General features: G+C 70.9%; 40 protein-coding genes and 1 pseudogene. 26 read left to right on the forward strand and 15 right to left on the reverse strand.

Translation table 11 applies throughout. The features are described 5' to 3' along the window. The 4 genes and pseudogenes from ACIOHC_RS40240 to ACIOHC_RS40255 all read left to right on the forward strand — a co-directional run. A pseudogene (locus ACIOHC_RS40240) lies at positions 1-150 on the forward strand (4-hydroxy-3-methylbut-2-en-1-yl diphosphate synthase); the annotation flags it as partial. A 170-nt stretch (positions 151-320) separates the two neighbouring features. After that, the gene (locus tag ACIOHC_RS40245) at positions 321-1,163 is read left to right on the forward strand and encodes a GNAT family N-acetyltransferase (protein ID WP_351086222.1); all 843 of its coding nucleotides are present in this window, start codon (positions 321-323) and stop codon (positions 1,161-1,163) included. 64 nt (positions 1,164-1,227) lie between these two features. Next, positions 1,228-1,815 (forward strand): GNAT family N-acetyltransferase, encoded by a 588-nt coding sequence (locus ACIOHC_RS40250; RefSeq protein WP_376223194.1) that lies wholly within the window; start codon positions 1,228-1,230, stop codon positions 1,813-1,815. A gap of 121 nt (positions 1,816-1,936) precedes the next feature. Continuing rightward, positions 1,937-3,637, forward strand: coding sequence for a proline--tRNA ligase (locus ACIOHC_RS40255; RefSeq protein WP_351086196.1), 1,701 nt, complete (start codon positions 1,937-1,939; stop codon positions 3,635-3,637). A 60-nt stretch (positions 3,638-3,697) separates the two neighbouring features. On the opposite strand, the gene ACIOHC_RS40260 is transcribed toward ACIOHC_RS40255, so the two are convergent. The 3 genes from ACIOHC_RS40260 to ACIOHC_RS40270 are packed head-to-tail and all read right to left on the reverse strand — an operon-like array spanning position 3,698 to position 5,635. Then, positions 3,698-4,600: an aminoglycoside phosphotransferase family protein gene (locus tag ACIOHC_RS40260; RefSeq protein ID WP_351086198.1), complete on the reverse strand. Its 903-nt coding sequence runs from the start codon at positions 4,598-4,600 to the stop codon at positions 3,698-3,700. A gap of 28 nt (positions 4,601-4,628) precedes the next feature. Beyond that, on the reverse strand, positions 4,629-5,111 hold the full coding sequence (locus ACIOHC_RS40265; RefSeq protein ID WP_351086200.1) for a ferritin-like domain-containing protein: 483 nt from the start codon (positions 5,109-5,111) through the stop codon (positions 4,629-4,631). Further along, on the reverse strand, positions 5,108-5,635 hold the full coding sequence (locus tag ACIOHC_RS40270; RefSeq protein ID WP_351086202.1) for a hypothetical protein: 528 nt from the start codon (positions 5,633-5,635) through the stop codon (positions 5,108-5,110). Before ACIOHC_RS40270 ends, ACIOHC_RS40265 begins: the two co-directional genes overlap by 4 nt. A 176-nt stretch (positions 5,636-5,811) precedes the next feature. Between ACIOHC_RS40270 and rimP the strand changes: the two genes are divergently transcribed. From rimP to ACIOHC_RS40315, 9 genes are all read left to right on the forward strand, one after another. After that, positions 5,812-6,309: a ribosome maturation factor RimP gene (gene rimP, locus ACIOHC_RS40275; RefSeq protein ID WP_401846471.1), complete on the forward strand. Its 498-nt coding sequence runs from the start codon at positions 5,812-5,814 to the stop codon at positions 6,307-6,309. Positions 6,310-6,311: 2 nt separating this feature from the next. After that, positions 6,312-7,352, forward strand: coding sequence for a transcription termination factor NusA (nusA, locus tag ACIOHC_RS40280; RefSeq protein WP_351086206.1), 1,041 nt, complete (start codon positions 6,312-6,314; stop codon positions 7,350-7,352). A gap of 182 nt (positions 7,353-7,534) precedes the next feature. After that, positions 7,535-7,813, forward strand: a complete 279-nt coding sequence (locus tag ACIOHC_RS40285) for a YlxR family protein (RefSeq protein WP_365693091.1) — start codon at positions 7,535-7,537, stop codon at positions 7,811-7,813. 147 nt (positions 7,814-7,960) lie between these two features. Then, complete coding sequence (gene infB, locus ACIOHC_RS40290) at positions 7,961-11,047, forward strand: translation initiation factor IF-2 (RefSeq protein WP_365693093.1); 3,087 nt, start codon at positions 7,961-7,963, stop codon at positions 11,045-11,047. Between the two features lie 166 nt (positions 11,048-11,213). Beyond that, a complete protein-coding gene (locus ACIOHC_RS40295) occupies positions 11,214-11,510 on the forward strand; it encodes a DUF503 domain-containing protein (protein ID WP_351086212.1) in 297 nt (98 codons plus the stop codon). A 25-nt stretch (positions 11,511-11,535) separates the two neighbouring features. Next, on the forward strand, positions 11,536-11,988 hold the full coding sequence (rbfA, locus tag ACIOHC_RS40300) for a 30S ribosome-binding factor RbfA (protein ID WP_351086214.1): 453 nt from the start codon (positions 11,536-11,538) through the stop codon (positions 11,986-11,988). Next, a complete protein-coding gene (truB, locus tag ACIOHC_RS40305) occupies positions 11,985-12,941 on the forward strand; it encodes a tRNA pseudouridine(55) synthase TruB (protein WP_401846474.1) in 957 nt (318 codons plus the stop codon). The genes rbfA and truB overlap by 4 nt, the downstream gene beginning before the upstream one ends. A 204-nt stretch (positions 12,942-13,145) precedes the next feature. Continuing rightward, entirely contained in the window at positions 13,146-16,898 is a 3,753-nt protein-coding gene (locus tag ACIOHC_RS40310; RefSeq protein WP_351086218.1) for a serine protease, read from the forward strand. 43 nt (positions 16,899-16,941) lie between these two features. Next, entirely contained in the window at positions 16,942-17,895 is a 954-nt protein-coding gene (locus tag ACIOHC_RS40315; protein WP_351086220.1) for a bifunctional riboflavin kinase/FAD synthetase, read from the forward strand. Between the two features lie 221 nt (positions 17,896-18,116). Here the strand turns inward: ACIOHC_RS40315 and ACIOHC_RS40320 are convergent, their stop codons facing one another. From ACIOHC_RS40320 to eccE, 8 genes are all read right to left on the reverse strand, one after another. Further along, complete coding sequence (locus ACIOHC_RS40320; protein WP_351084698.1) at positions 18,117-19,112, reverse strand: ABC transporter ATP-binding protein; 996 nt, start codon at positions 19,110-19,112, stop codon at positions 18,117-18,119. Beyond that, positions 19,109-20,140, reverse strand: a complete 1,032-nt coding sequence (locus ACIOHC_RS40325) for an ABC transporter ATP-binding protein (RefSeq protein ID WP_351084697.1) — start codon at positions 20,138-20,140, stop codon at positions 19,109-19,111. The genes ACIOHC_RS40320 and ACIOHC_RS40325 overlap by 4 nt, the downstream gene beginning before the upstream one ends. Continuing rightward, positions 20,137-21,057, reverse strand: a complete 921-nt coding sequence (locus ACIOHC_RS40330) for an ABC transporter permease (protein WP_351084695.1) — start codon at positions 21,055-21,057, stop codon at positions 20,137-20,139. The genes ACIOHC_RS40325 and ACIOHC_RS40330 overlap by 4 nt, the downstream gene beginning before the upstream one ends. 11 nt (positions 21,058-21,068) lie before the next feature. After that, complete coding sequence (locus ACIOHC_RS40335; RefSeq protein WP_351084693.1) at positions 21,069-22,151, reverse strand: ABC transporter permease; 1,083 nt, start codon at positions 22,149-22,151, stop codon at positions 21,069-21,071. Between the two features lie 94 nt (positions 22,152-22,245). Beyond that, on the reverse strand, positions 22,246-24,117 hold the full coding sequence (locus ACIOHC_RS40340) for an ABC transporter substrate-binding protein (protein WP_351084691.1): 1,872 nt from the start codon (positions 24,115-24,117) through the stop codon (positions 22,246-22,248). 197 nt (positions 24,118-24,314) lie between these two features. Next, positions 24,315-27,101, reverse strand: coding sequence for an SCO5717 family growth-regulating ATPase (locus tag ACIOHC_RS40345; RefSeq protein ID WP_401846477.1), 2,787 nt, complete (start codon positions 27,099-27,101; stop codon positions 24,315-24,317). A gap of 318 nt (positions 27,102-27,419) precedes the next feature. Then, positions 27,420-28,142 (reverse strand): hypothetical protein, encoded by a 723-nt coding sequence (locus ACIOHC_RS40350; protein ID WP_351084688.1) that lies wholly within the window; start codon positions 28,140-28,142, stop codon positions 27,420-27,422. Further along, positions 28,142-29,479 (reverse strand): type VII secretion protein EccE, encoded by a 1,338-nt coding sequence (eccE, locus tag ACIOHC_RS40355; RefSeq protein ID WP_365693104.1) that lies wholly within the window; start codon positions 29,477-29,479, stop codon positions 28,142-28,144. Before eccE ends, ACIOHC_RS40350 begins: the two co-directional genes overlap by 1 nt. 225 nt (positions 29,480-29,704) lie before the next feature. Here eccE and eccB point away from each other — a divergent pair, with 225 nt between their 5' ends. The 4 genes from eccB to ACIOHC_RS40375 all read left to right on the forward strand — a co-directional run bounded on the left by eccB (position 29,705) and on the right by ACIOHC_RS40375 (position 33,498). Next, entirely contained in the window at positions 29,705-31,255 is a 1,551-nt protein-coding gene (gene eccB / locus ACIOHC_RS40360) for a type VII secretion protein EccB (protein WP_351084684.1), read from the forward strand. Positions 31,256-31,302: 47 nt separating this feature from the next. Continuing rightward, a complete protein-coding gene (gene mycP, locus ACIOHC_RS40365; protein ID WP_351084702.1) occupies positions 31,303-32,526 on the forward strand; it encodes a type VII secretion-associated serine protease mycosin in 1,224 nt (407 codons plus the stop codon). Between the two features lie 261 nt (positions 32,527-32,787). Beyond that, positions 32,788-33,138 carry a hypothetical protein gene (locus ACIOHC_RS40370; RefSeq protein ID WP_351084682.1) on the forward strand — a complete coding sequence of 117 codons (351 nt, stop codon included), beginning with the start codon at positions 32,788-32,790 and terminating at the stop codon, positions 33,136-33,138. 54 nt (positions 33,139-33,192) lie between these two features. Then, the gene (locus ACIOHC_RS40375; RefSeq protein ID WP_351084681.1) at positions 33,193-33,498 is read left to right on the forward strand and encodes a WXG100 family type VII secretion target; all 306 of its coding nucleotides are present in this window, start codon (positions 33,193-33,195) and stop codon (positions 33,496-33,498) included. Between the two features lie 71 nt (positions 33,499-33,569). On the opposite strand, the gene ACIOHC_RS40380 is transcribed toward ACIOHC_RS40375, so the two are convergent. Beyond that, positions 33,570-33,803 (reverse strand): DUF397 domain-containing protein, encoded by a 234-nt coding sequence (locus ACIOHC_RS40380; RefSeq protein WP_351084679.1) that lies wholly within the window; start codon positions 33,801-33,803, stop codon positions 33,570-33,572. A gap of 690 nt (positions 33,804-34,493) precedes the next feature. Then, on the reverse strand, positions 34,494-38,453 hold the full coding sequence (eccCa, locus tag ACIOHC_RS40385) for a type VII secretion protein EccCa (RefSeq protein WP_351084677.1): 3,960 nt from the start codon (positions 38,451-38,453) through the stop codon (positions 34,494-34,496). 186 nt (positions 38,454-38,639) lie between these two features. On the opposite strand from eccCa, the gene eccD reads away from it, so the two are divergent. The 6 genes from eccD (at position 38,640) to ACIOHC_RS40415 (ending at position 45,883) form a co-directional block, all read left to right on the forward strand. Beyond that, positions 38,640-40,121, forward strand: coding sequence for a type VII secretion integral membrane protein EccD (gene eccD / locus ACIOHC_RS40390; protein WP_351084675.1), 1,482 nt, complete (start codon positions 38,640-38,642; stop codon positions 40,119-40,121). A 290-nt stretch (positions 40,122-40,411) separates the two neighbouring features. Further along, positions 40,412-40,702, forward strand: coding sequence for a 30S ribosomal protein S15 (gene rpsO, locus ACIOHC_RS40395; protein WP_351084700.1), 291 nt, complete (start codon positions 40,412-40,414; stop codon positions 40,700-40,702). A gap of 346 nt (positions 40,703-41,048) precedes the next feature. Next, positions 41,049-43,262 carry a polyribonucleotide nucleotidyltransferase gene (locus tag ACIOHC_RS40400; protein ID WP_351084673.1) on the forward strand — a complete coding sequence of 738 codons (2,214 nt, stop codon included), beginning with the start codon at positions 41,049-41,051 and terminating at the stop codon, positions 43,260-43,262. After that, positions 43,259-44,638, forward strand: coding sequence for a pitrilysin family protein (locus ACIOHC_RS40405; protein WP_351084671.1), 1,380 nt, complete (start codon positions 43,259-43,261; stop codon positions 44,636-44,638). The genes ACIOHC_RS40400 and ACIOHC_RS40405 overlap by 4 nt, the downstream gene beginning before the upstream one ends. 21 nt (positions 44,639-44,659) lie before the next feature. Beyond that, on the forward strand, positions 44,660-45,412 hold the full coding sequence (gene dapB, locus ACIOHC_RS40410) for a 4-hydroxy-tetrahydrodipicolinate reductase (RefSeq protein ID WP_365693107.1): 753 nt from the start codon (positions 44,660-44,662) through the stop codon (positions 45,410-45,412). A gap of 12 nt (positions 45,413-45,424) precedes the next feature. Continuing rightward, positions 45,425-45,883, forward strand: a complete 459-nt coding sequence (locus ACIOHC_RS40415) for a hypothetical protein (RefSeq protein ID WP_351084667.1) — start codon at positions 45,425-45,427, stop codon at positions 45,881-45,883. Between the two features lie 130 nt (positions 45,884-46,013). Here the strand turns inward: ACIOHC_RS40415 and ACIOHC_RS40420 are convergent, their stop codons facing one another. Both ACIOHC_RS40420 and ACIOHC_RS40425 read right to left on the reverse strand, forming a co-directional pair. Then, positions 46,014-46,565 (reverse strand): hypothetical protein, encoded by a 552-nt coding sequence (locus tag ACIOHC_RS40420; protein ID WP_401846482.1) that lies wholly within the window; start codon positions 46,563-46,565, stop codon positions 46,014-46,016. A gap of 94 nt (positions 46,566-46,659) precedes the next feature. Beyond that, positions 46,660-46,899 carry a hypothetical protein gene (locus ACIOHC_RS40425; RefSeq protein ID WP_365693109.1) on the reverse strand — a complete coding sequence of 80 codons (240 nt, stop codon included), beginning with the start codon at positions 46,897-46,899 and terminating at the stop codon, positions 46,660-46,662. Positions 46,900-47,085: 186 nt separating this feature from the next. Here ACIOHC_RS40425 and thyX point away from each other — a divergent pair, with 186 nt between their 5' ends. The 3 genes from thyX (at position 47,086) to ACIOHC_RS40440 (ending at position 50,690) form a co-directional block, all read left to right on the forward strand. Beyond that, positions 47,086-47,823 carry an FAD-dependent thymidylate synthase gene (thyX, locus tag ACIOHC_RS40430; protein ID WP_401846484.1) on the forward strand — a complete coding sequence of 246 codons (738 nt, stop codon included), beginning with the start codon at positions 47,086-47,088 and terminating at the stop codon, positions 47,821-47,823. A gap of 152 nt (positions 47,824-47,975) precedes the next feature. Next, a complete protein-coding gene (gene dapA, locus ACIOHC_RS40435) occupies positions 47,976-48,875 on the forward strand; it encodes a 4-hydroxy-tetrahydrodipicolinate synthase (RefSeq protein ID WP_401846485.1) in 900 nt (299 codons plus the stop codon). 129 nt (positions 48,876-49,004) lie between these two features. Next, positions 49,005-50,690 (forward strand): ribonuclease J, encoded by a 1,686-nt coding sequence (locus tag ACIOHC_RS40440; protein WP_351084656.1) that lies wholly within the window; start codon positions 49,005-49,007, stop codon positions 50,688-50,690. Positions 50,691-51,012 lie beyond the last annotated feature (322 nt).

Here is a 51,012-nt window from a genome sequence, read left to right on the forward strand (position 1 = left end):
AAGGGGCAGATCTTCGTGAAGGGCGAGGTCATCAAGACCGTGCCGGAGTCGAAGATCGTCGAGACGCTGATCGAGGAAGCCCTGAAGATCGCCGAACAGATGGAGAAGGACGGCGTCGCCTCGGGCGAGCCCGAGGTCTCCATCAGCTGAACCACGAAGTGCCCCATCGCGCCCCGCCGGACGAACACCGCCCGGCGGGGCGCGGTCGTGAGCGACCTCACGGTGCCCCGCGACCGCTCTTCCCGGGCACGGGCGGCGGCACCCAGCCTCTTTGGGTACAGTGCGGAAATCAGCAGACCGCATGGTGAGGCCCCCTCGTGTTGACGCAGACCACCACCCGGGTCCTCGAACCCAGCGACCTCGGCGCCGCTCTCGCCGTCCTGGAGAGCGAACCGGTCGCCAACGCGTTCGTGACGTCCCGGGTCCAGATCGCAGGTCTCGATCCATGGCGCCTCGGCGGCGAGATGTGGGGCTGGTACGCCGACGGCCGACTGCGCTCACTGTGCTACTCCGGCGCCAACCTCGTACCGATCTGCGCCACCCCCGAGGCGGTCAGGGCCTTCGCCGACCGCGCCCGCCGGGCCGGCCGCCGCTGCTCCTCGATCGTCGGCCCCGCGGAGCCGACCGCCCAGCTGTGGCGGCTTCTCGAACCCGGCTGGGGCCCCGCGCGCGAGGTCCGGGCCCATCAGCCGCTCATGGTCACCGAGAGCCCGTCCGCCGACGTCACCCCCGACCCTCTGGTCCGCCGGATCCGCAAGGACGAGATGGACGTCCTGATGCCGGCGTGCGTGGCGATGTTCACCGAGGAGGTCGGCATCTCCCCGCTCGCGGGCGACGGCGGACTCCTCTACCAGGCACGCGTCGCCGAACTCATCGGCGCCGGCCGCTCCTTCGCCCGGATCGAGGACGGCCGGGTCGTCTTCAAGGCGGAGATCGGCGCGGCCACCCCGCAGGCCTGCCAGATCCAGGGCGTCTGGGTGGCCCCCGAACAACGCGGCCGGGGACTCTCCGAAACCGGCATGGCGGCCGTCCTGCGCTACGCACTGGCCGACGTCGCACCCGTCGTCAGCCTCTATGTGAACGACTACAACACCCCCGCGCGCAAGGCGTACGCCAGGGTCGGCTTCCGTGAGACCGGCGCGTTCATGAGCGTGCTGTTCTGACCGGTCGGCGACCGGCTCCACCACCCCGTACCGCCCGCCCCGTCCGGGCCAGTAGGGTCGGCCCATGGCAGCACTTCCCGGGGGCGGTCCCCGCACCCCCAGCGTCCGGATCGGACCGATCGATCTCGCCGCACGCGTGGACGAGGCGCTCGCCGTGCAGGCCGTCGCCTTCGGCCTGGCCCCTGAGGAGATCGAGGTACGGCGCCACATCGTCCTCAGACACCTCGAACACCCCCACGCCCGCGCGCTGGGTGCCACCACCCCCGGCGGCCGGCTCGTCGGCTTCGTCTACGGCATGCCGAACGAACGCCACCAGTGGTGGTCCACCGTCGTCGAGCCCTACCTGCGCGCCACCGGCTCCGCACACTGGCTCGACGACTCGTTCGTCATCACCGAACTGCACGTCCTCCCGGAATTCCAGAACCGGGGCATCGGCCGCTCGCTGATCACCACCATCACGGACGCCGCCGACCAGCCCCGGTCCATCCTCTCCGCGATCGACACGGAGAGCCCGGCACGTGGTCTGTATCGCAGTCTCGGATACCAGGACCTGGCCCGGCAGGTGATCTTTCCCAGTGCTCCCAAGCCGTACGCGGTGATGGGAGCCCCGCTTCCGCTGCGTCGCAGGGGCCGGGTTCGCGGGGCCCGGTGAACGCAAGACCCGAGGGCTTCTCGTACGGCGAAAGAACCCGAGGCCGGCACCAATCGATTTCCGCCCACCGGGGCCGCCCGGCTAACCTCCTGCTCATCACCCTTCCGAGCAGGAGTTCATCATGGCCCAGGTCCAGCGCATGTCCCGATTGATGATCAAGACACTGCGCGACGACCCGGCGGACGCCGAGACGCTCAACCACAAGCTGCTCGTCCGGGCCGGATACGTACGTCGCACGGCTGCCGGAATCTGGACCTGGCTGCCGCTGGGCAAGAAGGTCCTGGAGAACATCACCCGCGTCGTGCGCGAGGAGATGGACGCCATCGGTGGCCAGGAAGTGCTGCTGCCCGCGCTGCTCCCGAAGGAGTCGTACGACGCCAGCGGCCGCTACGTCGAGTACGGCGATCTGCTCTTCAAGCTCAAGGACCGCAAGGGCGCGGAGTACCTCCTCGGCCCGACCCACGAAGAGATCTTCACGCAGGTCGTCAAGGACCAGATCACGTCCTACAAGGACCTGCCCGTGATCCTCTACCAGATCCAGACGAAGTACCGGGACGAGGCCCGCCCGCGCGCCGGTGTGCTGCGCGGCCGCGAGTTCCAGATGAAGGACTCGTACTCCTTCGACACCACGGACGAGGGGCTCGTCGAGGCGTACCAGCTGCACCGCGCCGCCTACATCCGGATCTTCGAGCGGCTCGGCCTCGACCACCGCATCGTCTCCGCCGTCTCCGGCGCGATGGGCGGCTCGGCCTCCGAGGAGTTCCTGGCCCCCGCCCCGGCCGGTGAGGACACCTTCGTCGACTGTCCCGCCTGCGACTACGCCGCCAACACCGAGGCAGTGACCTTCAAGGCCACTGCCGTGGACGGCTCGGCGCACGGCTCGGTCGAGGAGCTGGACACCCCCGACACCCCGACCATCGAGACGCTCGCCGCGCACCTGGGCGTCCCGGCCTCCGCGACCCTGAAGAACCTGCTGGTCAAGGTCGACGGCGAGATCGTCGCCGTGGGCGTGCCCGGCGACCGCGAGGTCGACCTCGGCAAGCTGGGCGAGCACCTCGCGCCCGCCGTCGTCGAGCTGGTCACCGCGGAGGACTTCGAGGGGCGCCCCGACCTGGTCCGCGGTTACGTCGGCCCGCAGGGCCTGGAGAAGGTCCGCTACATCGCCGACCCGCGCATCGCCGCCGGTACCGCCTGGATCACCGGTGCGAACAAGCCCGGTACCCACGCGAAGAACGTCGTCGCCGGGCGTGACTTCGAGGTCGACGAGTACCTCGACGTCGTCGTCGTCCAGGAGGGCGACCCGTGCCCCAAGTGCGGCACCGGCCTCAAGCTGGACCGCGCCATCGAGATCGGCCACATCTTCCAGCTGGGCCGCAAGTTCGCGGACGCCTTCCAGCTCGACGTGCTGGGTCAGAACGGCAAGCCGGTCCGGGTCACCATGGGCTCGTACGGCATCGGCGTCTCCCGCGCCGTCGCCGCGCTCGCCGAGCAGACCGCCGACGAGCAGGGGCTGTGCTGGCCCCGCGAGATCGCCCCGGCCGATGTCCATGTCGTCGCGGCGGGCAAGGCCCTCCAGACGGAGCTGGCCCTCGATGTCGCCGACAAGCTCGCCGCCGCCGGTGTGCGGGTCATGGTCGACGACCGCGCGGGTGTCTCGCCCGGTGTGAAGTTCACCGACGCCGAGCTGATCGGCATCCCGAAGATCCTGGTCGCGGGCCGCCGCTCGGCCGAGGGCGTCCTGGAGCTCAAGGACCGCCGTACGGGCGAGCGCGAGGAGCTCACGGTCGACGAGGCGATCGCCCGTCTCACCGTCCAGGGCTGACACCGGACGAAGCCGCAGGCCCCCGCGCACCGCGCGGGGGCCTGCGGCTTGCCGTGCCCGCTACAGCCAGCTCGCGAACTCCAGCGTCAGCTCGCCCTCCTGGCGACGGCCGACCGCCAGCGCCCGGGTGCCCGACTCCACCGCACGGAACAACGTCCAGCCGTGCAGCCGTTCCCGGTCCACGTCCAGCGAATCGGCGAGCTTCTTGATCCGGCGCCGGGCCGTCACCGCGCCGCCGGGGGAGGCGATCAGGTCCTCGACACGGTCGCGCACCAGGCGCGCCAGATCGTAGGCACGCTCACCGACCAGCGGCTCCGGCCCGACCGTCAGCCAGGGCGCCCGCTCGCCCGCGAGCACCTTGCTCTGGCGGAAGTTGCCGTGCAGCAGCAGGAGTTCGGAGGAGTCGGCGACCAGCTCCGCACGCGCCGCGAGCGCCGCGGAGACCAGTGGTTCCAGACCCGGGTCCGCCGCGGCGAAGGCCCGCATCGGCTCCGTACGGCGCGCGGTCCGCTCGGTGACCGTCTCGAACCCATGGCCGGCCGGGGGCTCGACCCACAGCCGGCGCACCGTCCCCGCCGCTTCCAGCAGCGCCTTCGCCTCCGGCAGTGAGCGCAGTGACACCTCGGGGTGCAGCCGTTCGAGCAGCAGCGCGCCGGGGCCGGTGGCGACGAGCCGCACCGCGCCCCAGCCGTTCCAGTGCGCCAGCGCCGCCTGCTCCAGCTCGGGCGCGGCTGTGGACGGGGCGATCTTCAGCGCCGCCGGGGTGCCGTCGGAGCATGTCACCAACAGGACCAGACTGCTGCGGCCGCCGGGGGCGGCCACCCGGTCCACGGTCAATTCCTGCCCGGTCGACACCAGCGCTTGTTCGGTCAGTGCGGGAAGGCGCGCGAGCCAGTCGGCGGCGGAATCCCCGTACGACTCGCCGAGCGCTCGCACCAGACGCTGCGGCGGTTCGAAACCCATACGTGCTTTGTTCCCTTTCAGAGCTTCTTCAGTGCGTCGCGCCGGTCCCGTTCCTCACACCGGCCCCGTCCTTCGTGCCGGACCCGCCGGCGGTCCGCTCGGCGAGCCCGGGAAAGGGTACGCCGCTGCCCCGCCAGCGGACCGCGCGCACCGCGGCCTCCCGCAGCGCGTCCGCGGCCTCCCGCCGGAGCGGCCCTTCCGCGGCCCGTACGAGATCGGAGTAGACGTCCGCCACACGGTCCTCCAGCAGGGCGGCCAGCCGCACCGCCGCGGCCGGGTCCGGCACCGCGAACGGCAGAGCGTACGCGGCCTGCGCGGCCACCGGTTCACCGCCCAGGTCACGCACGGTCCGCTGCAGCGCGTCGCGCCGGGCGCGGTGCGCGTGGTAAGCCGCCGCGGCCTCGGCCCGGCGGCCGTCGGCGACCCGGCCGCCGACCACTCCGTATCCGTACACCGCCGCGTGTTCGGCGGCCAGGGCGGCCTGCGCCGCCTTCTGTGTCCCGGCGGTCATGTCGAGGTCTCCTTGGCCAGTTCGGTCAGCAGATAGGCGTGTGCCGCGCCCGCCGCCGCGATCGATGCCAGCAGCCGGGCCAGCTCCGGCGGCGCCTTCAGGAGCGTCGCCGTGTGGGCGTCCGAGGCGCGGCGTTCCGCCTCGGCCAGTTCCTTGACGGCGGCCCCGGCGCCGGTCGCGCGGGTCGGCGCGAACACCGGCGTCCCGCCGCCATCGGGCGCCAACGCCTTGACGTGGGCCCGCACGGCGTCCCGCAGCGGCGAGAGCCCGGCGGCGGTCGCCGGGTGGGCCTTGACCACCAGTTCGTACCGGGCGAGCAGATCCCTGCTGGTACGGGCGGCAGCCGCCCGGAGCGTCCGCTCCGCCCGTGCGGCCGAGGCCTGCTCGGCCGGGGTCGCCCCGTCGGGCCGGGCCGAGCCCTCCCGCTGCCCGGACCCGTCACCGCAGCCGGCCAGCACCGCCCCCAAGGCGATCGCCCCCGTCGCGGTGAACGCACCTCTGCGCGTCGTCCCCGTGCGCCGCACTTGTTCTCCTTCGGGCTTGCACCTGTCTTGACTGGATCTGTCCTGAAGTGATCACCGCAGGCGAGCGTACCCGCGGTCGCGGAGCATGCGGACGGCAACACCCCTCGGGACCGGATACCCTTTGACCTGACACGCGAGATCCCCACAACAGCACACGCGGCCGAGGAGTCACCCGGATGAGCACCACCCAGAGCGAGAGGCTGCGCGGACTGCTCGAACCGCTCGTCAGCGCCGAGCAGCTGGATCTCGAAGAGATCGAGGTGTCCCGGGCCGGCCGCCGCCGGGTGCTGCGGATCGTCGTGGACTCCGACGAGGGCGTGGAGCTGGACGTCTGTGCCCAGCTGAGCCGCGCGATCTCCGAGAGGCTCGACGAGACCGACGCGATGGGCGACGACGAGTACGTCCTCGAAGTCAGCTCGCCCGGTGCCGACCGTCCGCTGACGGAGCACCGCCACTACGTACGTGCCACGGGCCGCCTGGCCAAGCTGCAGCTGCGCGAGGGCGGTGAGCTGGTGGCGCGCATCCTCGCCGTGGACGAGGAGGGGCTCGACCTCGAAGTCCCGGGCGTCAAGGGCCGCAAGCCCACGTCCCGCCGGGTCGCCCTCGACGAGATCGCCAAGGCGCGCGTGGAGATCGAATTCAGCCGCAAGGACAAGAAGGAAGAGGAGGCGTAGCCGTGGACATCGATGTGAAGCTCTTGAAGGGCTTGGCACAGGACAAGGAGATCCCCTTCGACGTGCTCGTCGAGGCGATCGAGTCGGCCCTCCTCATCGCCTACCACCGTACGGACGGAAGCCACCGCCGCGCGCGCGTGAAGCTCGACGAGCGCGGCCATGTGACGGTGTGGGCGAAGGAGGACCCGGCCGACCTCGAACCCGGCCAGGAGCCCAAGGAGTTCGACGACACCCCGTCCGGCTTCGGCCGGATCGCCGCGACCACCGCCAAGCAGGTCATCCTGCAGCGGCTGCGCGACGCCGAGGACGACCGGACGTTCGGGGAGTACGCGGGCCACGAGGGCGATGTCGTCACCGGTGTCGTCCAGCAGGGCAAGGACCCGAAGAACGTCCTGGTCGACATCGGCAAGCTGGAAGCCATCCTGCCGGTGCAGGAGCAGGTGCCGGGCGAGGAGTACACCCACGGTCTGCGCCTGCGCACCTACGTCGTACGCGTGGCCAAGGGGGTGCGCGGTCCGTCCGTGACGCTGTCGCGGACCCACCCCAACCTGGTCAAGAAGCTCTTCGCACTGGAGGTCCCGGAGATCGCGGACGGTTCCGTCGAGATCTGCGCGATCGCCCGCGAGGCAGGTCACCGCACCAAGATCGCGGTCCGTTCGACCCGCTCCGGGTTGAACGCCAAGGGCGCCTGCATCGGGCCGATGGGCGGCCGGGTGCGCAACGTCATGGCGGAGCTGCACGGCGAGAAGATCGACATCGTGGACTGGTCGGACGACCCGGCCGAGATGGTCGCCAACGCCCTGTCGCCCGCGCGGGTGAGCCAGGTCGAGGTCGTGGACCTCGGTGCACGGTCCGCCCGGGTCACCGTTCCGGACTACCAGCTGTCGCTGGCGATCGGCAAGGAGGGGCAGAACGCCCGCCTCGCCGCCCGCCTCACCGGCTGGCGCATCGACATCCGTCCGGACACCGAGACCGACGCCGAGCGTGATGTCGCCGACCGTGAGCGGGCCGAGCGGGCCCGTGAGCGTTCCGAGCGCGGCTGACCGGCGACGCGAACAGTCGGCCCCGCGCCGGACCACCGGACACCGTCGGGAGCGGGCGTCCGGGGGCAATGGCGCGGGCCCCGGGGAATACATCTGAGCGGCACGCCGCTGAGAATCACGACAACATCCGTTCGATTTTTGCCCCGAAGGGGTGAGGTCGGTGCGGGGAGGTAGACTTAACCGTGTCTGGCCGGACGCACGCCCGCGCTTGCCCTGAGCGAACCTGTGTGGGATGCCGGGAGCGGGCGGCCAAGAGCGAGCTGCTGCGCATCGTCGTGGACGGGGACGCCTGCGTCCCCGATCCTCGCGGTACGCTGCCCGGCCGGGGTGCCTACGTACACCCCGTCCCCGTCTGTCTGGACCTGGCGGTTCGCCGCCGGGCATTCCCCCGGGCCTTCAAGGCCAAGGGGCCGTTCGACCCCGCCGCAGTGCAGCGGTTCGTCGAGCGGGCGACACCGTAAGAAATGAACGGCACGGGACCCCGTGCGGTCAGGTACCTCGCGAGTTGGAAGTAGGTCGAGATTGCGATGAGCACTCGATGAGTACGCGATGAGTACGCCCATGAAGTAGCGACGGTCCGGCGGTAACCCGGACCTAAAAGGAGCGAAGTGGCTAAGGTCCGGGTATACGAACTCGCCAAGGAGTTCGGCGTCGAGAGCAAGGTCGTCATGGCCAAGCTCCAAGAGCTCGGTGAATTCGTCCGTTCGGCGTCCTCGACGATCGAGGCGCCGGTTGTACGCAAGTTGACTGACGCACTGCAGGGGCCCGGCGGCAACGCCGGCAAGTCCGCTGCCAAGCCTGGGGCGCCCCGCAAGGCGACGCCCGCGAAGCCCGCAGCGCCCTCCCCGGCCGCTGCGGCACGTCCCGCTGCCCCGAAGCCCGGTGCCCCGGCCCCCAAGCCGGCCCCCGCCGCACCGGTGAGCAGCGCCCCCGCGGCGCCTTCCGCGCCGTCCGCCGGACCGCGGCCGGGCCCGAAGCCCGCGCCCAAGCCCGCTCCGGTGACTCCGGTCCCCGCTGCCGAGTTCTCGGCTCCGGCTCCGGCTCCGGCCCAGCCCGCTGCCCCGCAGCAGCAGGGTCCGCGTCCCACGGGCGCCACCCCCGGGCCTCGTCCCGCCCGTCCGGCTCCGTCCGGCGGTCAGCGTGACGGCGGTCGCGGTGGCGAGCGTGGCGACCGTCCCGCGCGTCCCGCGGGTCAGGGCGCCCCGCGCCCCGGCGGCCGTCCGGCCGGTCCCCGTCCGGGCAACAACCCCTTCACCTCCGGTGGCTCGACGGGCATGGCCCGTCCGCAGGCGCCCCGTCCCGGTGGCGCCCCGCGTCCCGGTGGCGGCCAGGACCGTCCGGGCGCCCCGCGTCCGCAGGGCGGCCCCGGTGGCGCCCCGCGTCCCCAGGGTCAGGGCGGTGCCCGTCCCACTCCGGGCGGCATGCCCCGTCCGCAGGCTCCCCGTCCGGGCGGTGCCCCCGGTGGTAACCGTCCGAACCCGGGCATGATGCCGCAGCGTCCCGCTGCCGGCCCGCGTCCGGGTGGTGGCCCCGGCGGTGGCCGTGGTCCCGGTGGCGGCGGTCGTCCCGGTGGCGCCGGTCGTCCCGGTGGCGGCGGCTTCGCAGGCCGTCCGGCCGGTCCCGGTGGCGGTGGCGGCGGTTTCGCCGGTCGTCCCGGTGGCGGCGGTGGCGGTGGCGGTGGCGGTGCCGGTCGTCCCGGTGGTGGCGGCGGCTTCGGCGGTCGTCCCGGCTTCGGTGGACGTCCCGGCGGCCCCGGTGGCCGCGGTGGCACACAGGGTGCGTTCGGCCGTCCCGGCGGTCCCGCGCGTCGTGGCCGCAAGTCGAAGCGGCAGAGGCGCCAGGAGTACGAGGCCATGCAGGCCCCGTCGGTGGGCGGCGTCATGCTGCCTCGCGGCAACGGACAGTCCGTCCGTCTGTCGCGCGGTGCCTCCCTCACCGACTTCGCGGAGAAGATCAACGCCAACCCGGCGTCGCTCGTCGCCGTGATGATGAACCTCGGCGAGATGGTCACGGCGACGCAGTCCGTCTCCGACGACACCCTCAGGCTGCTCGCGGACGAGATGAACTACGTCCTCGAGATCGTCAGCCCCGAGGAGGAGGACCGCGAGCTGCTGGAGTCCTTCGACATCGAGTTCGGCGAGGACGAGGGCGGCGAAGAGGCCCTGGTCTCCCGTCCGCCGGTCGTGACCGTCATGGGTCACGTCGACCACGGAAAGACCCGACTGCTGGACGCGATCCGCAAGACGAACGTCGTCGCGGGCGAGGCCGGCGGCATCACGCAGCACATCGGTGCCTACCAGGTCTCCTCCGAGGTCAACGGCGAGGACCGCCGGATCACCTTCATCGACACCCCGGGTCACGAGGCGTTCACCGCCATGCGTGCCCGTGGTGCGAAGTCCACCGACATCGCGATCCTCGTGGTGGCGGCGAACGACGGTGTGATGCCCCAGACGATCGAGGCGCTGAACCACGCCAAGGCGGCCGAGGTGCCGATCGTGGTCGCGGTCAACAAGATCGACGTCGAGGGTGCCGACCCGACCAAGGTGCGCGGTCAGCTCACCGAGTTCGGTCTGGTGGCCGAGGAGTACGGCGGCGACACGATGTTCGTCGACATCTCCGCGAAGCAGGGCCTCAACATCGAGGCACTGCTGGAGGCCGTCGTCCTCACCGCCGACGCCTCGCTCGATCTGCGGGCCAACCCGGAGCAGGACGCACAGGGTATTGCGATCGAGTCCCACCTCGACCGCGGCCGCGGTGCCGTTTCGACCGTCCTGGTCCAGCGCGGCACGCTGCGCATCGGTGACACGATGGTGGTCGGCGACGCGTACGGCCGTGTCCGGGCGATGCTCGACGACAACGGCAACAACGTCGAGGAAGCGGGTCCGTCGACCCCCGTCCTCGTGCTCGGTCTCACCAACGTCCCGGGTGCCGGCGACAACTTCCTGGTGGTCGACGAGGACCGTACGGCCCGTCAGATCGCCGAGAAGCGTGCCGCCCGTGAGCGCAACGCCAACTTCGCCCGCAAGGGTGTCCGGTTCTCCCTGGAGAACCTGGACGAGGCGCTCAAGGCCGGTCTGGTCCAGGAGCTCAACCTCATCATCAAGGGCGACGCGTCCGGTTCGGTGGAGGCTCTCGAGTCCTCGCTGCTCCAGCTCGACGTCGGCGACGAGGTCGACATCCGGGTCCTGCACCGCGGTGTGGGTGCGGTCACCGAGTCGGACATCGACCTGGCGACCGGCTCCGACGCCATCGTCATCGGCTTCAACGTCCGGGCTGCCGGGCGTGCCCAGCAGATGGCGGAGCGCGAGGGTGTCGACGTCCGCTACTACTCGGTGATCTACCAGGCCATCGAGGAGATCGAGGCGGCCCTCAAGGGCATGCTCAAGCCGGAGTACGAAGAGGTCGAGCTCGGCACGGCGGAGATCCGCGAGATCTTCCGCTCGTCCAAGCTGGGCAACATCGCCGGTGTGCTGGTCCGGTCCGGCGAGGTCAAGCGCAACACCAAGGCGCGTCTGCTGCGCGATGGCAAGGTCATCGCGGAGAACCTCAACATCTCCGGTCTGCGCCGCTTCAAGGACGACGTCACCGAGATCCGCGAAGGCTTCGAGGGTGGTATCAACCTCGGAAACTTCAACGACATCAAGATCGACGACGTCATCGCGACGTACGAGATGCGCGAGAAGCCGCGAGGCTGATCCGCGGGGATTTCCGGGGGAGACCCCGGACCTCTCTTCAAGAGTCGGGGCCGGTCGGCGGGTCATATTTCCGTCGATCGGCCCCGGCCGTTCCGTGTACGGTTCTTGTGTTCCTGCCAAGCGATGGCAGGGCACGAACCCGAACCGGCGGGACATCCGGACATACATGTATGTGGGGACACTGTCCTTCGATCTGCTTCTCGGCGACGTACGGTCGTTGAAGGAGAAGCGCTCCGTCGTCCGCCCGATCGTCGCCGAGCTCCAGCGTAAATTCGCGGTGAGCGCGGCGGAGGTGGGCGATCAGGATCTCCATCGCAGGGCCGAGATCGGCCTTGCCGTGGTCTCCGGGGACACCGGACACCTCACAGACGTTCTGGACCGGTGCGAGCGGCTGGTGGCCGCCCGGCCGGAAGTGGAGCTGCTTTCCGTACGACGGCGGCTGCACAGCGACGAAGACGATTGAGCAAGGCTGAGAAGGAGACGGACCAGTGGCCGACAACGCGCGGGCGAAAAAGCTGGCGGACCTCATCCAGGAGGTGGTCGCCGAGAAACTGCAGCGCGGTATCAAGGACCCCCGTCTGGGTACGCACGTGACGATCACGGACACCCGGGTCACCGGTGACCTGCGGGAGGCCACGGTCTTCTACACGGTCTACGGCGACGACGAGGAGCGGGCGAGCGCGGCGGCCGGCCTGGAGAGCGCCAAGGGCATCCTGCGTTCGGCGGTCGGAGCGGCAGCGGGGACGAAGTTCACCCCCACGCTGGCCTTCGTGGCCGACGCCCTCCCGGAGAACGCCAAGGCGATCGAGGACCTCCTCGACCGGGCACGGGCCTCGGACGCGCGGGTGCGCGAGGCGTCCTCGGGCGCCACGTACGCCGGTGGCGCGGACCCGTACCGCAAGGCGGATGACGAGAACGACGAGGACACCACCTCCGAATGACATCGCAGAACAGGACACCCGGTCAGGGGCGCGCGAGCGCGGCGGCCTCTGACAAGGGTGGTGGTGGGCTCCGGGAGGACGGCCTCGTCATCGTCGACAAGCCGTCCGGCTTCACTTCGCACGACGTCGTCGCCAAGATGCGCGGCATCGCCAGGACCCGCCGTGTCGGCCACGCCGGCACGCTGGACCCGATGGCGACGGGCGTTCTGGTGCTCGGTGTCGAGAAGGCCACCAAGCTGCTCGGCCATCTCGCACTGACCGAGAAGGAGTACCTCGGCACGATCCGGCTCGGCCAGAACACCGTCACCGACGACGCGGAGGGCGAGATCACCTCGTCCACCGACGCCTCCGGTGTGACCCGTGACGGCATCGACGCCGGGGTCGCGGCCCTGACCGGACCGATCATGCAGGTGCCGTCCAAGGTCAGTGCCATCAAGATCGACGGCAAGCGGTCCTACGCCAGGGTGCGCGGCGGCGAGGAGTTCGAGATCCCGGCCAGGCCGGTGACGATCTCGTCCTTCAACGTCTACGACGTCCGCCAGGAGGTCGCCGAGGACGGCACGCCGGTCGTCGACCTGGTCGTCTCCGTCGTCTGCTCCTCCGGCACGTACATCCGCGCGATCGCCCGCGACCTCGGCGCCGGGCTCGGCGTCGGCGGGCATCTGACGGCGCTGCGGCGCACCCGGGTCGGGCCGTACGGTCTCGACGTGGCGCGGACGCTCGACCAGCATCAGCAGGAGCTGACCGTGATGCCGGTGGCCGAGGCCGCCGCCTCGGCGTTCCCCCGCTGGGACGTGGACGAGAAGCGCGCCAAGCTGCTGCTGAACGGGGTGCGGCTGGACATGCCCGCCTTCCCGCCGGGGCCGGTCGGGGTCTTCGGGCCCGACGGGCGCTTCCTGGTTCTCGTCGAGGAGCAGAAGGGCAAGGCCAAGAGCCTCGCCGTCTTCGCCTGACGGGCGGCCCGGGGCCGGAGAGCCTCATCGTGGAGCGGGCGGAGCCCCCGCGCCCGCTCCACGATCCCCCCAACGGTTCCTGTCCACCCGGCGCCATGAATTCACCCCGATGAGCAGGCGCTCGGAGTGAAACGGGGGTGCATTCAGGGGCGCTTTTACTCCGAGCGGTACACGTGCCGGTGATCGCCGACCTAACGTCGGACCATGGGAAGCGGGGACCGGGCAGCGCTGGTACGTATCTGCGATCGGACCGGCCGGCCACGGGGGACCGGATTCGTCGCGGACGACCGGGGCACGGTGGTGACCAGTCATGAAGCGGTCGAGGGGCTCACGCGGCTCGTCCTGCACGGGACGGACGGCCGCAGCTGCCCCCTCGGGGCCGCCGATGTCACCGCGCTGCCCGAGCGGGGCCTGGCCCTGCTGCGCACCGGGGAACCCTTCGCGCTCGGCGTGGAGCCGACGCCGATCGCGTCCCGGGACCGTATCGACGCCGGTACGTATGTGACGATCGCCGCCCACGGCTGGCGCGAGGCGCGGGTGCTCGGCACCGCCCCGGTGACGTACACCGCGAACGGACGCGCCCATCGGATCGGTGCCGCGCTGGAGCTGGCGCTGGGCACGGACGGTTCGGACGCGCTGCGGCTCGGCGGCGCCGCCGTGGGCGGGCCCGTCCTCGACCCGGACAGCGGCGCGGTCCTCGCCGTGCTGGGCACCGCGCTGCGTGCCGGGCATCCCGCCGCCGGTTTCGCGGTGCCGCTCGGGAGCGCGGACGCCGACGGTCCGCTGGGCGCGTTGCTGTGGCGCAACGCAAGGAGCGTTCCCGGATACGGACGCGATCTGAATCTCGCGGGCGCCCTGCGCCTGACCGCGACCTCGCTCGGCTCGGCGGGCGGTCCGGCCGTCTGTCCCGACCCGGTCGAACGCCCGGACGTGATCGCGGAGTTGACGGCCTTCTCGATGCCCGGCAGCCCCTCGTCCGCGCTGCCCGGTCCCGCCGTGGTCCTCGGTCTCGTCGGAGCGCCGGGCACCGGCCGTACCACCGAACTGGCCGCGTTCGCAGCCCGCCGTGCCCGCGGCTCCGTGCCCGCGCCCACGCTCTGGCTCCGCGGTGCCGATCTGCTGGCCGACGACTCCTCGGTCGCCGACGCGATCGCCCGAGCGCTCCGGCGGTCCTGCCGGATCGTCACCGCAGCCGGGGCGAGGGGGGACATGACGACCGTCACCGCCGAGGGGGTGGCCCGGCTGGCCGCGGAGTCCGGGAGCCCGCTGCTCGTCCTGCTGGACGGTCCCGAGGAGATGCCGCCCGTACTGGCCCAGGGGGCGGCCCGGTGGACCGCGGGCACCGTCGACTGGCTGCGGGGGAACGGGGCGCGGCTCGTGATGGCCTGCACGCCCGAGCACTGGGAGACGGCCGGTGCGCTCTGCCCGGCCGGTGCGCTGCACCGTCCCGCCAGGCCGGCCGGACGACTGCCGTCCGCGGTCCGGCTCGGCGAGCTCACCGCGGACCAGGCCGAACAGGCCCGGGAGCGGTACGCCATTCCGTCCGGTGCGCTCGCCCCCGGCCACGACCGGCACCCGCTCACCCTGCGCCTGCTCGCGGAGGTCCGCGAGGCGCTGCCCGGGGACGTCCCCGGGCGGCCCGACGCGGAGGACGTCTTCGGTGCCCACCTGGATCTGATGTGTCTGCGGATCGCGGTTCGCGTCGCGGCGCTGTCGGGCCCGGTGCCCGGGGCCACCGCGGTCCGGCGGCTCGCCGCGCGGGTGGCCGGGCAGGTCCACGAGGCGGCGCGGCGCTGTCTGGGCCCGGGACAGGGGGAGCTGGACCGGGTGGCGTTCGAGGAGGTCTTCCCCTGGCGCACCGGCTGGGCGTCGGCGGTCCTCGCCGAGGGCCTGCTCGTGCCGGCGGGAGCGGGTTACCGCTTCGCGCACGAGGAACTGGGGGACTGGGTCCAGGGCGCCCACCTGGACCTGGACGCGGCGCTGTACGCGCTGGTCCACCGGTGGCGGGCGAGGGAGGACGCGGCCCCGGCGGTGGAGGCCCGTGTTCCGCAGCCGCGGAGCCCGCGTACCGGGCCCGGCAGGGGATCCGCGCAGGACGTCGTGGCGGTGGTTCGGAGGCCGAATGGGCCGCGAGCGGAGCTCAGCCGCGTCCCCGCGCCGGGAGCCGCCGGGGAAGCCGCACCGGCGTCCGTACCGCGCACCCTGCCCGTACCGCGCCATCGGACCGGCCCGGTCATCCAGGCCCTGCTGCTGCTGGGCCGCAGGCAGGGGCCCGCCGCGCTGGCACACCGACTGGCCGGCCTCATCGAGGCCCTCGACCGGTCGGCGCCGGGGCCGGGATCACCCGCCGAGGCCCGCGACGACGCCCGCTGGTGGGCGGTCCACCTGCTCTCGGGGACCCTGCTCCGGGTGCACGACGCCCGGACCCAGCTCGGCGTGCTGCGGCTGCTGGCCGACCGCGTCGTCGGATGCGCCGCCGCAGGCGGGCCGGCGGGCACGGGGCCCTACGCGGAGTTCGGTCCGTGGTTCTGGCGGCGCCTGAGACTGCCGGAGGCGGACCGGATCGATCTGTTCCGGCGTCTCGTCCCCGCCGACGGCCCGCACCGCGGAGCCTCCCGCGGTGATGGGGACGACGGCTGTGACCCGCATACCGACGGCGGCGGCGAACGCTTCCTGGACGCCGTCGCGCGGCGGCTCGCCGCCCGGCCCCGGGCCGTGCAGCCGATGCTCTGCGACTGGTTCACCGACGAGCGCCCGCTGCCCGCCGAGGAGGGGGAGGGAGGCACGATGCGCCCGACCGTGTCCGCGGCCGCTCAGGCGCTGCTCTACGCCCGTCGGGACCTGGCCGTCGACGATCTGACCGAGGCGCTCGTCTCGACCGCCCACTCCCGCGCCGAGGAGCTGCTCGCCGCGCTGGCCGAGGACGAGCCCGCCGCGCTGTGCCGCGCCGTCGCCCGCTGGGCGCGCGACGAGGACAGGCCCGGCCGCCGGGCCGCCGCCGCCTCGTACGCCCTGCTCACCGCCGTGCATACGACCCGCGACGCCGACCGCGAGCTGCTGCGCGGGGCCGCCCTCGCCCTGCTGGCCCGCCCGGCCGACGCCCCCCTGCACGGGGCCGCGCTCACCCTCCTCGTACAGGATCCACGGAGCCGGGACCGCCACCTCCCGCAGGCGCTGCGGGCCTTCGTCGCGGGCGAGCCGCGGCTGTCCGCCGAGGCGCTGGCCGTCGCGCTGCCCTCCCATCCCGAGCCGGTGCTCGCGGCGTTCCGGGAGCGGCTGACCCGGCCCGACGACGGGGCGGGCGAGGCGCTGTGCGCGCTCGCCGGGGTCGACGCGCCCGAGCTGGCCCTGCACGCCGCCGGGCTCGTGCGGGCGTACATCGACAGCCACCCGGACGACGCCGTGCACGCCGCCTCGTACATCGACCGGAGGCTGGAGCACGGACCCGCCGCCCGCGCCCTGCTGCTGCCCCTGGTGACCGGACTGCTGCGGGACCGGCCGGTGCCGCCGCCCGTGCGCGGTGCGCTCGCCGGGGTGCTCGCCGCGCCGGGCAGCCCCGCCTCCGGACAGCTCAGGGGCGAGCTGCTGGAGGTCCTGCTGGACTTCGAGCAGGAGGCCCACCGCGATCCGGCCGTGCTCGACGCGCTGCTGCGGGCCGCCGCGACCGGCTCCGGCGCCCGCGCACCGGCGCGTACCCGTGCGCTGGTCCACCGCACCGGGATGCTCCTGGTCCGCACGCCCGAGGGCGCGGTCCGTTTCGACGGCCGACTGGTCGAACTGGCTCGTGAGGAGCCCGGATTCGCCGCCCTGGTGACCGGGTGGCTGACCGACGCCCCGCAGGAGTGGGCGGCGCTCGTCGGCCCCAGCGCACGGCGGACGATGGAGGCCCTGGCGAGCCCGAAGACGATGCCGATGCGGGCCGCGGGGCGTGAGCATGGCAGTCTTAGACCTGCGTAACAGGCAATCTCACGTACACAGGTTCGGGCGAGGAGCGGTCACAGTGCAGCGCTGGCGTGGCTTGGAGGACATCCCCCAGGACTGGGGACGCAGCGTCGTCACCATCGGCTCCTATGACGGGGTGCACCGCGGGCACCAGCTGATCATCGGGCGGGCCGTGGAGCGCGCCCGCGAGCTGGGCGTGCCGTCGGTCGTGGTGACCTTCGACCCGCATCCCAGCGAGGTCGTGCGGCCCGGCAGCCACCCGCCGCTGCTCGCCCCGCACCACCGGCGTGCCGAGCTGATGGCGGAGCTGGGGGTGGACGCGGTACTGATCCTGCCGTTCACCACGGAGTTCTCGAAGCTGGCACCGGCCGACTTCATCGTGAAGGTGCTCGTCGACAAGCTGCACGCGCAGCTGGTCATCGAGGGCCCCAACTTCCGCTTCGGCCACAAGGCGGCCGGGAACGTGCGGCTGCTCACCGAATTCGGCGAGACCTACGACTACCGCGTCGAGGTCATAGACCTGTACGTGAGCGGTGAGGCGGGCGGCGGCGAGCCGTTCTCCTCCACACTCACCCGGCGACTGGTCGCCGAGGGCGATGTCGCGGGCGCCGCCGAGATCCTGGGCCGGCCGCACCGGGTCGAGGGCATCGTGGTCCGCGGCGCGCAGCGCGGCCGTGACATGGGCTTCCCCACGGCCAACGTGGAGACCCTGCCGCACACCGCCATCCCCGCCGACGGCGTCTACGCGGGCTGGCTCAATGTGGACGGCGAGGCGATGCCCGCCGCGATCTCGGTCGGCACCAACCCGCAGTTCGACGGCACCGAGCGGACGGTGGAGGCGTACGCGATCGACCGCGTCGGCCTCGACCTGTACGGCCTCCACGTCTCGGTGGACTTCCTCGCGTACGTGCGCGGGATGCTGAAGTTCGACTCGATCGACGAGCTGCTCGTGGCGATGGCCGCCGATGTGAAGCGGTGCAGCGAGCTGGTCGCCGCGTACGAGCGCGGCTGACCTCTTCGCCGCACGCGACCGGGCCGGGACCGTCCTCGACGGTCCCGGCCCGGTCGCGCGAGACGTCAGCCGTTCAGGCCTCAGGCGTGCGCCCCGTGGTCTCCACGGCGAACCATGCGATCACGGCACCGGCCCCGCCCGCTGATCCGCCCTGATCCGAACGGAAGACCCTCAGGGCCTCTCGTCCGGATCCCGGCGGGCTCGCGTGCCCCGTCACCGTGCTACGCCCGTGCCTTCGCCGCCGCGGTCGCCCAGTGGCACGCCACCTGGGTCTGCCCGCCGCCCGCGAGCACCGGCAGATCCTTCGTACGGCACGCGTCCGCGACGCCCGCCCGCTCCGCCTCGCCCGAGGCCAGTACCTGGCAGCGGACGTGGAACCGGCACCCGGACGGCACTCTGGACGGGTCCGGCGGCTCGCCGGTCAGAATCACCGGATCGTCCCCGGACTCCGGCAGCACCGACAACAAGGCCTGGGTGTACGGGTGCTGCGGAGAGGTGAGGATCTGCTCCACCTCGCCCGTCTCCACGATCCGCCCGAGGTACATCACCGCGACCCGGTCGGCGATGTTCCACGCCAGGCCGAGGTCGTGCGTGACCACCAGTGCGGACAGGCCCAGCTCGTCCCGCAACCGCAGCAGCAGGGCCAGGATCTCGCCGCGCACCGAAGCGTCCAGCGAGGCCACCGGCTCGTCGGCCACGATGAGTTCGGGCTCCAGCACGAGCGCGCCCGCGATCACGACCCGCTGGCGCTGGCCGCCCGACAGCTCGTGCGGATAGCGCAGGAAGAACCGCTCCGGAGGGCGTAGTCCCGCCCGCGACAGCGCCTCGGCGACCGCGGCCCGTTCGTCGCCCGCGTACCCGTGGATCCGCAGGCCCTCCGCGACGGCGTCGTACACCGTGTGCCGCGGATTGAGCGAACCGCTGGGGTCCTGGAGCACCAGCTGGACCCGCTTGCGGTACGCCTTCAGTGCACGGCTCGCATAGTCGAGCGGCTGCCCGCCGAAGGTCACCCGTCCGGACGTCGGCGGGACCAGACCCAGCAGCGAGCGCGCCAGCGTCGTCTTGCCGCAGCCCGACTCGCCGACCAGTGCGACGATCTCGCCGGGCCGGATGTCCAGATCCACGCTGTCCACGGCCCGCGCCGGGGCGGCCCCGCGCCGGCCGGGGAAGGTGACCTTCAGATCCTCCGCGCTGAGCAGGGGAGTGGAGGTGGTCATGATGTGCTCCTTGCTTCCTCGGCATCCGGCCGGGCCGGGGACGCGGTCGGCGCCCCCGACTCCACCAGCACACAGGCGGCCCGCCGCTCCGGCCCCGCCTCGCGCAGCTCCTGGTCCTGCGTCGTGCAGGACTCCAGGGCCACCGGGCAGCGCGGATGGAACGCGCAGCCGCCGGGCAGCGCCGACGGGTCCGGCGGGTCACCGGGCAGCCCGCGGGGCGCGAACCGGGAGGCCGGGTCGCCGATGCGCGGAAACGCGCCGGACAGGGCCTTGCCGTACGGGTGGTGCGCGTTCTCGTGGACCTCGGAGGCCGGACCCTCCTCCACGACCCGGCCCGCGTACATCACCGCGAGCCGGTCACAGGTGTCCGAGAGCACCGCGAGGTCATGGCTGATCATGATCAGACCGAGGTCCTGTTCGGACACCAACTGCTCGATCAGCCGCAGGATCTGGGCCTGGATCATCACGTCGAGAGCCGTGGTCGGCTCGTCCGCGATGATCAGTCCGGGATCGCAGGCGAGCGCCATCGCGATCATCACGCGCTGTCGCTGCCCGCCGGAGAGCTCGTGCGGATAGGCGCTCGCGCGGGCGGCCGGCAGCCCCACCTGTTCCAGGAGCTCGCCGACCTTCTTCGCAGCCCCCGCCTGAGTCGCCTTCCGGTGCAGCAGGATCGGCTCGGCGATCTGGTCCCCGATGCGGTGCACCGCGTTCAGCGAGTGCATCGCGCCCTGGAACACGATCGACGCCCCCGCCCAGCGCACCGCCCTGACCTGGCCCCACTTCATGGTGAGGACGTCCTCGCCGTTCAGCAGGATCTCGCCGGAGACCTCCGTCCCGGCGGGCAGCAGTCGCAGCAGGGCGAGCGCCAGCGTCGACTTCCCGCAGCCCGACTCACCGGCGATGCCGAGCTTCTGCCCCGCGTCGACGGTGAGGTTCACGCCGCGGACCGCCTGCGCCCCGCCGGCGTACGTCACCGTGAGGTCCCGTACGTCGAGAAGCGGCGCCTTGTGGATGCTCGTCGTGCTCAACGGGCCACCCCCAGCTTGGGATTGAGGACGGACTCGATGGCGCGGCCGCACAGCGTGAACGCCAGGGCCACCAGGGCGATGGCGATGCCGGGAGGCGCCAGGTACCACCAGTCGCCCGCGCTCACCGCGCCCGCCTCGCGCGCGTCCTGGAGCATGCCGCCCCAGGAGGTGATGGTCGGGTCGCTCAGGCCGAGGAAGGCCAGGGTGGCCTCCGTGAGGATCGCGCTGGAGATCACCAGTGTGGTCTGCGCGAGCACCAGCGGCATCACGTTCGGCAGGACGTGCCGGATCATGATGTGCCCGTGGCCGCCGCCCAGGGCGCGGGCGCGCTCGATGTACGGGCGGGACTCCACGGCAAGGGTCTGGGCGCGGACCAGTCGGGCCGTCGTCGGCCAGGTCGTCACGCCGATCGCGATGATGACCGTCCACATCGAACGGTCCATCACGGTGGCGAGGGCGATCGCGAGGACCAGCGTCGGCATCACCAGGAACCAGTCGGTGATCCGCAGCAGGACCGTCGAGTACCAGCCGTGGAAGTGCCCCGCGACGATGCCGACGACCGTACCGATGGCGACACACAGAAACGCCGCGAGCAGGCCGACCGTCAACGAGACACGGGTGCCCCACACCAGCAATGCCAGCACACTGCGCCCGAACTGGTCCGTACCCAGCGGGAATTCACCGCTCGGCGACTCCAGTGCGCCGCCCGGCGCGTCGGTGACGCTCTGCGAGTCGGCACCGACGAGCTGCGGCGCGAGAAGGGCGACCAGTGCGATCAATACGAGCGCGCCCAGACCCCACAGTCCGTCCCTGTGCTTGCGGTACTCCCGCCAGAACCGGGCGGCCGACTGCCGCTTGCGGGCGCGGGCCAGCGCCCGCGGATTCTCGGCCGCCTCGGCCTTCGTGGGCGTGGGCATGGATTCGGTCGTCATCGGCCCACCCGGGGATCGAGCAGCGGATACAGCACATCGGCAAGGGTGTTCGCCAGGATCACCGCGGTGGCGAAGACGAAGAACAGCGCTTGCACGAGGGGGAGATCGGGCACGCTCAGTGCTTGGTAGAAGAGACCGCCGAGGCCGGGCCACGAGAACACCGTCTCGACCAGGATCTGCCCGGCGACCACATGCCCCAGGTTCACGAACATCAGCGTGAACGTCGGCAGCATGGCGTTCGGCACGGCGTGCTTGCGGCGTACGACATCGTCCCGCAGCCCCTTCGCGCGAGCCGTCGTCAGATAGTCGCTGCCCATCTCGTCGAGCAGCGAGGAGCGCATGACCAGCAGCGTCTGCGCGTACCCGACCGCGACCAGCGTGATCACCGGGAGGACCAGATGGTGCGCCACGTCCAGGACGTACGCGAGCCCGCTCTCGCCGCCCGATTCCATGCCTCCCGTCGGGAAGATCCCGGGGATCGGACCGACGCCCACCGCGAAGACGATGATCAGGAGCAGGCCCAGCCAGAACGACGGGATCGAGTAGAGGGTGAGCGCGAACGCGGTGTTGAAGCGGTCGCTGACGGAGCCGTTGCGCCAGGCGGTGCGGGTGCCCAGCCAGATGCCGAGCGCGGTGTAGAGGACGTACGCGGTGCCGGTGAGCAGCAGCGTGGCCGGGAGCGCCGCCGTGATCTTGTCGATGACGGGGGCGTGGAACTGGAACGAGGTACCGAAGTCCCCGGTCAGCGCGTCGCCCACGTAACTCGTGAACTGCTTCCAGAGCGGCTGGTCGAGCCCGAACTGGTGTCGGAGCGACTGGAGTTGTTCGGCGGAGACGGGGCGACCGCCGGTCATCTGCTTCACCGGGTCGCTGGGAATGAGCCGGAAGAGGAAGAAGCTGGTGACCAGTACGGCGAACAGGGAGACTGCCGCTCCCACGATCTTGGCCGCGACGTACTGGAGATAGGCCTTGGTGTTGCGCGCCCGTGGACCGCGGGCGGCCGACGGTCCGGCCTGAGCCGGACCTTCGGTGTCCGCGTCCGCGATCTGCACGAGCGCCGGAGTGCTGTCAGCTGTCATGGGGAACTCTCGTTACTCGTGCTGCACTTGGGGGAACCGGCGGGGCGGCTCGCTTTCCGCCGCCCCGCCGGCCCCCTCACAACCGTCCGCTCGATTACTCGCGGTCGTCCGCGGTGGTGCGGCGGCGCTTCGCGAGGAAGAGCCCGCCACCGGCGAGTACCACGACCGCCACGATGATGCCTACGACGACTCCCGTGGAGCCGGAGCCGCCGGAGCCGTCCGAACTGCTGCTGCCCGCCGGAACGGCCGACCACCAGCTCCAGTACCCGTCCTGGCCGTAGATGTTGCCTGCCGCCTCGGGCATGGTCTTGATCGACTTGATCTGGTCGGTGCGGTAGGCCTCGACCGCGTTCGGGTACGCGATGATGTTCATGTACCCCGAGTCGTACATCCACGACTGCATCTGCTTGACGATGTCCGCGCGCTTGGCCGGGTCGTACTCGGCGAGCTGCTTCTTGTAGAGCTCGTCGTACGTCTTGTCGCAGATGAAGTTGTCGGTGGTGGCGCTGTCCTTGGCCTTGAGGGGCAGCGCGGCGCAGGTGTGGATGCCGAGCACGAAGTCGGGGTCCGGGTTGACGGACCAGCCGTCGAAGGCGAGGTCGTACTCACCGGCGTACCAGGGCACGGAGACGTCGTCGAGGCAGTCGACCTTCAGGCCGACACCGAGCTTGCCCCACCACTCCTTGAGGTACTTGCCGATCGCCTTGTCGTTCGGGTCCGTGGCGTGGCACAGGATGCGCAGGTCGAGCGGCTTGCCGTCCTTGCCGACGCGCTGGTCGCCCTTGAGCGGGTAGCCCGCCTCGTCGAGGAGCTCGGCCGCCTTGGCCGGGTCGTAGGCGAGGCTCTGGTCGGCGGACGGCTGCCAGTGGTACGTCGAGAAGCGCGGCGGGATGTAGCCCTGGCCCTCGACGGCGTGGCCCTGGAAGACCTTGTCGATGACGGTCTTGCGGTCGATGGACAGGAAGAGGGCCTGGCGCACCTTCTGGTCGAGAAGGGCCTTGTTGCCGTTGCCGAACTTCTTGCCGTCCTTGGTCTGCGCGCCGGGGTTGGCGGCCAGAGCGAAGAAGCGGCGGCCCGGCCCCTCGTTGACCTTGATGTTCTTCTCGCCCTTGAGGGAGGCGGCCTGGGCGGGCGTCAGGGCCGGGGAGCCGGCGACGAAGGAGACCTCGCCCTTGCGCAGCGCGGCGACCGCGGCGTCCTGGTCCTTGTACGTCTTGAAGACCAGCTCGTCGAACTTCGGCTTACCGCGCCAGAAGTCCTTGTTGGCCTTGAGCTTCACGTACTGGTCGACCTTGTAGTCGGTCAGGATGAACGGCCCGTTGCCGACGATCGGGAACTTCGTGTCGTTGTTGAACTTGGAGAAGTCACCGACCTTCTCCCAGACGTGCTTCGGGACTATCGGCACATCGAGCGCGGCCATGGTGGCCTGCGGCTCCTTGAGCTCGATGACCAGCTGCGTCGGGCTCGGAGCCGTCACCTTCTTGAAATTCGCGACGAAGTTGCCGTTGGCCTGCGCGGCGCCCTCGTCGGTCATCATCTTGTTGAACGTCCACGCCGCGTCCTCGGCGGTGGCCTGTTGGCCGTCCGACCACTTGGAGTCGGAACGGATGGTGTACGTCCAGGTCAACTTGTCCGCCGACGGCTCCCACTTGGTGGCGAGGCCGGGGATCGCGTGGTTGTCCTTGGGGTCGTAGTTCGTCAGGAAGTCGTACATGAGCCGGCTGATGCTGGTGCTCATGAGCCGCTGGGCCAGGAACGGGCTCAGGGAGTCGACGCTCTGTGCGACGGCGACGGTCAGCGTCGATGTGCCGCTGTCGGCGGCCTGTGCCTGCTGCGGCGCGGCGCCGAGGGGCACACCCGGGACGACGGACCCGGCGGCCAGCGCCAGGGCGGCGGCACCGGAGGCCAGCAGGACACGCAGGCGTGAGCGTGGCTGGGCGGAGCGTGGTGGAACTCTTTCGACCATGGTCAGGGACCTCGCGTCATGACTCGCACGGAGAAGGCGGGTTGATCTGTGGATCGCCAGCTGGTGAAGCGAAGGTTTATCAGCGGGGGTCGAGCCGCGTCAACGGTCATCGAAACGGCGTGTGGTCTGCGGGAATGCACAGAGGGCCCGCACCGTGGAGACGGTGCGGGCCCTCATTGGTTTAGACCTCTGTTGCCTTACTGCTGAGGCGCTGGCGGCGGCTGCTGCGGCCAACCGGCGGGCGGGAGGGGACCCTGCAGCTCGGGCGGGGTCGGCTGACCCGGTTGACCTGGCTGTCCTGGCTGCTGGTGCGGCTGCGGCGGGCCGGCCGGGCTCGCCGCGGACTGTGCCTGGGAGGGCAGCGACTGCTGCCAGCCGTTCTGTTGCACTCCCGGGCCGGGGTGCGGCGGATAGGGCTGCTGGGGCTGCGGGCCACCGTACGGCGGCTGTTGCTGCGGGTAGGGCTGCTGGGGCTGCTGCTGAGGGGCGTGCTGCTGCTGGCCGGGCATCGGCGGGGCGTACTGCGGGGGCGGGTTGGAGCCGTTCGACGTCCACAGTCCCTGTTGCTGCTGGGCGCGCGCGAAGTCCTCGGCGACCATGGCGGACAGATTGAAGTACGCCTCGCGGGTCTTGGGGCGCATCATGTCGAGGTCGACCTCGGCGCCTGCCGCCAGATGCTCGTCGAACGGTACGACGACCACGCCGCGGCAGCGTGTCTCGAAGTGCTGCACGATGTCATCGACCTTGATCATCTTGCCGGTCTCCCGGACACCGGAGATCACGGTGATGGAACGCTGCACGAGCTCCGCGTACCCGTGCGCCGACAGCCAGTCCAGCGTGGTGGACGCGCTGGACGCACCGTCGACCGACGGCGTCGAGATGATGATCAACTGGTCGGCGAGGTCCAGCACTCCACGCATCGCGCTGTAGAGCAGACCGGTCCCCGAGTCGGTGAGGATGATCGGGTACTGCTTGCCCAGCACATCGATGGCGCGCCGGTAGTCCTCGTCGTTGAACGTCGTGGAGACCGCCGGGTCCACGTCGTTGGCGATGATCTCCAGGCCGGAGGGCGCCTGGGAGGTGAAGCGGCGGATGTCCATGTACGAGTTGAGGTACGGGATCGCCTGGACCAGGTCACGGATGGTGGCCCCGGTCTCCCGGCGCACCCGGCGGCCGAGCGTGCCCGCGTCCGGGTTGGCGTCGATGGCGAGGATCTTGTCCTGGCGCTCGGTGGCCAGGGTCGCACCGAGGGCGGTGGTCGTCGTGGTCTTGCCGACGCCGCCCTTGAGGCTGATGACCGCGATCCGGTAGCAGGAGAGCACGGGCGTACGGATCAGGTCGAGCTTGCGCTGCCGCTCGGCCTCCTCCTTCTTGCCGCCCAGCCTGAAGCGGGCCGCGCCGGACGGCGTACGGCTGCTCTTCGCCTTCTGCTTGCCCCGGACGAGCCGGTCGGAGGAGAGCTCCACCGCCGCCGTGTAGCCGAGCGGGGCGCCGGGCACGGAACGCTCGCGCTGGTCGTGGGTGACCGGCGTCGGCCAGGCCGCCCCGGTACGCGGGTCGATGGGCTGTCCCTGGGCAGGGGCCTGCTGTTGCTGTTGCTGTTGCTGTGGCGCATGGGGCCCCGGCTGCTGCGCCGGCGCCTGCGGGGCGACCTGCGCGGGCAGATTGGGCGGCGCGCCCTGGACCGGCTGCTGAGCGGCCTGCGGGGGCAGGGGAACGCCCTGCTGCGCGGGCCACTGAGCTGCCTGAGGTGCCTGCGAACCCTGGGACGGCTGCGACTGCTGGGGCACGTGCGGGGCCTGAGGGGGCAGCGCCGTCTGAGGCGGCTGCGGGAACCCGTAGCCGCCCTGCGATGGTGTCTGTTGTGCCGGGGGTGCGGGCTGCTGCGGGAACCCATAACCGCCCTGCGGCGGTGTCTGTTGTGCCGGGGGTGCGGGCTGCTGGGGGAACCCGTAGCCGCCCTGCGGCGACTGCGGCGCTTGAGGCGCTGCGGCGTTGGGGAATCCGTAGCCGCCGGGCTGCCCCTGGGCTGCCGCGCCGGAGGCGGGCCAGTGCTGCGCCGGCTGGGGCGCGAGGGGCTGCGGCGTGGCGGGCTGGAAAGCGGGTGGCAGCGGCGGCAGACCGGCCTGCGGCGGCCCCGGGGCCCAGGGGGCCGGCGCGGCGGGAGCCGGTGCGTCCTGCGGTGCGGCGGGGGGCGGTGCGTCCTGCGGTACGGCGTCCGTGACGGCGTCGGAGGGCGCGGAGCTCCCGGGCCCGTCGGCGGCGCCGCCCGCGACATCGGCCGGAACCCCGGCGGTCGCCGCGGCGGCGGCACCAAAATCCGCGACGGCGGCGCCGTCCGGCTCATCGGTGCTCGCGTCCGCCACCGGTGCGGAGTCGGAAACGGGCTCGGAAACGGACGCCTCGCTCTTGTCCGTACCGTCGGCACCGTGAACACCGGCACCGGCTCCCGCCGAGTCCGTACCCGAATCCGAGCCCGTACCCGAATCCGAGCCCGTGCCCGAGCCGTCCGTGCCCGCGTTCTTCGTCGTCTCCTCGCGTTCCGCGATCTCGCGCTTCAGCGTGGCCGGGGAGAAGCGCATGGTCGCGCCGCTCTCCACATCGCCGCCGCCGAACGGGTCCGTCATCCCGTCGGGAGCCGCCGCAGCGGTCCCCTCGGCAGGAGCCGGAGCAGGGGTGGGCGCGGGGTCCCCCGCCGCGGACCGAACCGGAGCCGGCGCGGGTGGTGCCGGAGCCCGGTCGGGGTCGAAACCGCCCGCGGCCGGCGGCGGGGGCACGGACAACGGCGCCCCGTTGGGCGGCGGAGGCGGCGCCAGGTGTGTTCCGGCACCGCCCGACGAGTCCCCCGGCGCGTTCTGCGTGTACCAGGCGGGCGGGGTGTAGTCGATGGTGAACTCACCCGTCATCTCGGCGGGCTCCGCGTCGGACGACTCGTCGACGGGCTTGTTCCAGCCCCCGCGGATCTCGTCCCGATCGCCGTTCACTTTGCCTCCTGGTGTGGTCGAGCACCCTTGTGCCGTGGTGGGTGGGGGCGACCGTTTCCGACTTCCTGACCGCCCGGCTCTCCCCCCGGGCCCCGCATCGCCTGCCCGCAGGTTCTTCTGCCGCGCCCGGACCCACCCTAATCGTCATGGGGCCTGCTCCGGCAGGCCGTACGGCACCGCAAGAGCTGTCCCGTACATCACGCACTGTCTCCAAGTGAACCGAGTACGGCACAGCATGAAGGGTGAAACCGTCAAACTCGTGCAACTGCGCATGGAATGCCGAACGTTCTGAACGGGCCATGAGGAAGCCGGCCCCCGTCAGTCCATCCGGCGCGCGCCGCCCAGCAGTCCGGTCTCGGCATCGGTCGCCTGGGTCATCACGAACTGCCGGTCCTGCCCCGAGCACCAGAGGGTGACTCCGTCCGCCAGGGTGGACAGTGCCTGCGTCTCGGCGGCCGGAAGATTCAGGATGCGACCGAGCTGTGCCGCTTCGTCCGGAGACACCCGTTGGATGCCGACCAGGGCCGACTTCTCGATCAGTCTCGGCGCCACCGGACTCAGATAGGGCAGGAGTGTCAGCACCGACTGCCACGGTCCGGACACCACGCGCCCGCGCGGCGGCCGCATGCCGCAGTCCCGCACCACGAACACCGGCGCACCGGCCGACGGCCCCTGCGGCGGCACCCGCCCCACATCGTGCAGCGTGATGCACGGCTGACCGCCGCCCGCGGCGTGCGCAAGTCCCGTCCACGTCTGGGCCCGCCCGGTCTCCACGACGATCCGCGCACCGGTCGCGGCGGCCCGCAGCGCGAACACCTGCGCCGTCCACAGCCCGCCGATCAGCGTGATGTCGTACGGGGTCGGCCGGTTGACGCCGAGCACGGCGGGGCGGCCGTGGGCGTCCACGCCGATCACCATGCCGTCGTCACCGACCGGCAGGGCCAGTGATGCCAACTGGTCGAGCGAGACCGACTGCCGTCCGCGGCGCGGACCGATCAGCCCGAAGCCGAGCCGGGCACGGGCATGTGTGGGTACGGACATCAGCGGGTACCCCCGAGCGGCAGCGTGGCGAGCACACCGGGCAGCTGCTCGCGGTCGAGCCGGACCAGCGAGGTCCGGACGCCGCGCGCGGTGCGCTCCAACTCATGGCGGGCGCCCAGTAGTTCCTCGTCACTGCGCCCGGTGATCCGGATGTGCCCGGTGATCGAGACGCCCTGCCGTTCGCCGTGCCCCAGCGTGAGACTGAACGTCGTGGCGAGCGCGGGCATCGAGGTGAGCAGGGCGACGAGTTGCGGCATCGCCGCGCCCCCGCCGCTCCCGCCGAACTGCGGCCAGCGGGCCACCCAGTAGGTGGTGTGCCACCGGTCGTCGCAGCGCCACGTCCGCGAGGTCTCCTCGGTGCGCCGCGCAGGCGTCCCGGTCCGGCCGGCCTGCGCCATGGCCGGCGCACTGGCGCAGACCGAGGTCGCGATGGCGGACGTCAGCTCCTGCTCGGTCAGCACCGTTGCGCGGAAACCCGCGCCGGTCAGCCTGCTGGACAGCTGGTCGGCCGCGCGCACCACACACTTCTGCGCGCCCGTGATGCCGCCGCCGCGCGCCTGTACTGCCTCGGGACACAGCTCCGGGGCCAGCTTCAGCGCGATCCAGGTGATCCGGACGCCGGGTGAACCCGTCTGCGCCTGCAGCGGCGCGTAGTTGCGCGCGGCGACCGACTGCGGGGGCAGATGCGGGGCGGGTGCGGGCTGGGTGTGCTGCACGATCTGCGCCGACTCCAGCCGGATGCCGTCGACTTCGAGGACGTCCCTCACGAGCGCCAGGGGCAGCGGCTGCGCGGACCGGTCCGGCCTGAGCGCCGTGGCGTCCGACTCCACCTGGAGCACGGCCGTGACGAACGTACCGTCACCGATCATGCCCACGGGCCGCCGGTCACGGTCACTGAAGGAGTACGTACGCAGCGCCGGATCGCACTCGACGACGGGCGCGATCCCCGGTTCCGTGCCCGCGGGAAGCTCCAGCGAACCGGCCCTGCGGGAGCGCGCGCGCAGCGAAAGCACGGTGCCCAGCCACTCCGGCAGCGAGCGGCGGTGTCTGCGCACGACGGCCAACAGCACGAGCAGCGCGGCCAGAACGGCGGCCGGGGCCAGCAACAGGGGTTCGATCACCCATGCCGTGAGCAGCAGCGCGGCCGCGATCTCCAGCAGTACGAGTTGTTGCAATCGGAACGAACCGAACAACCCGGGAAGTCTGTGGAGCCGGCCGGCGGCCCGTCCGCGCGAGCCCCGGGCGGGGCCCCGGGAGGCCGGTGGTCCACCGGCCGGGGGAGCAGCGGGGGCGTGTGCGTTCCCGGCCGGACGCGTCCGTGTCGCGGAAGCCGTCATTCCGGCATTCCCCCCGTTCATCAGTCCCCAACTCCGCCCGTATTCCGCCTGCCCCGTACGGGGCTTCGGCGGCTGGAACACCCTACCCGCCCCACCGTCACCGACGGTCAGCAGGCATAGTAGGGGCCGGTCCGGCACCGAGGTCCGGCATCGCGGGCCCGGCACGGGGGCCGAAAGCGACCGCTCCTGGTGCCGCGCGGGGAGACACGGGAGAAAAAACGACTCATGGCATCACGGCGGGATGAGCTCAACGCATACACCTTTGCGAAGAAACGCACGGTGGCGGCATTCCTCCAACCCTCGCCCACCGGCACCGAGGAGGGCGCTCCGCGACCACTGCGCGCGGTCCTTCCCAGCATGGTCGTCGGCGCGCTGATCCTCGCGGGCTTCGGCGCCTTCGGCATGTTCAAGCCCACCGCGCCCAAGGACTGGGACAAGCCCGGCACCAAGGTGATCGTCGGCAAGAAGTCCACCACCCGCTACGTCGTGCTCACCACCGGCCAGGGCGGCAAGAAGAAGACCCTGCTGCACCCCGTGCTGAACCTCGCCTCGGCCCGGCTGCTCCTCAACCCGCAGAACTACGACGTCATCCAGGTCGCCGACGAGGTCCTGGACGCGGGCAAACCCCCGCGCGGACCGATCCTGGGCATCCCCTACGCCCCCGACCGGCTGCCCGACGCGAAGGACGCCGGCACGGCCAAGCGGTGGGCCGTCTGCGTACAGCCGGGCGGCAAGGGCAACACCGTGCAGAAGGCCGCCTTCGTCTTCGGTGAACGCGACACCAAGCTGACCGAGGGCAGCAAGAGGCTCGTCGGCGGCCAGGTGCTGTACGTGCAGGGACAGGACCGGGCCCGCTATCTCGTCGACGCGGGCGGCACCAAGTACCGCATCGAGGAGACCGCCGCCGACAACGGCCATCTGACCAACGCCCTGGTCGGCAGCAGGCAGCCGCAGTCCGTCACCGACGACTGGCTGGCCACCCTGCACGACGGCAGCCCGATCGTCTTTCCGCGGATCCCGGGCACCGTGGGCGCCCCGGCCCATGTCGAGGGGCAGCTCTCCGCCGGGGAGAACAGGGTCGGCATGGTCCTCAGGACCAAGACCGGCGAAGGCACCGGTTACTACGTCGTGCTCGACGGAAAGGTGCAGCCGGTCTCCGAGTTCACCGCCTGGCTACTGATCAGCTCACCGCAGACCGCCGTGCTGAACCTGGAAGGCGAGGCACGCGCCGTCGGCCTCCAGGACTTCGTGCCCGACACCGCGGCCTTCGTCGGCCAGGCCGCTCACTGGCCGGCCCATCGGACCAAGCAGGTCAACTCCGCCGAGAGCGGCAGCATCGGCCGCGACACCATCTGCAGCGTGCTGCGCAAGGTCGACAGCTCGGGCCGGACCACCCTGAGCACCTGGGCGGGCACCGCGTATCCCGCCTCCATCGCCGTCGGCGGCACCAGCACCTACGTCACCCCCGGCAGCGGCCTGCTCTACACCCAGGTCCGGGGCCGGCAGACCAGCCCCGACGGATCGCTCTTCCTGGTGACCGACACCGGACTGCGGTACGCGGTCCAGGCGAACGGCGACAGCGATGCCCGGCGCTCCGACATCGGCACCGGCGACGGGCAGAAGCAGTCGGACGGCCGCCCCGAGCCCAGCCAGGCGCAGAGCAGGCTCGGATACGAGAAGGTGACGCCCGCCCTCGTACCGATCGCCTGGTCGGACTTCCTGTCCAAGGGCCCTCGGCTCGACACCAACAGCGCGCGCCAGCCCCAGGGTTCATGACGTTCCGGAGCGCCGCGGGCATCGCGGACGCCGGGGGAGAGGAACAGATGTCGTACCGCAGGACGGTCCTGCCGACGGCGGTCGTCGCCATGCTGCTCGCACTGGCGGCGCCGACGGCCGCGTACGCCGCCGACGGAGCCCGGGAGCCCGGCGCGCTGGGCGTGGACGGCAGTGGCGAATGCACCTTCCCGATGAAACGGCAGTACGAGGGGCGCCCCTGGTCGTTGCAGCGCGTCCTGCTGGACGAACTGTGGCAGGACACCAAGGGCAGGGGCGTACGGGTCGCGGTCATCGACACCGGCGTCGACAACGTCAATCCCCAGCTCAAGTCGGCCGTCGACACGTCCGCGGGCGCCGACTACCTCAAGGGCGGCAGGAGCGACGGCACGGTCGACGAGGTCGGACACGGCACCAAGGTCGCGGGCATCATCGCCGCCCGCCCCCGAAAGGGCACCGGATTCGTCGGGCTGGCCCCCGAGGCCACGATCATCCCGATCCGCCAGAACGACGAGAAGAACAGCGGCAAGGACACCACGATGGCCACCGCGATCGACCACGCGATCGCCAAGGGGGCCGACGTCATCAACATCTCCCAGGACACGACCAAACCCCTGACGGAGACGTCCGCCCTCGGCCGGGCGGTGGCCAGGGCGCTCGCCAAGGACATCGTCGTGGTCGCCTCCGCGGGTAACGACGGCATGGACGGCAAGCTGAAGCTCACCTATCCCGCGGCCTTCGACGGGGTCCTCGCCGTCGCCTCCTCCGACCGCAACAACGAACGCGCCCCCTTCTCCCAGGCCGGTGAGTTCGTCGGGGTCGCCGCACCGGGCATCGACATCGTCTCCACCGTCCCGGGCAACGGCCAGTGCACCGACAACGGCACGAGCTTCTCCGCCCCGTACGTCGCCGGGGTCGCCGCCCTGATGCGCGCCAAGTACCCGAAGTGGACGGCGGCCCAGATCGTCGCCCGGATCGAGCAGACCGCCGAGCGCTCCGTCACCGGCCACGACGCCTTCGTCGGCTGGGGCGTGGTCGACCCGGTCCGCGCCCTGTCCGGCGACGACGCCCCGCAGGACGCCCCGCATCCCGACCCGGCACCGCCCAGGGCCCCCGCTCCCGAGCCCGCGCACCTCTCCCTCTCGGAGACCCCGCAGGAGCGCGACGAGCGGTACGCCACCTACGCGCTCGCCGCGGCGGCCGTCGTGGTCGGTGTGATCGCCGGTACCGCGACGGTCGTCCGGGACGTCCGCCGAAGGCGCGCACCGCGATGACACCGCCCGCCCGATGCGGTGACTCGGCCTTCTCGAACCACAGTTGGGGAGAGCCGGCGAAATGACTAGGGTGGTACCAGACTTCACGTGTGTGACGGGGGAACGAGAAGTGGCCGAGTCCGATTTCGGAGCGCGGAAATGCCGACGACGCGCTGCCCGGTCCCGTGCTTTCCCCACCCCTTTGCCGGAGCACACGGGGGCAGGAAGAAGCCTGACCGCGACACGCGGGCAGGCCCGGGAACTGAGAGATAGGACCTCCGGATGACCAATCCCGCAGGCGGTTTCGGACTCGCCGACGATCCGATCGTCCAGGCGAAGAACAAGATCATCGAGACGGCCCAGGGGGTGTCCCGGCAGTCCAGGGAACTGGCGGACATCCTCGCGACGGCGGCCGCCGGATGGACGGGTGTCGGCGCCTCGGGGTTCACCTCCGCGCAGATCATGATCAACGAGGACCACGACGAGATCCGTCGGCTCCTCAACGTCCTGCTCAACGCGGTGGGCAGCACCAAGAACCTCAGCAACGCCAATGACGAGGAGGTCCGTGCGGCCTTCAACGCGGTCAAGGACCAGGCTCCGTCGGCCAACACCTCCGGTCTGAACACCGTCTGAGCCACGTCGCACCACCCCTTCCGCACACGCTGAGCACCGAGGAGAAGACACGACATGGGGCACGACCCGAACACCAAGGTCAGGTACGAGAGCGTCCAGGAGATGGCGAACCGTATCCGCAAGGTTTCGCAGGACATCGTCAACGACCTCACGGAGATGGACGCCTCACTCAAGATCGTCACCGACACCTGGGACGGTGAGGCGCACCGGGAGTACGTGAACCTGCAGCGCAAGTACAAGGAGAAGGCGGACCACATGAAGAACCGCCTGGAGCAGGTCGCGAAGATCATCGAGTCCGGCAAGGACAGCTACCGCGCCACGGACCTCAAGGCTTCGCGCACCTTCACCGAGGCGTTCTGACCGCCCGCGGCCGCACACGAAGAGGGGCACGCTCCGACGGGCGTGCCCCTCTTCGTGTCATGCCACGGCGACTACTTCAGGTCGAACTCGCCGTCCCGCGCGCCCAGGACGAAGGCAGTCCACTCGGCCTCGGTGTACCGCAGCACGGTCCCGGGATCCAACGAGGACCGCATCGCCACCGCGCCGCCCGGCAGATGCGCGATCTCGACACGCTCCTCGGCCTCCTCGGTACCGGGCGCACTCAGCCACTCCACTCCCGAGATGTCGAGTGCGTACAGCTCGTCCTTCTCCGCTTGCGTGCCCATCAGGTGCCTTTCCTCTCCCGTGGCGGAACGTGTTCGTCGCCCGCGAGCAGACTATCCCCGCCGCCGCGCACCACTGCCGGAAATGGACAGCTTCCGCACCGCGGTGGTACCCGCGCGTTGCGCACGCGCGGCGGACCTCGCCGGAGCACGCCTCCCGAGCGCCGACGCGCTGGTCGCGGGGGCCGCCGACAGGTCACCGCCAGTCGCCCTCCCGGACGGCGAGGCGCGCTGAGCCGCCCCCCGCTCCGCCTGCGCGCAGCGCACCGGGAGCCATGGGACCCGCAGCTTCTCTGCCGCAGCCGCGGCGACCACCCGCCCGGACGCCGATCTCGACGAAGCATTCGCTCGGCACGAGTGCGGTTGCCGGCGGCGATGCCGAGGCACTGCTTCACCGCGGTATCGGACCGACTTCGGACGGTGGGCACGCCCTCGGCCCGCGGATTGAGCATCCGGGCGCACTGCTGCTCGACGGCGGCGGCGCGTTCCGCCACCCCCCGCCGCCAGCCCCCCGTGTACGCGCCGAGGACCGCACCCGCGCCCCCCGGGCTGCCGCTGTGATCGAAGTCCGTCGTGACCCTCGCCGGCACGGGTGAAGATCACATCCGGATACGCTCATACACCTGCGCCCGCCGAAGGAGCCGGGGTGCGGGAGGGACCCCGCCCAGGACCCCGCCCCGGCTCCCCGTCGGCTCAGCGCTGCTCCGGCAGCCGACCGATCTGCACCAGCGGGTTCCCCCGGCGCCGTGAGGCGAAGTACCCGCGTCCCGGCGGCATCGCGTGCCCGCGCACCGAGCCGATCAGGTCGCCCTCGGACGGGTCACCGGAGAGCACCACGCCCTGCGCCCCCAGCTCCTTGATGCGCTGCATGAACGCCTCGTACATCGACCGCGACGCCCCGGCGGAGTTCCGCGCGATGATGAAGCGGACCCCGGTGTCCCGCGCGAAGGGCAGATACTCCGCCAGCGGAGCCAGCGGATTGCCCGCGTTCGTCGCCACCAGGTCGTAGTCGTCGACGATGATGAAGATCTGCGGACCGGTCCACCAACTGCGGTCCCGCAGCTGCTGCGGGGTGACGTCCGTCGGCGGCTGCCGACGCGCGAACACTCCCGCCAGTGCCTCCATGTGCATCTGCATCGAGCTCGCCATCGGCGCGTACTCCAGCAGATGGCTCTCCGGCAGCGCACCCAGCAGTGCCCGCCGGTAGTCGCCGACGACGAGCTTCGCCTCGTCGGAGGAGTAGCGCTCCGCGATCTGCTTCGCGATCAGCCGCAGCAGATTGGTCTTCCCCGATTCGCTCTCCCCGAAGACGAGGAAGAACGGGTCGGTCTCGAAGTCGACGAACACCGGCTCCAGATCGGTCTCGTCGATACCGATCGCGATGCCCCGCTGGGGGAACTCGAAGCCCTTCGGCAGATGATCGGCCGGCAGCTTGCGCGGCAGCAGCCGTACGGCCGGCGCCGCGGGCCCCGCCCAGTTGGCCTTCACCGACCCGACGAGCGCGGCCGTACCGTCGGAGAGATCCGCGGCGCTGCTGGAGGAGTCGATACGCGGCAGCGCGCCCATGAAGTGCAGTTTCTGCGCCACCTGTCCCCGGCCCGGGACACCCGCGGGGACATTGGCCGCGACCTTGCGGTCGAACTCGGAGTCCATGACGTCGCCGAGCCGCAGCTCCAGCCGGCCGAGGATCTGGTCCTTCAGCGCGGCCCGCACCTCCATGTAGCGGGCGGCCGTGATGACGACGTGGATGCCGTAGCCGAGCCCACGTGCGGCGATGTCGGTGACGACCTGCTCCAGCATCTCGTACTCGGACCGGAACCCGCCCCAGCCGTCGACCACCAGGAAGACGTCGCCCCAGGCCTCGCCGGGCAGTTCGCCCAAGGCGCGCCTGCGCCGGTACGTGGCGATGGAGTCGATGGAGTGGGCGCGGAAGAACTCCTCGCGCCGGTTCAGTACACCTGCGACCTCGGCGACCGTACGCCGTACCCGCTCCGGGTCCAGCCGGGAGGCCATTCCGCCGACGTGCGGCAGTTCCGCCAGCGAGACCAGGCCGCCGCCACCGAAGTCCAGTCCGTAGAACTGCACCTCGTGCGGGGTGTGGGTGAGGGCGAACGACGAGATGAGCGTCCGTACCAGCGTCGACTTGCCGGACTGCGGCCCGCCGACGACCAGCATGTGGCCCGCCGCGCCGGAGAAGTCCCGGTACAGCACCTCGCGCCGCTGCTCGAAGGGCTTGTCGATGAGCCCGAGCGGCACGGTCAGCCCGCCCGGACGCGTGTACTCCGTGGCCGTGAACCCCCGCTCGGCGGTGGGCGCGAGCCCCGGCAGCAACTGGTCCAGCGTCGGCGCCCGGTCCAGCGGCGGCAGCCACACCTGATGCGCGGGCACCCCCTGTCCTTCGAGCCGGCGCACGATCACATCGAGCACCGTGTCGGCGAGCGCCTCGTCCTCGGCGCTCGCCCGCGCGGCCACCAGATGAGCCGGGTCGGGCGCCGCGTACACCACCGGCACAGGAAGAGCGCTGAACACCGCGGCCCGCCGCTCGATCGGCAGCGCCCCCACCGACAGATCGGGGCCACCGGTGCGGTACGTCCCCGACACGTACGCCGCCTTGAACCGCGTCATCTCGTCCGTACCGAACTTGAGATATCCGGAACCGGGCACCGAAGGCAGGTGGTACGCGTCGGGCACACCCAGCGCGGTACGCGACTCGGCGGCGGAGAAGGTCCGCAGCCCGATCCGGTACGAGAGATACGTGTCCAGACCGCGCAGCTTGCCCTCCTCCAGACGTTGCGAGGCGAGCAGCAGATGCACACCCAGCGAACGGCCGATCCGGCCGATCTGGATGAACATGTCGATGAAGTCGGGCTTGGCGGTGAGGAGTTCGGAGAACTCGTCGATCACCAGGACGAGCGAGGCCAGCGGCTCCAGCGCCGCCCCCGCCGCCCGCGCCTTCTCGTAGTCGTGGATGTTGGCGTAGTTGCCCGCGGACCGCAGCAGCTCCTGTCTGCGCTGGAGCTCACCGCGGATCGCGTCCCCCATGCGGTCGACCAGCGTCAGGTCGTCCGCGAGGTTGGTGATGACGGCCGCCACATGCGGCATGTGGGACATCCCGGCGAACGTCGCACCGCCCTTGAAGTCCGCGAGCACGAAGTTCAGCGTCTCCGAGGAGTGCGTGACCGCGAGCCCGAGCACCAGTGTCCGCAGCAGCTCCGACTTGCCGGACCCCGTCGCGCCCACGCACAGGCCGTGCGGCCCCATGCCGTCCTGCGCGGCCTCCTTCAGGTCCAGCATCACCGGCTGGCCGTCCTCGCCGACCCCGATCGGCACCCGCAGCCGCTCGGAGACCGACCGGGGCCGCCAGGTCCGTGCCACGTCGACCGAAGCCGCATCGCCCAGATTCAGCAGATCGGTGAAGTCCAGGTTGGCCAGCAGCGGTTCGTCGCCGTCGCCCCCGCCCATCCGCAGCGGCGCGAGCTGCCGGGCCAGCGCCTCGGCCGCCGGCAGTGACATCCCGTCCGGCGCCCCCTCGTACACCAGCCCCGCACCCGACTCCAGCCGCAGCAGCCCCGGCCGCACCACCACCGAGAGACCGCCGCGCGGCTCGTCGAGCTCGCCCGGCACCACCTCGACGATCGTCACTCCCTGCATGCCCTCGGCCGCCGCGAACAACGAGTCCGGCGGCACCATCGCACCGTCCAGCACCACCACGATGTGCGGCTGGTCCAGCAACGGCTGACCCTCCCGGCCGAACCGCGGCCGCCCGTCGAGCCGGCTCGCCAGCAACTGCTCCAGCTCGCCCAGGTCGTCCCCGAACAGCCGCTTCGTGCCGGCCCCGTCGATCTGTCCGGGCACCTGCAGATGCGGAAGCCACTTCGTCCACTCCCAGCGCGGCACCGCGCTCCGCGCCGCCACGACGGCGACCATCAGATCCTCGGGGGAGTGCAGCGTCACCAGCTGCGCGACGAGCGCGCGCGCCGCCGACTGCGCCGCCTCCGGCTGACCTGAGACCGTCACGTGGTAGAACGCCCGCATCGACACCGCCATCGGCAGTCCGTCCAACGACCCGTGCACGGCGAGGAACCGCTGCATCGCACCCGCGCACAACGGCTCCAGCTCGTCCACCGGAGCGGTGTCGGGAGCGATCAGCGGCGTGGCCAGCTGCTGCACTCCCAGCCCGACGCGCACCTGCCCGAAGTCGTTGTCGCCGACGCGCCGTTCCCACACCCGGCTGCCCTCGGCGACCACCGACCACAACTGCTCGGGAGCCGGCTGCAGATACAGCTGCACATCCCGCTGCCGACGCGCGGTCCGGCGTACCGTACGCCGCGTCTGCGCCAGGTATTTGAGGTAGTCGCGCCTGACATCTGCCATTTGCCCCTGCGTACCGCGGCGATGACGGACCAGCTGCGCGACCACCATCCCGACGGTCGAGACAAGCATCAGAACGCCCATTATCCGCATGAACGGAGGCGCCTGGGGCGAGAAGAAGAAGACCACCGACGAACCCATGCCGAGCACCGGCAGGATCTGCATCAGCATGCCCTCCTGCTGCCCGCGGGGCAGTTCGGGAGGGGACTCCAACGTCAACTCGTCCATGGGGACTTCCGGCGGCAGGGACCGCGGAGGTCGTTTCACGACGATCTGGCTCACCGAAACATCAATCCCTCGGTACGGACGGACGGAAGGCCGGCCGGACGTGCACCGAAGCCCCCGTGGCTGCCTGTGCTTGCGGACGTCCCTCCGCGAGACGGCGATCCTACTTGCAGATGACCTGCCCTCCTCCCGGTAGGGTGGCGCGCGCACCGTGCGCAACCGCGAATCAGGGGGACCAGACACGTGAGTTCGACCGCAGCGACGGGCTTCTGCCGCGTGACTGTCGTGGCACCCGACAGCCGGATCGATGTGGCCCTGCCGGAGGACATCGCCGTCGCCGACGTCTACCCGGAGATCCTCCGTCTCACGGGCCAGACACAGGAGGCCGGAAGTCCCACGGGGTATCACCTCGTACGCCGCGACGGCACGGTCCTCGACGGCGCGCGCACCCTCGCCGCCCAGCAGGTCCTCGACGGCGAACTCCTCAGCCTGCGCCCCTTCGCCCAGTCGTTGCCGCCCGCCGTCTTCGACGACGTCTCGGACGCCGTCGCCTCGGCCGTCACCCGCGACCGCCACCTGTGGAGCGATGAACTGCTGCGCGGCGCGGGCCTCGTCGGCGGTGTACTGCTGCTCGTCCTGATGGGCTTCGTGCTCTGGTTCGCCGACCCGGTCCGCCACGACATGCACAGCCTGCCCGGCATCATCGCCGGTTCCGCCGGACTCCTGCTGACCGCGTTCGCGGGGGTGCGTGCCCGGGTCTACGCGGACCGGGCCACCGCCGTCGCGCTCGGGCTCGGCGCGCTGCCCCTCGTGCTCATCGCCGGCTCCGGCATCATCGGCCCGGACGCCGGCCAGGGGCCCGGCAGGCTCCAGTTCCTCCTCGGCTGCGTCGCGGTCCTGGTCGCCTCGGTCACGCTGGTCGCCCTCACCCCGAGCGGCGACGCCCCGTTCGTCGCGGCGACCTTCCTCGCCACCGTCGGCACTCTGGCGACCTTCGTCGCGATCCTCACCGACGCGTCCGCCACCGAGACCGCCGCGGTCTGCGCTCCCGTCGCCCTCGGTATCGTCGCCTTCCTGCCCGGCCTCTCCGCCCGTTTCGCCCGGCTGCCCATCGGCTACGCCTCGCCGCACACCGCCCCCGGCGGCTACGACGACACCTTCGCCGACCCGAACGCGGAACCGCGGGCACAGACCACCCCCGTCGACGCCGACCGCATCGCGGCCCAGGCCCGCCGCGGCCACGAGATGCTGCTGGGCCTGGTCGGGGGCTGCGCCGCGGTCGTCGTGGGGTGCGCGGCCGTCCTCGGCTTCTCGGACAACGTCTGGGGGCAGTTCCTGGCGCTCGCCGCCGGACTCGCGATGCTGCTGCGCGCCCGCCTCTTCCGCTACACCTCGCAGGTCGCCTGCGTGCTGGTGGCGGGCCTCGGCGCGGTCGCCCTGCTCGTCCTCGGCCTCTCCCTCAATCCGCCGACGGACCTGTTGTTCGATCTGGTCCGGTACGGGGACCGCGGCTCCCTGGACATTCGAACGATCTGGCTCTCCGCGGCCGTGGCCGCCGGGGCCGCGCTGCTCACCGCGATCGGCCTGATCATTCCCCGCAAGGGCCTCTCGCCGTTCTGGGGACGTCTTCTCGACCTGGCCGAGAGCACCGTCCTCCTCTCCCTGGTCCCGCTCTGCCTGGCGGTACTGGACGTCTTCGCCAGGGCCAGGTCCCTGACCGGCTGAGCCCGGCCGGGCCCTGTCGCCCCGCCCGGCCGGAACCGGGCCGGCCGGGCGGGATCGGGCCTTCGACGTCGAGGACGGAGCGGCACGGACCGTTCCCGGGCACCGGACCGGCCCCCACGCGGCCCGCCCCGCAGGGGCTGGTACGCTGTGTGACGGCCGTTTGTGTACGCGCTTCCGGAACATCCTGGAAGCTGCGTCCATCGGACCCTCGCCCCCGAGTAACGGAAGACCCCCTGAGACCAAGACCAGGGGCACTCGTGGACGCATCGAACATCAAAGAGGAGTACCGCGTGTCGCTCGACGCCGCTACGAAGAAGCAGATCATGGCCGAGTTCGCCACCAAGGAGGGTGACACCGGTTCCCCCGAGGTCCAGGTCGCGATGCTCTCCCGTCGCATCTCGGACCTGACGGAGCACCTCAAGGTCCACAAGCACGACCACCACTCCCGTCGTGGTCTGCTGATCCTGGTCGGCCAGCGCCGCCGCCTTCTGCAGTACCTGGCCAAGAAGGACATCCAGCGCTTCCGTGCCCTGGTCGACCGCCTCGGCATCCGCCGCGGTGCGGCCGGCGGCGCCAAGTAGAACGCCGTGAAGGGAGCGGTTCCCACCACTGAGGGGGCCGCTCCCTTTGTTGTACGTACGATTGTGCGTACGTACGCATGTACGGGACGTGGCGGGCCTGCCCGCACGCCCGGAATGCCAAGCTGAGGCGAATCTCAGTAACCTGGTCGCAGAACGACCGGCAGAACGAACCACGGACGAGCGAGAAGCAGACCTCCCCGCCGCCGGTCCTCGGTAGTGGCCCCCGGACTCATCGACCCGGGTGCTTCGATCGAAGACCGGCCCGCCGATGGAGGGCTTCTCCGCTACCGTCCCCCGCCACACGGGCGTGGGGGCGAGAAGACGATATGTATCGGAGAAAACGCTAGTGGAGAACGAGACCCACTACGCCGAGGCCGTTATCGACAACGGAACCTTCGGCACCCGCACCATCCGCTTCGAGACGGGCCGCCTGGCCAAGCAGGCCGCCGGCTCCGCCGTCGCGTACCTGGACGACGACACCATGGTGCTGTCGGCCACCACCGCTTCCAAGAAGCCCAAGGACCAGCTCGACTTCTTCCCCCTCACGGTGGACGTCGAGGAGCGGCAGTACGCCGCGGGCAAGATCCCCGGCTCCTTCTTCCGTCGTGAGGGCCGGCCCTCCGAGGACGCGATCCTCACCTGCCGCCTGATCGACCGCCCGCTGCGCCCCTCCTTCAAGAAGGGCCTGCGCAACGAGATCCAGATCGTCGAGACGATCATGGCGCTCAACCCCGACCACCTGTACGACGTGGTCGCGATCAACGCCGCCTCCTGCTCCACGCAGCTGGCCGGCCTGCCCTTCTCCGGCCCGGTCGGCGGCACCCGTGTCGCCCTGATCAAGGGCCAGTGGGTCGCCTTCCCGACGCACACCGAGCTCGAGGACGCCGTCTTCGACATGGTCGTCGCCGGTCGCGTCCTGGAGGACGGCGACGTCGCGATCATGATGGTCGAGGCCGAGGCCACCGAGAAGACCATCCAGCTGGTCAAGGACGGCGCCGAGGCCCCGACCGAAGAGGTCGTCGCCGCCGGTCTCGAAGCCGCGAAGCCCTTCATCAAGGTCCTCTGCAAGGCCCAGTCGGACCTCGCCGCCAAGGCCGCCAAGCCCACCGGCGACTTCCCGGTCTTCCTGGACTACCAGGACGACGTCTTCGAGGCGCTCGCCGCCGCCGTCACGTCCGAGCTTGCCCAGGCGCTGACCATCGCCGGCAAGCAGGACCGCGAGGCCGAGCTGGACCGCGTCAAGGAGATCGCCGCCGAGAAGCTCCTCCCGGCCTTCGAGGGCCGCGAGAAGGAGATCTCCGCCGCGTACCGTGCGCTGACCAAGAAGCTGGTCCGCGAGCGCGTCATCAAGGACAAGGTCCGCATCGACGGCCGTGGCGTCACGGACATCCGTACGCTCGCCGCCGAGGTCGAGGCCATCCCGCGCGTGCACGGCTCGGCGCTGTTCGAGCGTGGCGAGACCCAGATCCTGGGAGTCACCACCCTCAACATGCTCCGTATGGAGCAGCAGCTGGACACCCTCTCCCCGGTGACCCGCAAGCGCTACATGCACAACTACAACTTCCCGCCGTACTCCGTCGGTGAGACCGGCCGCGTGGGCTCGCCCAAGCGCCGCGAGATCGGCCACGGCGCGCTCGCCGAGCGCGCCATCGTGCCGGTGCTGCCGACGCGCGAGGAGTTCCCCTACGCGATCCGCCAGGTCTCCGAGGCGCTGGGCTCCAACGGCTCGACGTCCATGGGCTCGGTCTGCGCCTCCACCATGTCGCTGCTGAACGCCGGTGTGCCGCTCAAGGCCGCCGTCGCCGGTATCGCCATGGGCCTGATCTCCCAGGAGATCGACGGCAAGACCCACTACGTCGCCCTCACCGACATCCTCGGTGCGGAGGACGCCTTCGGTGACATGGACTTCAAGGTCGCCGGAACGAAGCAGTTCGTGACCGCGCTGCAGCTCGACACCAAGCTCGACGGCATCCCCGCCTCGGTCCTGGCCGCCGCGCTGAAGCAGGCCCGCGACGCCCGCCTCCACATCCTCGACGTGATGAACGAGGCCATCGACGTCCCGGACGAGATGTCCCCGAACGCCCCGCGGATCATCACCGTCAAGATCCCGGTGGACAAGATCGGTGAGGTCATCGGCCCCAAGGGCAAGATGATCAACCAGATCCAGGAGGACACCGGCGCCGACATCACGATCGAGGACGACGGCACCATCTACATCGGTGCCGCCGACGGACCGGCCGCCGAGGCCGCCCGCGCCACGATCAACTCGATCGCCAACCCGACCATGCCGGAGGTCGGCGAGCGCTACCTGGGAACGGTCGTCAAGACCACCACCTTCGGTGCGTTCGTCTCCCTCATGCCGGGCAAGGACGGCCTGCTGCACATCTCGCAGATCCGCAAGCTCGCCGGTGGCAAGCGCGTGGAGAACGTCGAGGACGTGGTCGGCGTCGGCACCAAGGTCCAGGTCGAGATCGCCGAGATCGACTCCCGCGGCAAGCTCTCCCTGATCCCGGTCATCGAGGGTGAAGAGGACGAGAAGAAGGACGACGCCGCCAAGTGACGTCCCGTAGTTCCGCGACGACGGCCCGCGCCTCCTCGAAGGCGCGGGCCGTCGCCCGTACCCAAACGCTTCTCAAGGGCAGCAACGGCATCGGTACGGTCCGCCGTACCGTCCTCCCCGGCGGCCTCCGGGTCGTCACAGAGACCCTGCCCTCCGTCCGCTCCGCCACCTTCGGGATCTGGGCCAACGTCGGATCACGCGACGAGACCCCCACCCTGAACGGTGCGACGCACTACCTCGAACACCTCCTCTTCAAGGGCACCGCCAAGCGCAGCGCCCTCGACATCTCCGCCGCCATCGACGCGGTCGGCGGCGAGATGAACGCCTTCACGGCGAAGGAGTACACCTGCTACTACGCGCGGGTCCTCGACACCGACCTGCCGCTGGCCATCGACGTCGTCTGCGACATGCTGACCGGCTCGCTGATCACCGCCGAGGACGTCGACGCCGAGCGCGGCGTCATCCTCGAAGAGATCGCCATGACCGAGGACGACCCGGGCGACTGCGTGCACGACCTGTTCGCGCACACGCTGCTCGGTGACACCCCCCTCGGCCGCCCGGTCCTCGGCACCGTCGACACCATCAACGCGCTCGACCGCGGCCGGATCGCCCGCTTCTACAAGAAGCACTACGACCCCACCCACCTGGTGGTCGCCGCCGCGGGCAACATCGACCACGCCACGGTCGTGCGCCAGGTCCGCAAGGCCTTCGAGCGGGCGGGCGCGCTGTCCCGCACCGACGCCGTCCCGGTCGCCCCGCGCGCGGGCTCCCGCACCCTGCGCACCGCGGGCCGCGTCGAGCTGCTGAACCGCAGGACCGAGCAGGCCCACGTCGTCCTCGGCATGCCGGGCCTGGCCCGCACCGACGACCGCCGCTGGGCGCTCGGCGTGCTCAACACCGCCCTCGGCGGCGGCATGAGCTCGCGCCTCTTCCAGGAGGTACGGGAGAAGCGCGGCCTCGCCTACAGCGTCTACTCGTACACCTCGGGCTTCGCCGACTGCGGTCTCTTCGGCGTGTACGCGGGCTGTCGGCCCAGCCAGGTCCACGACGTCCTCAAGATCTGCCGTGACGAGCTCGACCGAGTGGCGTCCGAAGGGCTGAGCGACGAGGAGATCGGCCGCGCCATCGGGCAGCTGTCCGGCTCCACGGTCCTCGGCCTGGAGGACACCGGCGCGCTGATGAACCGTATCGGCAAGAGCGAGCTGTGCTGGGGCGACCAGATGTCGGTCGACGACATGCTGGCCCGGATGGCGCAGGTCACCCCCGATGACGTCCGCGCGGTGGCGGGCGAGGTCCTCGGACACCGCCCCTCGCTCTCCGTCATCGGCCCGCTCAAGGACAAGCAGGCCGACCGCCTCGACGAAGCGGTCTCCTAACTCCCCGTAAGGAACAGAGCAATGAGCAAGCTGCGCGTGGCCGTTCTCGGCGCCAAGGGCCGCATCGGGTCCGAGGCGGTACGAGCCGTCGAGGCCGCCGACGACATGGAGCTGGTGGCCGCCCTGGGCCGCGGCGACAAGCTGGAGACCCTCGTGGACTCCGGGGCCCAGGTCGTCGTCGAACTCACCACACCCGCGTCGGTGATGGACAACCTCGACTTCTGCGTCCGGCACGGCATCCACGCCGTCGTCGGTACGACGGGCTGGTCCGAGGAGCGGCTCGCGCAGCTGAACACCTGGCTCGCCGGCTCCCCGGAGACCGGTGTGCTCATCGCGCCGAACTTCTCCATCGGCGCCGTCCTCACGATGAGGTTTGCGGAGCAGGCCGCCCGGTACTTCGAGTCCGTCGAGGTCGTGGAACTGCACCACCCGAACAAGGCCGACGCCCCCTCGGGCACCGCGACCCGCACTGCCCAGCTGATCGCCGAGGCCCGGCGGAAGGCCGGCTGCGCCCCTCAGCCGGACGCCACCGCCACGGCCCTCGACGGCGCCCGCGGCGCGGACGTCGACGGAGTCCCCGTCCACTCGATCCGGCTGCGGGGTCTCCTCGCCCACCAGGAGGTGCTGCTCGGCGGCGAGGGCGAGACCCTCACCATCCGCCACGACTCCCTGCACCACAGCAGCTTCATGCCGGGCATCCTGCTCGGCGCACGCCGTGTGGTGACCACTCCGGGTCTCACGTTCGGCCTGGAACACTTCCTCGACCTGAACTGACTGAGCCCCGCCATGCGCGCAAAGATCACCTACTTCGTCACCGCTGCCGTCCTGGTCTTCTACTTCGCCCTGGTCGGCAGCCGTGGCGTCCTGCTCATCCGGCACGGCACGCTGCTGACGGTCGCCTTCGGGGTCGCGGTGCTGATCCTGCCGGTGATCGGTGTCTGGTTCCTCTGGAAGAACACCCAGTTCGTGGCGAGGGCCAACGCGCTGGCCGCGGAACTCGACGCGGAGGGCGGTCTGCCGGTCGACGAACTGGTCCGCACCCCGTCCGGCCGCATCGACCGCGCCTCGGCCGACGCCGTGTTCGCACGCCGCCGTGAGGAGACCGAGGACGCTCCGGACGACTGGCGCTGCTGGTTCCGCCTGGCCGTCGCCTACCAGGACGCCAGGGACACCCCTCGGGCCCGTAAGGCCATGCAGCGGGCCATCGCCCTGCACACGAAGGCCACCCGGCCCAGCACGTCCTGATCCGGGCGGACGGGGCCGACCGGCCGCCCGATCCGGACGCATCGGCCCGGATCAGGTGGCCGGTCCGCGGTCGAGGACGTCCGGCGACTGGGGACGGACCGGTTTCCGAACGGCCCCGTCGCCCCGCGCCTCAGTCCCGTCGGTACTCGTCCCCCCACGCCTCGACCGTGTCGGCAGCACGGTCGAACGCCTCGCCCCGCGTCAGGAAATCCGCGTTGCTGTCGGTGAGCAGCGGCGGAACGGCCTCGCCTCCCCGGCGTACGACGATCAGCGCCTGGCCCTGTACCGTGCGCGGAAATCCGAGCCACTTCACCGGCTGCTGCACCGTACGCACGGCCGCGACCTGGTCCCACGGCACGGTCGTCGTCGTGATGAAGCCCACCCGGCGCACGCCGTGCCGGCTCACCCAGGCGCCGACCCGCAGCAGCCGCAGGGCACAGGCGATGACCACGAGGGCCAGTCCCAGGCAGACGGCGGTGCCCGGTACCGCCCCGGCGAACGCGATGATCATCCCTGCGAACAGGATGAACGAGGCGAACAGCAGCAGGAAGGCCGCGGCCGCGACCCGCCAGGGCCCGGGGCGGTACGGGCGCCGCCAGTCGTCGTGGTCGTCGAACGGCAGCGCGATGTCCTCGGCGCTCGCGTCAAACGCGCGGTCGGCCGTCAGAAAGGGCAGGGGCACGACTGATCCTCACTCACAAGCACGCTCGATTGCTGTGCCCGGTGAGGCTATCGAGGAGATCACCGACGGGACCACCCCAGGGGGGCCGCGCGGGTCAGCTCCCGTGCGAGGCCTGGGTCTGCTGGATGTCCGACGGGCCCTGGGCGGGGCTCAGGGCGGGCAGGCCGAGGATCAGCGACCCCACGAGGCCCGCGACGACCGTCAGCCCGATGAGGGAACGCCCGGCCAGCTGAGAGACGCTGCTGCGCTCCCGTGGGGGCGGGGTGACGTTACTGCGGAATCGGTCGGCCTCGGCCACGAACGAGAACGGGACGGATTCACGCCGGCGGAACATGAGGTAGCTCTCCTTGAACTCTGTTGCGGATGCTGCTACTGAGTCAGACGCACGGCAGGCCCGTTCGGTGCCCCGAATCGCCGAATTCGTCGAAGAAATCCCTGGACAGCCCTTCCTGCCCTCGTTGTCAGTGGCGGCCCGTAGAGTGGGCGCCGCCCGAGCGACGCAATTGGAAGGACCCCGCCGGTGACCGAGACCCTCGAGCCCGCAAAGCCCAGCTTCCGCAGCGATGTCACCGTCGACCTGGTGAAACACGCTGCAGGCGACTCCGACGTACTGTTCGCGGCCCGTGTCTCCACGGCCGGTGAGCAGTCCCTGGAGGAGGTCACGAAGGACCCTGAGCGCTCCAAGGGGCTCATCAACTTCCTGATGCGTGACCGGCACGGCAGCCCGTTCGAGCACAACTCGATGACCTTCTTCATCAGCGCCCCGATCTTCGTGTTCCGCGAGTTCATGCGTCACCGTGTCGGCTGGTCGTACAACGAGGAATCGGGCCGCTACAGGGAGCTGGAGCCCGTCTTCTACGTTCCGGGGGAGTCCCGCAAGCTCGTCCAGCAGGGCCGTCCCGGCAAGTACGAGTTCGTCGAGGGCACCCAGGCCCAGCAGGAGCTCACCGGCCGCATCATGGAGGACTCCTACCGCCAGGCGTACGAGGCGTACCAGGAGATGCTCGCTGCGGGAGTGGCCCGCGAGGTCGCCCGCGCGGTGCTCCCCGTGGGACTGTTCTCCTCGATGTACGCCACATGCAACGCCCGCTCGCTCATGCATTTCCTCGGCCTGCGCACCCAGCACGAGCTGGCGAAGGTGCCGTCCTTCCCGCAGCGCGAGATCGAGATGGTCGGTCAGCAGATGGAAGAGCACTGGGCCCGGCTCATGCCGCTCACCCATGCAGCCTTCAACAAGAACGGACGCGTGGCCCCGTAAGCGGTGTCCGTATTGCGGCGTTTCGTGAAGTTCATCTAGGCTGATCAAACGGACCCGGCACTGCTTGAACCCCCGAGCAGGCAGTGCCGGGCTCCTCTTGCGTGTCCCCCCGAGGGGGCACTCGGCGCCGAGCAACGAGTAGCGTGTTACCCATGGCTCCGATCTCCACTCCGCAGACCCCCTTCGGGCGGGTCCTCACCGCTATGGTCACGCCTTTCACGGCGGACGGTGCACTCGACCTCGACGGCGCCCAGCGGCTCGCCGCCCATCTGGTGGACGCAGGCAATGACGGCCTGATCGTCAACGGCACCACCGGCGAGTCCCCGACCACCAGCGACGCGGAGAAAGACCAGCTCGTACGGGCGGTACTGGAGGCAGTGGGAGACCGGGCCCACATCGTCGCCGGCATCGGCACCAACGACACCCGGCACAGCATCGAGCTCGCCCGCACGGCCGAACGCTCCGGTGCCCACGGCCTCCTCGCCGTGACGCCGTACTACAACAAGCCGCCGCAGGAAGGTCTCTTCCGCCACTTCACGGCCATCACCGACGCCACCGGTCTGCCGGTGATGCTCTACGACATTCCCGGCCGCAGCGGTGTGCCGATCGACACGGAGACGCTGGTGAGGCTCGCCGAGCACCCGCGCATCGTCGCCAACAAGGACGCCAAGGGCGACCTCGGCCGCGCCAGCTGGGCGATCACCCGGTCCGGCCTCGCCTGGTACTCCGGCGACGACATGCTGAACCTGCCGCTCCTCTCGGTCGGCGCCGTCGGCTTCGTCTCCGTCGTCGGCCATGTCGTCACTCCTGACCTGCGCGCCCTCATCGAGGCGTACCTCGGCGGCGACGTCCAGAAGGCCACGGAGATCCACCAGAAGCTCCTGCCGGTCTTCACCGGCATGTTCCGTACCCAGGGAGTGATCACCACCAAGGCCGCGCTGGCGCTCCAGGGCCTCCCCGCAGGCCCGCTGCGCCTTCCCCTGGTGGAACTCACCCCGCAGGAAACGGCGCAGCTCAAGATCGATCTCGCCGCCGGTGGGGTAGAGCTGTAACCACAGACTTCACAACTGAATAAGCGAAGAACACTCGCAAGAGCGACATCACAGACAACAGCAAGTGCACGAATGACATGCGCGCCACGTGCCCAAGCGGTACGTGGCGCGCGTGGTAAGGAGAGTCTTTTGAGTCATCCGCACCCCGAACTCGGCACCCCGCCGAAGCTCCCGAAGGGCGGCCTCCGTGTCACCCCGCTCGGCGGCCTCGGTGAAATCGGCCGCAACATGACGGTATTCGAGTACGGCGGCCGCCTGCTCATCGTCGACTGCGGCGTGCTCTTCCCCGAGGAGGAGCAGCCCGGGATCGACCTGATCCTGCCGGACTTCACCACGATCCGGGACCGTCTCGACGACATCGAGGGCATCGTCCTCACGCACGGCCACGAGGACCACATCGGTGGCGTCCCGTATCTGCTGCGCCTGAAGCCGGACATCCCCCTCATCGGCTCCAAGCTGACCCTCGCGCTGATCGAGGCGAAGCTCCAGGAGCACCGCATCCGCCCGTACACCCTCGAAGTCGCGGAGGGCCAGCGCGAGCGCATCGGCGTCTTCGACTGCGAGTTCGTCGCGGTCAACCACTCGATCCCGGACGCGCTCGCGGTCGCCATCCGCACCCCGGCGGGCATGGCCGTCGCGACCGGCGACTTCAAGATGGACCAGCTCCCGCTGGACGGCCGGCTCACCGACCTGCACGCGTTCGCCCGGCTCAGCGAGGAAGGCATCGACCTCCTCCTCTCCGACTCGACCAACGCGGAGGTGCCCGGCTTCGTGCCGCCCGAACGGGACATCTCCAACGTCCTGCGCACGGTCTTCGCCAACGCCCAGAAGCGCATCATCGTGGCGAGCTTCGCCAGCCACGTGCACCGCATCCAGCAGATCCTCGACGCGGCCCACGAATACGGCCGTCGGGTCGCCTTCGTCGGCCGTTCCATGGTCCGCAACATGGGCATCGCCCGTGATCTGGGCTATCTGAAGGTCCCCGCGGGCCTGGTGGTCGACGTCAAGACCCTCGACGACCTGCCGGACGACGAGGTCGTGCTCGTCTGTACGGGATCCCAGGGCGAGCCGATGGCCGCACTCTCCCGCATGGCCAACCGCGACCACCAGATCCGGATCGTGCAGGGCGACACGGTGATCCTGGCGTCGTCCCTGATCCCGGGCAACGAGAACGCGGTGTACCGCGTGATCAATGGCCTGACGCGCTGGGGGGCCAACGTCGTCCACAAGGGCAACGCCAAGGTCCATGTCTCGGGCCACGCCTCGGCCGGCGAGCTGCTGTACTTCTACAACATCTGCAAGCCGAAGAACCTGATGCCGGTCCACGGCGAATGGCGCCACCTGAGGGCCAATGCCGAACTGGGTGCTCTCACCGGCGTACCCAAGGACCACATCGTCATCGCAGAGGACGGCGTCGTCGTCGACCTCGTCGACGGCAAGGCCAAGATCGTCGGCAAGGTCCAGGCAGGTTACGTATACGTCGACGGCCTCTCGGTCGGCGATGTCACCGAGACCTCCCTCAAGGACCGTCGGATCCTTGGTGAGGAGGGCATCGTCTCCGTCTTCATCGTGGTCGACAGCTCCTCCGGCAAGATCACGGGCGGCCCGGACATCCATGCCCGTGGCTCCGGCATCGACGACTCGGCGTTCAGTGCCGTCGTGCCGAAGATCGAGGAAGCGATCAACAGGTCCGCCCAGGACGGCGTGATGGAGCCCCACCAGCTCCAGCAGTTGGTTCGCCGCACGCTGGGCAAGTGGGTCTCCGACACCTACCGTCGGCGACCGATGATCCTTCCCGTCGTCGTCGAGGTCTGACCCCGACAGGCGCGAACTCCGGAGCGGGGCCCCCGATTTGCATCGGGGCGCCCCGCTCCAGTACGTTTACGGCTCCGCCTGACCGGGAAGCACCGCGCACACTCGTGTGCAGTGGTCACTCCGAACAGGGCGGGAATTCCGACTCAGAAGTTCTGATAAAGTCGGGTCCGCCGAAAGGCAAGGCCACTCCAAAGGTCACCGGAATTCAAATTCGAACCGGAAACGGCGAGAAAAGAGTCTGGTAAGGTTGGAATCGCTGGAAAGGGAAACGCGAAAGCGTGGAACTGGAAAGCGGCCCCGCTTCGACCGGGAATCGGACACG

It is taken from the genome of Streptomyces sp. NPDC088252, assembly GCF_044740965.1.
In the GTDB taxonomy this organism is placed as follows: Bacteria; Actinomycetota; Actinomycetes; order Streptomycetales; family Streptomycetaceae; genus Streptomyces.

Excerpts from the sequence above, each read along its gene's own strand:
- ACIOHC_RS40250 (WP_376223194.1), top strand. The coding sequence starts at position 1,228 with ATGGCAGCACTTCCCGGGGGCGGTCCCCGCACCCCCAGCGTCCGGATC.
- ACIOHC_RS40255 (WP_351086196.1), top strand. The coding sequence starts at position 1,937 with ATGGCCCAGGTCCAGCGCATGTCCCGATTGATGATCAAGACACTGCGC.
- ACIOHC_RS40260 (WP_351086198.1), bottom strand. The coding sequence starts at position 4,600 with ATGGGTTTCGAACCGCCGCAGCGTCTGGTGCGAGCGCTCGGCGAGTCG.
- ACIOHC_RS40265 (WP_351086200.1), bottom strand. The coding sequence starts at position 5,111 with ATGACCGCCGGGACACAGAAGGCGGCGCAGGCCGCCCTGGCCGCCGAA.
- rimP (WP_401846471.1), top strand. The coding sequence starts at position 5,812 with ATGAGCACCACCCAGAGCGAGAGGCTGCGCGGACTGCTCGAACCGCTC.
- ACIOHC_RS40295 (WP_351086212.1), top strand. The coding sequence starts at position 11,214 with ATGTATGTGGGGACACTGTCCTTCGATCTGCTTCTCGGCGACGTACGG.
- truB (WP_401846474.1), top strand. The coding sequence starts at position 11,985 with ATGACATCGCAGAACAGGACACCCGGTCAGGGGCGCGCGAGCGCGGCG.
- ACIOHC_RS40310 (WP_351086218.1), top strand. The coding sequence starts at position 13,146 with ATGGGAAGCGGGGACCGGGCAGCGCTGGTACGTATCTGCGATCGGACC.
- ACIOHC_RS40320 (WP_351084698.1), bottom strand. The coding sequence starts at position 19,112 with ATGACCACCTCCACTCCCCTGCTCAGCGCGGAGGATCTGAAGGTCACC.
- ACIOHC_RS40330 (WP_351084695.1), bottom strand. The coding sequence starts at position 21,057 with ATGCCCACGCCCACGAAGGCCGAGGCGGCCGAGAATCCGCGGGCGCTG.
- ACIOHC_RS40335 (WP_351084693.1), bottom strand. The coding sequence starts at position 22,151 with ATGACAGCTGACAGCACTCCGGCGCTCGTGCAGATCGCGGACGCGGAC.
- ACIOHC_RS40340 (WP_351084691.1), bottom strand. The coding sequence starts at position 24,117 with ATGGTCGAAAGAGTTCCACCACGCTCCGCCCAGCCACGCTCACGCCTG.
- ACIOHC_RS40350 (WP_351084688.1), bottom strand. The coding sequence starts at position 28,142 with ATGTCCGTACCCACACATGCCCGTGCCCGGCTCGGCTTCGGGCTGATC.
- eccE (WP_365693104.1), bottom strand. The coding sequence starts at position 29,479 with ATGACGGCTTCCGCGACACGGACGCGTCCGGCCGGGAACGCACACGCC.
- eccB (WP_351084684.1), top strand. The coding sequence starts at position 29,705 with ATGGCATCACGGCGGGATGAGCTCAACGCATACACCTTTGCGAAGAAA.
- mycP (WP_351084702.1), top strand. The coding sequence starts at position 31,303 with ATGTCGTACCGCAGGACGGTCCTGCCGACGGCGGTCGTCGCCATGCTG.
- ACIOHC_RS40370 (WP_351084682.1), top strand. The coding sequence starts at position 32,788 with ATGACCAATCCCGCAGGCGGTTTCGGACTCGCCGACGATCCGATCGTC.
- ACIOHC_RS40375 (WP_351084681.1), top strand. The coding sequence starts at position 33,193 with ATGGGGCACGACCCGAACACCAAGGTCAGGTACGAGAGCGTCCAGGAG.
- ACIOHC_RS40380 (WP_351084679.1), bottom strand. The coding sequence starts at position 33,803 with ATGGGCACGCAAGCGGAGAAGGACGAGCTGTACGCACTCGACATCTCG.
- dapB (WP_365693107.1), top strand. The coding sequence starts at position 44,660 with ATGAGCAAGCTGCGCGTGGCCGTTCTCGGCGCCAAGGGCCGCATCGGG.
- ACIOHC_RS40415 (WP_351084667.1), top strand. The coding sequence starts at position 45,425 with ATGCGCGCAAAGATCACCTACTTCGTCACCGCTGCCGTCCTGGTCTTC.
- ACIOHC_RS40425 (WP_365693109.1), bottom strand. The coding sequence starts at position 46,899 with ATGTTCCGCCGGCGTGAATCCGTCCCGTTCTCGTTCGTGGCCGAGGCC.
- dapA (WP_401846485.1), top strand. The coding sequence starts at position 47,976 with ATGGCTCCGATCTCCACTCCGCAGACCCCCTTCGGGCGGGTCCTCACC.